53 protein-coding genes and 2 tRNA genes (2 of these 55 cut by a window edge) are annotated in these 54,770 nt (G+C 70.9%); 29 read left to right on the top strand and 26 right to left on the bottom strand.

The genetic code is table 11. From position 1 onward, the window contains the following. On the bottom strand, window positions 1-1,055 hold the 5' portion of the coding sequence (locus tag D9598_RS18000) for an NAD(P)/FAD-dependent oxidoreductase (protein ID WP_198367932.1). The gene continues 55 nt to the left of window position 1, outside the view; the window shows 1,055 of its 1,110 coding nt (coding positions 1-1,055); its start codon is at window positions 1,053-1,055; its stop codon lies off the left edge, out of view. Between the two features lie 181 nt (window positions 1,056-1,236). Here D9598_RS18000 and D9598_RS17995 point away from each other — a divergent pair, with 181 nt between their 5' ends. Beyond that, entirely contained in the window at window positions 1,237-3,048 is a 1,812-nt protein-coding gene (locus D9598_RS17995) for an ABC-F family ATP-binding cassette domain-containing protein (RefSeq protein ID WP_198367931.1), read from the top strand. Window positions 3,049-3,073: 25 nt separating this feature from the next. On the opposite strand, the gene pip is transcribed toward D9598_RS17995, so the two are convergent. Further along, window positions 3,074-4,021: a prolyl aminopeptidase gene (pip, locus tag D9598_RS17990; RefSeq protein ID WP_198367930.1), complete on the bottom strand. Its 948-nt coding sequence runs from the start codon at window positions 4,019-4,021 to the stop codon at window positions 3,074-3,076. 122 nt (window positions 4,022-4,143) lie between these two features. On the opposite strand from pip, the gene greB reads away from it, so the two are divergent. Both greB and D9598_RS17980 read left to right on the top strand, forming a co-directional pair. Further along, complete coding sequence (gene greB / locus D9598_RS17985; RefSeq protein ID WP_198367929.1) at window positions 4,144-4,683, top strand: transcription elongation factor GreB; 540 nt, start codon at window positions 4,144-4,146, stop codon at window positions 4,681-4,683. A gap of 105 nt (window positions 4,684-4,788) precedes the next feature. After that, window positions 4,789-5,724, top strand: a complete 936-nt coding sequence (locus D9598_RS17980) for a DMT family transporter (protein ID WP_198367928.1) — start codon at window positions 4,789-4,791, stop codon at window positions 5,722-5,724. Window positions 5,725-5,749: 25 nt separating this feature from the next. Here the strand turns inward: D9598_RS17980 and D9598_RS17975 are convergent, their stop codons facing one another. The 5 genes from D9598_RS17975 to D9598_RS17955 all read right to left on the bottom strand — a co-directional run bounded on the left by D9598_RS17975 (window position 5,750) and on the right by D9598_RS17955 (window position 12,084). Then, window positions 5,750-7,021, bottom strand: coding sequence for a M20/M25/M40 family metallo-hydrolase (locus D9598_RS17975; protein WP_198367927.1), 1,272 nt, complete (start codon window positions 7,019-7,021; stop codon window positions 5,750-5,752). Window positions 7,022-7,100: 79 nt separating this feature from the next. After that, window positions 7,101-7,931: an aspartate dehydrogenase gene (locus D9598_RS17970; RefSeq protein ID WP_232477409.1), complete on the bottom strand. Its 831-nt coding sequence runs from the start codon at window positions 7,929-7,931 to the stop codon at window positions 7,101-7,103. 349 nt (window positions 7,932-8,280) lie between these two features. Then, window positions 8,281-10,632, bottom strand: coding sequence for an ATP-dependent Clp protease ATP-binding subunit ClpA (clpA, locus tag D9598_RS17965; RefSeq protein ID WP_198367926.1), 2,352 nt, complete (start codon window positions 10,630-10,632; stop codon window positions 8,281-8,283). Between the two features lie 186 nt (window positions 10,633-10,818). Beyond that, window positions 10,819-11,184, bottom strand: coding sequence for an ATP-dependent Clp protease adapter ClpS (gene clpS, locus D9598_RS17960; RefSeq protein ID WP_232477408.1), 366 nt, complete (start codon window positions 11,182-11,184; stop codon window positions 10,819-10,821). Between the two features lie 315 nt (window positions 11,185-11,499). Beyond that, the gene (locus D9598_RS17955; protein WP_198367925.1) at window positions 11,500-12,084 is read right to left on the bottom strand and encodes a phasin family protein; all 585 of its coding nucleotides are present in this window, start codon (window positions 12,082-12,084) and stop codon (window positions 11,500-11,502) included. A 362-nt stretch (window positions 12,085-12,446) separates the two neighbouring features. Here D9598_RS17955 and D9598_RS17950 point away from each other — a divergent pair, with 362 nt between their 5' ends. Together D9598_RS17950 and D9598_RS17945 are read left to right on the top strand one after the other, a co-directional pair. Continuing rightward, window positions 12,447-13,631 (top strand): D-alanyl-D-alanine carboxypeptidase family protein, encoded by a 1,185-nt coding sequence (locus D9598_RS17950; RefSeq protein WP_198367924.1) that lies wholly within the window; start codon window positions 12,447-12,449, stop codon window positions 13,629-13,631. A gap of 114 nt (window positions 13,632-13,745) precedes the next feature. Further along, window positions 13,746-14,231: an EF-hand domain-containing protein gene (locus D9598_RS17945; protein WP_198367923.1), complete on the top strand. Its 486-nt coding sequence runs from the start codon at window positions 13,746-13,748 to the stop codon at window positions 14,229-14,231. A 108-nt stretch (window positions 14,232-14,339) separates the two neighbouring features. On the opposite strand, the gene D9598_RS17940 is transcribed toward D9598_RS17945, so the two are convergent. Further along, complete coding sequence (locus D9598_RS17940; protein ID WP_198367922.1) at window positions 14,340-15,278, bottom strand: hypothetical protein; 939 nt, start codon at window positions 15,276-15,278, stop codon at window positions 14,340-14,342. Window positions 15,279-15,414: 136 nt separating this feature from the next. Next, window positions 15,415-15,489 (bottom strand) — tRNA-Val (locus tag D9598_RS17935). Between the two features lie 98 nt (window positions 15,490-15,587). Between D9598_RS17935 and D9598_RS17930 the strand changes: the two genes are divergently transcribed. Then, entirely contained in the window at window positions 15,588-16,373 is a 786-nt protein-coding gene (locus D9598_RS17930) for a DUF3108 domain-containing protein (RefSeq protein WP_232477406.1), read from the top strand. Here the strand turns inward: D9598_RS17930 and D9598_RS17925 are convergent. Beyond that, window positions 16,359-17,009, bottom strand: a complete 651-nt coding sequence (locus D9598_RS17925; protein WP_198367921.1) for an HAD-IA family hydrolase — start codon at window positions 17,007-17,009, stop codon at window positions 16,359-16,361. The genes D9598_RS17930 and D9598_RS17925 overlap by 15 nt on opposite strands. Before the next feature lie 90 nt (window positions 17,010-17,099). Between D9598_RS17925 and glmU the strand changes: the two genes are divergently transcribed. The 3 genes from glmU (at window position 17,100) to D9598_RS17910 (ending at window position 20,814) form a co-directional block, all read left to right on the top strand. After that, window positions 17,100-18,422 carry a bifunctional UDP-N-acetylglucosamine diphosphorylase/glucosamine-1-phosphate N-acetyltransferase GlmU gene (gene glmU, locus D9598_RS17920; RefSeq protein ID WP_198367920.1) on the top strand — a complete coding sequence of 441 codons (1,323 nt, stop codon included), beginning with the start codon at window positions 17,100-17,102 and terminating at the stop codon, window positions 18,420-18,422. Beyond that, the gene (glmS, locus tag D9598_RS17915; RefSeq protein WP_198367919.1) at window positions 18,422-20,245 is read left to right on the top strand and encodes a glutamine--fructose-6-phosphate transaminase (isomerizing); all 1,824 of its coding nucleotides are present in this window, start codon (window positions 18,422-18,424) and stop codon (window positions 20,243-20,245) included. Before glmU ends, glmS begins: the two co-directional genes overlap by 1 nt. Before the next feature lie 128 nt (window positions 20,246-20,373). After that, complete coding sequence (locus D9598_RS17910) at window positions 20,374-20,814, top strand: hypothetical protein (protein WP_198367918.1); 441 nt, start codon at window positions 20,374-20,376, stop codon at window positions 20,812-20,814. 24 nt (window positions 20,815-20,838) lie between these two features. On the opposite strand, the gene D9598_RS17905 is transcribed toward D9598_RS17910, so the two are convergent. Continuing rightward, on the bottom strand, window positions 20,839-20,991 hold the full coding sequence (locus tag D9598_RS17905) for a DUF3309 family protein (protein ID WP_198367917.1): 153 nt from the start codon (window positions 20,989-20,991) through the stop codon (window positions 20,839-20,841). A 194-nt stretch (window positions 20,992-21,185) separates the two neighbouring features. Between D9598_RS17905 and D9598_RS17900 the strand changes: the two genes are divergently transcribed. The 3 genes from D9598_RS17900 (at window position 21,186) to D9598_RS17890 (ending at window position 24,369) form a co-directional block, all read left to right on the top strand. Beyond that, window positions 21,186-22,664, top strand: a complete 1,479-nt coding sequence (locus tag D9598_RS17900) for an NAD-dependent succinate-semialdehyde dehydrogenase (RefSeq protein ID WP_255528791.1) — start codon at window positions 21,186-21,188, stop codon at window positions 22,662-22,664. A 144-nt stretch (window positions 22,665-22,808) separates the two neighbouring features. Continuing rightward, a complete protein-coding gene (gorA, locus tag D9598_RS17895; protein WP_198367916.1) occupies window positions 22,809-24,170 on the top strand; it encodes a glutathione-disulfide reductase in 1,362 nt (453 codons plus the stop codon). Window positions 24,171-24,180: 10 nt separating this feature from the next. Beyond that, on the top strand, window positions 24,181-24,369 hold the full coding sequence (locus tag D9598_RS17890) for a hypothetical protein (RefSeq protein ID WP_198367915.1): 189 nt from the start codon (window positions 24,181-24,183) through the stop codon (window positions 24,367-24,369). Window positions 24,370-24,405: 36 nt separating this feature from the next. On the opposite strand, the gene D9598_RS17885 is transcribed toward D9598_RS17890, so the two are convergent. The 3 genes from D9598_RS17885 to D9598_RS17875 form a co-directional block, all read right to left on the bottom strand. After that, entirely contained in the window at window positions 24,406-26,007 is a 1,602-nt protein-coding gene (locus D9598_RS17885) for an ABC transporter substrate-binding protein (protein ID WP_198367914.1), read from the bottom strand. Window positions 26,008-26,059: 52 nt separating this feature from the next. Then, complete coding sequence (locus tag D9598_RS17880) at window positions 26,060-26,893, bottom strand: RNA methyltransferase (protein ID WP_198367913.1); 834 nt, start codon at window positions 26,891-26,893, stop codon at window positions 26,060-26,062. Between the two features lie 73 nt (window positions 26,894-26,966). Next, entirely contained in the window at window positions 26,967-27,335 is a 369-nt protein-coding gene (locus tag D9598_RS17875) for a DUF305 domain-containing protein (RefSeq protein ID WP_232477405.1), read from the bottom strand. A 201-nt stretch (window positions 27,336-27,536) separates the two neighbouring features. Between D9598_RS17875 and D9598_RS17870 the strand changes: the two genes are divergently transcribed. Further along, entirely contained in the window at window positions 27,537-28,517 is a 981-nt protein-coding gene (locus tag D9598_RS17870) for a sulfite oxidase heme-binding subunit YedZ (RefSeq protein ID WP_198367912.1), read from the top strand. Window positions 28,518-28,544: 27 nt separating this feature from the next. On the opposite strand, the gene cysS is transcribed toward D9598_RS17870, so the two are convergent. Next, window positions 28,545-29,978, bottom strand: coding sequence for a cysteine--tRNA ligase (gene cysS, locus D9598_RS17865; protein WP_198367911.1), 1,434 nt, complete (start codon window positions 29,976-29,978; stop codon window positions 28,545-28,547). A gap of 269 nt (window positions 29,979-30,247) precedes the next feature. Between cysS and D9598_RS17860 the strand changes: the two genes are divergently transcribed. The 7 genes from D9598_RS17860 (at window position 30,248) to D9598_RS17830 (ending at window position 36,879) form a co-directional block, all read left to right on the top strand. Next, entirely contained in the window at window positions 30,248-31,201 is a 954-nt protein-coding gene (locus tag D9598_RS17860) for an N-carbamoyl-D-amino-acid hydrolase (protein ID WP_198367910.1), read from the top strand. A gap of 4 nt (window positions 31,202-31,205) precedes the next feature. Beyond that, the gene (locus D9598_RS17855) at window positions 31,206-32,057 is read left to right on the top strand and encodes an amino acid ABC transporter permease (protein WP_198367909.1); all 852 of its coding nucleotides are present in this window, start codon (window positions 31,206-31,208) and stop codon (window positions 32,055-32,057) included. Beyond that, the gene (locus D9598_RS17850; protein ID WP_198367908.1) at window positions 32,054-32,845 is read left to right on the top strand and encodes an amino acid ABC transporter ATP-binding protein; all 792 of its coding nucleotides are present in this window, start codon (window positions 32,054-32,056) and stop codon (window positions 32,843-32,845) included. Before D9598_RS17855 ends, D9598_RS17850 begins: the two co-directional genes overlap by 4 nt. A 12-nt stretch (window positions 32,846-32,857) precedes the next feature. Next, window positions 32,858-33,682 (top strand): ABC transporter substrate-binding protein, encoded by an 825-nt coding sequence (locus D9598_RS17845; RefSeq protein WP_198367907.1) that lies wholly within the window; start codon window positions 32,858-32,860, stop codon window positions 33,680-33,682. After that, window positions 33,669-34,553, top strand: coding sequence for a polysaccharide deacetylase (locus D9598_RS17840; protein WP_198367906.1), 885 nt, complete (start codon window positions 33,669-33,671; stop codon window positions 34,551-34,553). Before D9598_RS17845 ends, D9598_RS17840 begins: the two co-directional genes overlap by 14 nt. Window positions 34,554-34,619: 66 nt before the next feature. Beyond that, a complete protein-coding gene (locus D9598_RS17835) occupies window positions 34,620-35,477 on the top strand; it encodes an ABC transporter substrate-binding protein (protein ID WP_198367905.1) in 858 nt (285 codons plus the stop codon). Further along, the gene (locus D9598_RS17830) at window positions 35,461-36,879 is read left to right on the top strand and encodes an amidohydrolase family protein (protein WP_198367904.1); all 1,419 of its coding nucleotides are present in this window, start codon (window positions 35,461-35,463) and stop codon (window positions 36,877-36,879) included. Before D9598_RS17835 ends, D9598_RS17830 begins: the two co-directional genes overlap by 17 nt. Before the next feature lie 45 nt (window positions 36,880-36,924). Here the strand turns inward: D9598_RS17830 and D9598_RS17825 are convergent, their stop codons facing one another. The 6 genes from D9598_RS17825 to D9598_RS17800 form a co-directional block, all read right to left on the bottom strand. After that, window positions 36,925-37,920 carry a tripartite tricarboxylate transporter substrate binding protein gene (locus tag D9598_RS17825; RefSeq protein ID WP_198367903.1) on the bottom strand — a complete coding sequence of 332 codons (996 nt, stop codon included), beginning with the start codon at window positions 37,918-37,920 and terminating at the stop codon, window positions 36,925-36,927. 84 nt (window positions 37,921-38,004) lie between these two features. Continuing rightward, window positions 38,005-39,090, bottom strand: a complete 1,086-nt coding sequence (locus D9598_RS17820) for an ABC transporter ATP-binding protein (protein ID WP_198367902.1) — start codon at window positions 39,088-39,090, stop codon at window positions 38,005-38,007. Window positions 39,091-39,113: 23 nt separating this feature from the next. Further along, the gene (locus D9598_RS17815) at window positions 39,114-39,947 is read right to left on the bottom strand and encodes a carbohydrate ABC transporter permease (protein WP_198367901.1); all 834 of its coding nucleotides are present in this window, start codon (window positions 39,945-39,947) and stop codon (window positions 39,114-39,116) included. Next, window positions 39,944-40,879, bottom strand: a complete 936-nt coding sequence (locus D9598_RS17810) for a carbohydrate ABC transporter permease (RefSeq protein ID WP_198367900.1) — start codon at window positions 40,877-40,879, stop codon at window positions 39,944-39,946. The genes D9598_RS17815 and D9598_RS17810 overlap by 4 nt, the downstream gene beginning before the upstream one ends. Further along, on the bottom strand, window positions 40,879-42,156 hold the full coding sequence (locus D9598_RS17805; protein WP_198367899.1) for an ABC transporter substrate-binding protein: 1,278 nt from the start codon (window positions 42,154-42,156) through the stop codon (window positions 40,879-40,881). The genes D9598_RS17810 and D9598_RS17805 overlap by 1 nt, the downstream gene beginning before the upstream one ends. A gap of 150 nt (window positions 42,157-42,306) precedes the next feature. Beyond that, the gene (locus tag D9598_RS17800; RefSeq protein WP_232477404.1) at window positions 42,307-43,272 is read right to left on the bottom strand and encodes a tripartite tricarboxylate transporter substrate binding protein; all 966 of its coding nucleotides are present in this window, start codon (window positions 43,270-43,272) and stop codon (window positions 42,307-42,309) included. Between the two features lie 424 nt (window positions 43,273-43,696). On the opposite strand from D9598_RS17800, the gene D9598_RS17795 reads away from it, so the two are divergent. Continuing rightward, a complete protein-coding gene (locus D9598_RS17795) occupies window positions 43,697-43,945 on the top strand; it encodes a hypothetical protein (protein WP_198367897.1) in 249 nt (82 codons plus the stop codon). A 74-nt stretch (window positions 43,946-44,019) separates the two neighbouring features. Here D9598_RS17795 and D9598_RS17790 read toward each other — a convergent pair whose 3' ends face one another. Genes D9598_RS17790 through D9598_RS17780 form a run of 3 tightly spaced genes read right to left on the bottom strand, consistent with a single transcriptional unit; the run spans window position 44,020 to window position 46,209 of the window. Next, window positions 44,020-44,847: a transporter substrate-binding domain-containing protein gene (locus D9598_RS17790; protein WP_198367896.1), complete on the bottom strand. Its 828-nt coding sequence runs from the start codon at window positions 44,845-44,847 to the stop codon at window positions 44,020-44,022. A gap of 29 nt (window positions 44,848-44,876) precedes the next feature. Next, window positions 44,877-45,527, bottom strand: coding sequence for an amino acid ABC transporter permease (locus tag D9598_RS17785; protein WP_198367895.1), 651 nt, complete (start codon window positions 45,525-45,527; stop codon window positions 44,877-44,879). A gap of 10 nt (window positions 45,528-45,537) precedes the next feature. Then, window positions 45,538-46,209: an amino acid ABC transporter permease gene (locus D9598_RS17780; RefSeq protein ID WP_198367894.1), complete on the bottom strand. Its 672-nt coding sequence runs from the start codon at window positions 46,207-46,209 to the stop codon at window positions 45,538-45,540. A 190-nt stretch (window positions 46,210-46,399) separates the two neighbouring features. Between D9598_RS17780 and D9598_RS17775 the strand changes: the two genes are divergently transcribed. Next, the gene (locus D9598_RS17775; protein ID WP_198367893.1) at window positions 46,400-47,425 is read left to right on the top strand and encodes a hypothetical protein; all 1,026 of its coding nucleotides are present in this window, start codon (window positions 46,400-46,402) and stop codon (window positions 47,423-47,425) included. 76 nt (window positions 47,426-47,501) lie between these two features. On the opposite strand, the gene D9598_RS17770 is transcribed toward D9598_RS17775, so the two are convergent. Continuing rightward, entirely contained in the window at window positions 47,502-47,774 is a 273-nt protein-coding gene (locus D9598_RS17770; RefSeq protein WP_198367892.1) for a hypothetical protein, read from the bottom strand. Between the two features lie 393 nt (window positions 47,775-48,167). Between D9598_RS17770 and D9598_RS17765 the strand changes: the two genes are divergently transcribed. The 3 genes from D9598_RS17765 to D9598_RS17755 are packed head-to-tail and all read left to right on the top strand — an operon-like array spanning window position 48,168 to window position 50,907. Next, a complete protein-coding gene (locus tag D9598_RS17765; protein ID WP_198367891.1) occupies window positions 48,168-49,148 on the top strand; it encodes a tripartite tricarboxylate transporter substrate binding protein in 981 nt (326 codons plus the stop codon). A gap of 5 nt (window positions 49,149-49,153) precedes the next feature. After that, entirely contained in the window at window positions 49,154-50,539 is a 1,386-nt protein-coding gene (locus tag D9598_RS17760) for an acyclic terpene utilization AtuA family protein (protein ID WP_198367890.1), read from the top strand. Continuing rightward, window positions 50,536-50,907 carry a hypothetical protein gene (locus D9598_RS17755; protein WP_198367889.1) on the top strand — a complete coding sequence of 124 codons (372 nt, stop codon included), beginning with the start codon at window positions 50,536-50,538 and terminating at the stop codon, window positions 50,905-50,907. Before D9598_RS17760 ends, D9598_RS17755 begins: the two co-directional genes overlap by 4 nt. A gap of 39 nt (window positions 50,908-50,946) precedes the next feature. Here the strand turns inward: D9598_RS17755 and D9598_RS17750 are convergent. Continuing rightward, window positions 50,947-51,020, bottom strand: a tRNA-Gln gene (locus D9598_RS17750). A 191-nt stretch (window positions 51,021-51,211) separates the two neighbouring features. On the opposite strand from D9598_RS17750, the gene D9598_RS17745 reads away from it, so the two are divergent. The 4 genes from D9598_RS17745 to D9598_RS17730 form a co-directional block, all read left to right on the top strand. Next, window positions 51,212-52,291 carry a Ppx/GppA phosphatase family protein gene (locus D9598_RS17745; protein ID WP_198367888.1) on the top strand — a complete coding sequence of 360 codons (1,080 nt, stop codon included), beginning with the start codon at window positions 51,212-51,214 and terminating at the stop codon, window positions 52,289-52,291. A gap of 29 nt (window positions 52,292-52,320) precedes the next feature. After that, window positions 52,321-53,004 (top strand): RlmE family RNA methyltransferase, encoded by a 684-nt coding sequence (locus D9598_RS17740; protein ID WP_198367887.1) that lies wholly within the window; start codon window positions 52,321-52,323, stop codon window positions 53,002-53,004. A gap of 154 nt (window positions 53,005-53,158) precedes the next feature. Beyond that, a complete protein-coding gene (guaB, locus tag D9598_RS17735; RefSeq protein WP_198367886.1) occupies window positions 53,159-54,682 on the top strand; it encodes an IMP dehydrogenase in 1,524 nt (507 codons plus the stop codon). 9 nt (window positions 54,683-54,691) lie between these two features. Then, a protein-coding gene (locus tag D9598_RS17730; protein ID WP_198367885.1) for an RsmB/NOP family class I SAM-dependent RNA methyltransferase crosses the window boundary here: on the top strand, window positions 54,692-54,770 show its beginning. It continues 1,232 nt past the right edge of the window; 79 of the gene's 1,311 nt are visible here — the first part of the coding sequence; the start codon lies at window positions 54,692-54,694; the stop codon falls past the right edge of the window.

Genomic DNA, 54,770 nt, shown 5'->3' with positions numbered 1-54,770 from the left:
AGGCCGGGGGATTCGATGCCGAACAGGTTGACCAGCCCCGGCCTGCCATGCGTGTCCGGGCCCTGCACGACGAAGTCCTGCGCCGCGACACCGGGTCCGACGATCTTCGGCCGGATGCCCGAATAGCCGGGCTGCAGGGCACCATCCGGCAGCTCCGGCCAATAGCGGCGGATGGCGGCGTAGAAGCCCTCGCCCCGGTGCGGATCGACCTCGTAGGCGATCTGCTCCACCCATTCGACATCCGGACCGAACCGCGCCTGGCCGCCCAGGTCGATGGTCAGGTGGGTGCCGAGCCCGCCCGGCACCGGCACCGGATAGATCAGCCGGGTGAAGGGGGAGCGGCCGGTGAGGGTGAAGTAGTTCCCCTTGGCGTAGAAGGTGGGCGGGACATGCTCCGCCGGCATGCCGGCCAGGCTGCCGGCCAGGCGCGGCGCGTGCAGCCCGGCGGCGTTGATCAGCAGGCGGCAGCGAAGCTCCATCGGCTCGGCGCCGCCGACGCTGAGCTCGGCACCGCCCTCCGGCAGGAGCCGCCCGCCGGTGACGGGGCTGTGGAAGACGAAGACCGTGCCTGCATTCTCGGCATCGCCCTGCAGGGCCAGCATGTAGGCGTGGCTGTCGATGATGCCGGTCGAGGGTGAGTTCAGCGCCGCGACGCAGGAGATGGCGGGCTCCAGGGCGCGCGCCTCGGCCGCGTCCAGCAGCGCGAGGTCGGGCACGCCGTTGGCGGCGGCCCGCGCCTGGATCGAGGCAAGCTTGCCCTGCTCCTCCTCGTTGGTGGCGACGATCAGCTTGCCGCAGTTGCGGTGCGGCACGCCGCGCTCGGCGCAGTAGGCGTAGAGCATCCGCTTCCCCGCCACGCAGAAGCGCGCCATCAGGCTGTCCTTGGGGTAATAGATGCCGGCGTGGATCACCTCGCTGTTGCGCGAGGAGGTCGCCGTGCCGATTCCTTCCGCGGCCTCCAGCACCAGCACCTCACGCCCGGCCAGCGCCAGCTCGCGCGCCACGGCCAGGCCCACCACTCCGGCGCCGACGACGACGCAGTCAACTTCTTCCAAGACCTCTCTCCTCCCGTCTTCGGCGGGGAGGATCTCTCTAGCGCGCCCGGGTGGCGGCGTCGCCTCCCGGTTGCGGTTTCCGGCGGCGGGCGCGATCAAAATCGAGACTCCCCCCGCGGGAACCGCGGCCGCCGCCGATGGGGCTTGACGCCATGCCCGCGCCGCCGCACCCACAGCCGCCATGGCAGCCCCCCCGATCCTTCTCCTCCAGGACATCCGCCTCGGCTTCGGCACCACGCCGCTGCTGAGCGGCGCGACGCTCTCCGTCTCCCCGGGGGAGCGGCTGGCGCTGATCGGCCGCAACGGCTCCGGCAAGTCCACCCTGCTGAAGATCGCCGCCGGCCTGGCCCAGGCCGATGCCGGCACACGCTTCGTCCAGCCGGGCGCGACGCTGCGCTATCTGGAGCAGGAGCCCGACCTCTCGGCCTTCCCGAGCGTGCTGGCCTATGTCGAGGCCGGGCTGGCGCCGGGGGACGATCCCTACCGGGCGCATTATCTCCTGGAGCAGCTCGGCCTCTCGGGGGAGGAGCCTCCGGCCAGCCTCTCGGGCGGCGAGGCGCGCCGCGCCGCGCTGGCCCGCGCCCTGGCGCCCAGCCCTGACATCCTGCTGCTCGACGAGCCGACCAATCACCTCGACCTGCCGGCCATCGAGTGGCTGGAGAGCGAGATCGGCGCGATGCGCTCGGCGCTGGTGCTGATCAGCCACGACCGCCGCTTCCTGGGGAGCATGACGCGCGAGATGGTCTGGCTGGATCGGGGCCTCACCCGGCGCCTGGCGCGCGGCTTCGCGCATTTCGAGGAATGGCGCGACGAGGTGCTGGCTCAGGAGGAGCTGGAGGCACACAAGCTCGACCGGCAGATCGCGCGGGAGGAGGACTGGATGCGCTACGGCGTCACCGCCCGGCGCAAGCGGAACATGCGCCGCGTCGGTGAGCTGGCGGCGCTCCGCCAGCAGCGGCGGGAGCGGCGCGCCGCCCAGGGCGGGGTCAGGATGGCGGCGGCCGAGGGCGAGGGCTCCGGCACGCAGGTCGTCTCGGCCGAGGGGCTCGGCAAGAGCTTCGGCGGGCGCGTGGTGGTGCGGGACTTCTCGGCCCGCATCCTGCGGGGCGACCGCGTCGGCATCGTCGGGCCGAACGGGGCGGGCAAGACGACGCTGCTCTCCATGCTGACCGGAACGCTGGCGCCGGACGAGGGGGTGGTGCGGCTTGGCACCAACCTGGAGATGGTGACGCTGGACCAGCGCCGCGCCGCGCTCGACCCGCAGGCCACCGTCGCCGGCAGCCTGACCGGCGGCCGTGGCGACCAGGTCTGGATCGGCGGCCAGCCGCGCCACGTCATCGGCTACATGAAGGACTTCCTGTTCCTGCCCGAGCAGGCGCGCACGCCGGTCGCGGCCCTCTCGGGCGGCGAGCGCGGCCGGCTGCTGCTGGCCCGCGCCTTCGCCACCCCCTCCAACCTGCTGGTGCTGGACGAGCCGACCAACGACCTCGACCTCGAGACGCTGGACCTGTTGCAGGAGCAGATCGCCGATTACGCGGGCACGGTGCTGGTGGTCAGCCACGACCGCGACTTCCTCGACCGTGTCTGCACGAATGTCATCGCCTGGGAGGGGGAGGGGCGCTGGCAGGACTATCCCGGCGGCTATTCCGACATGGTGGCGCAGCGCGGGCATGGCGTGCGGGCGCGGGCCGGGGCGGCCAGCCCCGCGCCGGCCGCGCCGAAGCCCGGCGGCGGCCCGGCGGCGGGGCCGGCGAGAAGGAAGCTCTCCTTCAAGGACCAGCATGAGCTGGAGACGCTGCCGGCGCGGATGCACAAGCTGGAGGCCGAGGCGGCGAAGCTGAGGGAGATCCTGGCCGATCCCGGTCTCTATGCGCGCGACCGGGCCCGCTTCGACAAGGCGACCGAGCTGTTGGGGAAGTCCGAGGCGGCGCTCGCGGAAGCCGAGGAACGCTGGCTCGAGCTCGAGATGCTGCGCGAGGAACTGGGCGGATAGGGCGCCGCCGCGCGGGCAGGCGGCGTCAGGCCCGCCGCGCCAGCCGCTCGGCCGCGGCGCAAAGCGCCGCCAGCACCTCGGGCTCCGTCGTCGTGTGGTTGCCGTCATTGACCAGGGTGAAGCCCGCCTCCGGCCAGGCCTGGTGTAACTCGAAGGCGGTGACGGCCGGCGTCACCACATCGTAGCGCGCCTGGACGATCTCGGCCGGGATCGCGCGGATCGCCGCCACCCCGCGCAGCAACTGCCCCTCCTGCAGCCAGGCGCCATGGGTGCAGTAGTGGGTGAAGAGGCGGGCGACGGCCAGCGCCCGGTCCGGCTCGGTCAGCCGCGCCACATGGGCCGGATCGGGGCGGAAGGTCTGGGTCCGGGCCGAGAAGCCGCGCAGGGCCAGGGCCGCCGGCAGGTGCACCGCCGGGTCGGGATCGATCAGGCGGCGATGATAGGCGGCGAGGAGATCGCCGCGCTCGGCCTCCGGGACCTGCGCGGCGAACTCCGCCCAGTGGTCCGGGAACAGCGCGCGCACGCCATGGAACCACCACGCCACTTCCGGGCGCCGGGCGGTGAAGATGCCGGAAAGGCGAAGGCCGCGGACCCGCTCCGGATGCGTCTGTGCATAGGCCAGGGCGAGGCAGGACCCCCAGCTGTGGCCGGCCACCGTCCAGGCCTCGAGGCCGAAATGCCGGCGCAGCGCCTCCAGATCCTCCACCAGATGCCAGGTGGTGTTGGCCTCCAGGCTGGCATGGGGTGTGGAGTCGCCGCAGCCGCGCTGGTCGAAGGCGATGATGCGCCAGTGTCCGGGGTCGAGCGAGCGCAGCGCGGCCGGGCTGCTCGCAGCGCCGGGGCCGCCATGCAGGATCACCACCGGCGGGCCGTCCGGGCGCCCATGCTCCCACCAGGCCAGGCTGTGGCCCTGACCGACATCGAGGTGGCCGGAGCGTCGGACGGGGGATTCGGGATGGCCGGGCTGTGTCATGCCGCCAGTGAAGCGTGACGCGGCGCGTCTGGCGAGTGGGGCCGCCCATTCGGGCTGGCCATTGGGGCTGACGGGCCGGTCGCTTCGCGCTAACCGGCGGCAACCACAGAGCCGGAGCCCGCATGGCCAGTACCGAGCAGGACGACGAGGAGGAAGGCCCGCCGGGCCTGCCGCCGGGCACGCCCTTCTACATGACGCCGGCCGGCCACGAGGCGCTGCAGGCCGAGTTGCGCCGGCTCTGGAACGAGGAACGGCCGAAGGTGGTCGAGATCGTCTCCTGGGCGGCCAGCCTGGGCGACCGCAGCGAGAACGCCGACTACCAGTACGGCAAGCGACGGCTGCGCGAGATCGACCGCCGGGTGCGCTTCCTGCGCAAGCGGCTGGAGCGGGTGCAGGTGGTCGATCCGGCGGCGCAGCCCCGGCGCGACCAGGTCTTCTTCGGCGCCACCGTGACCTATGCGCGGCAGGACGACCAGGAGGTGACGATCACCATCGTCGGCATCGACGAGACCGACCTCGACCGCGGGCGCATCTCCTGGGTCTCGCCGGTGGCGCGGGCGCTGCTGCGGGCGCGGGTGGGGGATCTGGTCCGGGTGCGGATGCCCGGCGGCAGCGAGGAGATCGAGGTGGTGGCCATCAGCTACCCGGACCCTGCGGAATAAATCCCGGGCTGCGCCGGCTTGGCCCTGGCGGTGGAGGCGGGGGCGTCGCATGCTCGCACGGGCGGCGGAACCGCGCCGCCGGGAAACGCCGGAACCCCTGACGCCATGTCACAGCCTGTCGCCACACCGCCCTCCTGGACCGGTCTGCGGTTGCGGGGCCGCCTCGGCACGCGCTGGAAGGGCCTGTCGCCGACGCTCCGCGGCATGGTCTGGATGGGCTGTTCCGGCCTGCTCTTCTGCCTGCTGAACGCCATCATGGCCGCGCTCTCGCGTGAGCTGCATGCCTTTCAGACGCAGTTCCTGCGCTATCTCTTCGGCCTGCTCGTCATGCTGCCGCTGGTCTGGCGCACCGGCCTGTCCGGCTATGCCCCGCGCGGCATGGGCGGGCAGCTGTGGCGCGGCGTGGTGCACACGGCGGGGCTGCTGCTCTGGTTCCTGGCGCTGCCCCATATCCCGCTGGCGGACGTCACGGCGCTCGGCTTCACCTCGCCGATCTTCATCATGATCGGCGCGGTGATCTTCCTGGGCGAGAAGGTCGTGCCCTCGCGCTGGATCGCCGCCGCCATCGGCATCCTCGGCGTCGCCATCGTGCTGGGGCCGAAGCTCTCGGGCGGCGGCGGTGGCTGGACGCTGGTGATGCTGGCATCCTCGCCGCTGTTCGCCGCCTCCTTCCTGATCACCAAGGCCCTGACGCGGCGGGACCGGCCGGAGGTGATCGTCCTCTGGCAATGCGTGACGATCTCGGCCTTCACCCTGCCTTTCGCCATCGCCTTCTGGAGCTGGCCGACGCCGACCCAGCTCGCCTGGTTCGCGCTCGGCGGCCTGCTCGGCAGCCTGGGCCACTGGTGCCTGACCGAGGCCTTCCGCCTGGCCGACGTCTCCGCCACGCAGCCGGTGAAGTTCCTCGACCTCGCCTGGGCGGCGCTGCTCGGCCTCGTGGTCTTCGGCGACAGGCCCGGCTGGGCGACGCTGCTCGGCGCGCTGGTGATCTTCTCCGCCGCGACCTGGATGGCGCGGCGGGAGGCGGCGGGGCGGGGCTGAGCCGCCGCCGCCGCCCCTCCCGGCCTCAGTTCGAGGTGATGCCGGCGACCGAGAGGATGGTGGCCAGCGCCGTCGCCACGCCCTTCACGCTCGGCCCCTTCTCGACATCGATCCATTCCTCCAGCGAGTGCTCGCGCCCGCCGCTGCCGCCCGTGCCGAGCGTCACCGCCGGGATGCCCAGGCTGATCGGGATGTTGCTGTCGGTCGAGGAGGCCTCGTGCACCAGGTCGTAGCCCTGGGCGCGGATCACCTCGGCGGCGATGCGGGCGAGGCGGGAGTCGCGGGGCGTCACCCCGGCGGGGCGGTCGCCGATGCGCGTCACCTCCACCTTGATCTCGCCCCTGGCCGTGTCCCGCGCCGCATTCTCATCCGCCGCCGCCTGCGGCAGCAGATCGAGGAAACGGGCCTCCAGCGCCGCCAGCCCGCCGGCCGAGGCCGAGCGCAGATCGACCTCCATCCAGGCTTCCTCGGGGATGGCGTTGATCGAGGTGCCGCCTCCCAGCCTGCCGATGGAATAGGTGGTCCTGGGCGAGGCCGGGACGCGGATGCGCGAAAGCCCGTCCGCCGCGCGCGCCAGGGCGAAGGCCGGGTTGACCAGGCCGAAGGCGCCGAAGGAATGGCCGCCCGGCCCGCGGAAGGTGACGCGGTAGCGCTTGCTGCCCACCGCCGCGTGCACCAGCCGCGCGGGATTGATGCCGTCCATGGCGATGAAGCCGGCCACCTGCTCGCGCCAGCGGCTGCGGCCGAAGAAGGCCTTCACGCCGCGCAGGTCGCCCGCGCCCTCCTCGCCGACCGAGGCGAGGAGCAGCAGTCCGGCCCGGGTGCGGAGGCCGGCGGCATCCAGGGCGCGCGCCATGGCCAGCAGCACGGCCAGACCACGCGTGTCGTCGCCGACGCCGGGCGCGCGCAGCACCGTGCCCTCGCGCCGCACCGTGACATCGGTGCCGGCGGGAAAGACCGTGTCGAGATGCGAGCAGAGCACGATCACGCCGGCTTCCGGGTCCGTCCCGGGGCGCAGGGCGGTGACATTGCCCTCGTCATCCGTCTCCACCTGCTCCAGCCCCTGGCCCCGCAGAAGCTCGGCATAGGCGGCGGCCCGCCGAGCCTCGCCGAAGGGGGGCGAGGGGATCTCGGTCAGGGCGACGAGCTGCTCGACGAAATGGTCGTGATCCGCCTCCAGGGCGGCGACCAGGCGGGCGAAGCCGGGTGCGGACAGCAGGGAGGCGGCTTCGGCGGCGGCGTCGCCACCCTCGGTGGCGAGCAGATGGCGGCGGAGGGCGGGAGCTTGATCGGTCATGGCGGAGCCTCGGCTGGACGGGGGCCGGAACCTCCGGCGCCGGGGCGCCGGGGTCAAGCCGCCGCGCCCGGGCCACGCCTCAGGTGCCGACCCGAAGCGGGGCGGACAGCTTGCGGAGGCAGGCGATGACGGACAGGGCGGTGATCCGGCCGGTCTTCGGATTCTCGCTCGGGACATTCTCGATGCTCATCGAGAAGCTGGCCGAATCCGCCTCCACCTCGACACGGTGGACGTTGCGGGTCAACGCGGGATCGGCCCAGATCTCCAGCTCCGTCCGGTCCGGCCCGATGCCCGCCAGGGACAGGGCCACGGCGACGTTGAGATTGGCGGGAAAGCCCACCGCCGCCTCGCGCGGGGTGCCCTTGAAGATGCGAAGGGGTTCGCGGATGTCGGAAATCGCGATGCCCTTCTCGATGAGATAGGGTGCGCCTTCCAGCCCGCGCACCGGCTTGCGCGTCACCATCCTCACCGAGCGGATCTCACCCTCCGCCGCGGCGGAGACGGCGTCGAGGCCGATCAGGGCACCCGTCGGCACGATCAGCTGCGCCCCGTTCGCGCGCGCCAGCTCCACCAGCCCTTCATGCGACAACAGCGCGCCGGCGCTCAGGACCACCGCCTTCTTGCCGGCGGAAAGGAAGGGGGAAACGATCTCGGGAAGCAGGGCGCCCGGGGCACATTCGACGACGAGATCGGCCAGCGGCTCGAGTTCCGCGATCGCCAGCACCGGCACGGGGTTGCGCAGGCGGTTCATGCGGCGGGAGGCTGCCGCCCGGTCATGCGCGGAAACGGCGGTCAGCTCGCAGCCCGGCAGCCCCTCGTCAAGCGCCTGGGCGATGCGCATTCCCACGGCGCCGAAGCCGGCGATGGCGATACGAAGGGGGGGGCGGCGAAGCGGGGTCATGGCGTTCATCGGCAACCTCATGTGGCGCGGCAGAAAAGCCCGGACGACACGAGGCGGCAAAGCCTTTCTGGATTCGGCCCAGGCTCCGGTGCTTCGGCGAGGAGCGGATTCAGGACGCGAGGAGGCCCGGAAGGCCTCCTCGCGGCGAGGCTGGCGCCTGGGGCGGTTTGGGGGAACCGCCAGCGCCAACCGGGCTGGCCGCCACAAAGGGGGGGGAGGCGGCCGGCGCGGGGGGACTTACGGGGTGCCGCGACAATTGCCAAAGGCCAAATAATGGCGCGGTCATGAATCACGCGAACGTGAAAAAGGCCGGAACATGTCCCGGCCTTCCTCGTCTGCGCGCCGGTCAGGCGCTGTCCTAGCCGGCGGCCTCCGGGGCGTGCTCGTTCTCGCCATCGCCATCCGGCCGCGGAAGAGCCGGGACCGAGGCCTCAATGAACTCGAAGGTCAGGGCATCGTCCTTCTTGCCCACCTTGACCGCGCCACCCTTGGCCAGCTTGCCGAAGAGCAACTCCTCGGCCAGCGGCTTCTTGATGTACTCCTGGATGACACGCGCCAGCGGGCGGGCGCCATACAGACGGTCGTAGCCCTTCTCCGCCAACCACTCCTTGGCGGCGGAGGACAGCTCGATGGTCACGTTGCGATCCGCGAGCTGGGCCTCCAGCTGCATCACGAACTTCTCCACCACGCTGCCGACGATCTCCGGCGTCAGGTTGCCGAAGGGCACCACGGCGTCGAGGCGGTTGCGAAACTCGGGGGTGAAGAGGCGCTTCACCGCCTCCTCGTCCTCACCCTTTCGCTCCTCCCGGCCGAAGCCGATGCCGGCCTTGGCCATGTCCGCCGCGCCCGCATTGGTCGTCATGATCAGGATGACGTTGCGGAAATCGACGGTCTTGCCGTTGTGGTCGGTCAGCTTCCCGTGGTCCATCACCTGCAGCAGGATGTTGTAGAGGTCCTGATGGGCCTTCTCGATCTCGTCCAGCAGCAGCACGGCGTGCGGATGCTGGTCGATGCTGTCGGTCAGCAGGCCGCCCTGGTCGAAGCCGACATAGCCCGGCGGCGCGCCGATCAGCCGGCTGATGCTGTGCCGCTCCATGTACTCGGACATGTCGAAGCGGATCAGCTCGATCCCCAGCGTCTTGGCGAGCTGCTTGGCGACTTCCGTCTTGCCGACGCCGGTGGGGCCGGAGAAGAGGTAGTTGCCGATCGGCTTCTCGGCATCCCGCAGCCCGGCGCGGGACAGCTTGATCGCGGCCGAGAGGGCCTCGATCGCGTTGTCCTGGCCGAAGACCATCGACTTCAGGTCGCGCTCCAGGTTGCGGAGGGTTTCCTTGTCGTCCGAGGAGACGCTCTTGGGCGGAATACGGGCGATCTTGGCGACGATATCCTCGACATCCTTCAGGGTGACGGTCTTCTTCCGCTTCCCCTCGGGCTGCAGCATGCGCGAGGCGCCGACCTCGTCGATGACGTCGATCGCCTTGTCGGGCAGCTTGCGGTCATGGATGTACTTGGCGGAAAGCTCCACCGCCGCGCGGATCGCCTCGGGCGTGTACTTGACCTTGTGGTGCTTCTCGTAGTTGGTCTTGAGGCCGGTCAGGATCTTCACCGCGTCCTCGACCGTCGGCTCATTGACGTCGATCTTTTGGAAGCGGCGGACCAGGGCGCGGTCCTTCTCGAAGTAGGTCCGGTATTCCTTGTAGGTGGTCGATCCGACACAGCGCAGCGTGCCCTGGGCCAGGGCCGGCTTCAGCAGGTTCGAGGCATCCATCGCCCCGCCCGAGGTGGCGCCGGCGCCGATCACGGTGTGGATCTCGTCGATGAACAGGATCGAGCCTGGCTGCTGCTCCAGCTCGTTCACCACCGCCTTCAGCCGCTCCTCGAAGTCGCCGCGGTAGCGCGTGCCGGCGAGCAGGGAGCCCATGTCGAGGGCGTAGATGGTCGACTTCAGCAGCACCTCGGGCACCTCGCCCTCGATGATCCGCTTGGCCAGCCCCTCGGCGATGGCGGTCTTGCCGACGCCCGGATCACCCACATAGAGCGGGTTGTTCTTGGTGCGGCGGCAGAGGATCTGGATGGTACGCTCGATCTCGTGGTCGCGCCCGATCAGCGGGTCGATCTTGCCCTGCTGTGCCTTCTTGTTGAGGTTCACGCAGTAGTTCGACAGCGCGTCCTGACCCCGGCGGCCCTGGGGCTTGTCCTCCTTCTCGCCGGGCTCCTCCGGGCTGGAGGGAGGTGTGGCGGGCGTACCCTGAACCGGCCGGCTGGCGCTGCGGCCGGGGGCCTTGGCGATGCCATGGCTGATGAAGTTCACCGCGTCGAGCCGCGTCATGTCCTGCAGCTGCAGGAAGTAGACGGCGTGGCTCTCGCGCTCGCTGAACAGCGCGACGAGGACATTGGCGCCCGTCACCTCGTCGCGTCCCGAGGACTGGACGTGGATGGCGGCCCGCTGCACCACGCGCTGGAAGCCGGCGGTGGGCTTGGGATCGCCCGAGCGCTCGGTCACCAGGCCGGCCAGGTCCTTGTCGAGGAACTCGGTCAGGTCGCGCTTCAGCTTGTCCTGATCGACGCCGCAAGCGCGCAGCACGGTGGCGGCGTCCGTATCGTCGACCAGGGCGAGGAGGAGATGCTCCAGCGTGGCATATTCATGCCGGCGGTCATTGGCGAGCCCGAGGGCCCGATGGAGCGTCTGTTCGAGGTTGCGGGACAGCATGCGGTACGACGCTCCCCTTCAAGAGCACGGCGCAGCCGGGGTGATCGGCCATCGCCGCAGGACAGGAACGGATCGGATGATCCGGATAACCGTAATGTGGTTCCTCACCCTCAAGACGGCGAGGGGTATTCTTAGTTTCAGCAGGTTACACAGAGATGAGCGTGCGATGCATCATTTTCCGCACGATCATTCCTTTTCGATCGTGCACTGCAGGGGGTGCTGATTCTGCCGGGCGAGGTCCATCACCTGGGTGACCTTGGTTTCCGCCACCTCATAGGTATAGACGCCGCAGACGCCCACGCCCCGGCGATGCACATGCAGCATGATGCGGGTTGCCTCCTCCCGGTTCTTCTGGAAGAAGCGCTCGAGCACATGGACGACGAACTCCATCGGCGTGTAGTCGTCGTTGAGCATCAGCACCTTGTACATGGCGGGCTTGCGGGTGCGGGCGCGGGGCTTGACCACGACCCCGGTGGCCGTGCCCTCGCCGCCGCCGTCCTGCCCCGCCCCTCCACTGGCGCCGCGGATGGGGCGTTTGTCCTGATCCATCATAATTCCGCCGAAAGCCCACCCTTGTTCGTCATGCCGGAAACCGATTCTGACTCTGGCTGACGCACGCCGCCAGCGCCATCGCCGTTCCGCAGAGCCTCCCGTTAGCCCGCAGGATATCGGAGCGAAAGGGGCCAGGTGAAGGGCCACGCGGTCCGGCGAGGGAAAACCGGCCATCATCGCGGGACGGACCCATGTCCGGCGCGACGCCAGGAGGCCCGGAACGCCAAGGGCCGGCGACACCTTTGTGCCGCCGGCCCCCTCGTCATCGCCGGTGGAGGAGGCGGCGGTCCAGCCGCGCCTCCCCCGATGGTCTTCTCAGTTGAAGGCGGCCGGACGGCTCAGCTTCTCGAAGGCCAGCGTCATGCGGGCGGCGATCGGGGCCGAGGACTGCTCGGCCAGCTTGAAGGCCGCCTCGTTCAGCTTGGTGGTCTCGGCCATCGTCTTCTCCAGCTGCGCCTTGGCGAAGCTGGTCTGCATCTCGGCGGCTTCCTTGATGCTCTTGACCGAGGACAGGGCCTTGGCGTTCTGCACGGCCTGCTCGTTCAGCGCCTGGAAGACGGCAAAGGCCTGCTTGCTGAGGTCCTGGAGGCCGGCCACATAGGTCTGGGTGGCCTTGGTCACCGCCTCGATATTGCCGCGGCTGAACTCCACCACGTCCTCGCTCGCCTTGTAGAAGCCCTCGGCCGAACGCGTCACCTGTTCCATGTTCTTCTCCATTGCCGTGCGGGCCTGCGCCACGCCTTCGTTCACAACATCCGTCGCCAGCTTCGGCGCGGCGGTGGGGTTACGCACCGCCTCCTCCGTCGCCTGCACGGCGGTTTCGGTCAGCTTCTCGGCCGCCGCGACGCCCGCCTGGGCCTTCTCCGTGGTCAGCTTGGTCACCTTGGCTTCACTGGCCATGGGCGCTCTCCTCGAACTCTGGCTCCAGAACCGGGAAGGAGCCGGTGCATCCGGCGGGTCGGCAGGGCCCCGGAGCCGGGGGAACCCTTGTTTACGCCTTTTGTGCAGCGCAACATAAAGCCGATATGGCAACGAGCCGGCGCGCTGTCGAGTCTTATTTTGCAGCGCACAAGAATTCTTTTCCACCTCCGAACGAAGAAAGTCACGGAGCCGTGAAGGTGGCGTTGCGCCAACTGTAAGAAATGTCTCTTAACCTCTTGTTAGAAGCCTGAGTTCCTGTTCAGTTCTCGATGACAGCTCTGCACGCATCCCGTTAGGATGCCTCCACCTCACTGGGGGGTGAGGACTTTTGGGGGATTCTCATGCAACTGACCCGCGCGATGCGGCAGCTGGGGCTGCTTGCCGCTTCGGCGCTCCTCGCCGCCGCGCTTCCTGGCGCCGCTAGGGCGCAGATCGGCAGCGAACGTTACGCCTCCGTGGTCATGGACCCACGGACCGGGACCGTGCTGTTCGGCAGCAACGCCGACGCGCCGCGCCATCCTGCGTCGCTGACCAAGATGATGACGCTCTATCTCGTCTTCGACGCGTTGCGCCGGGGCCAGCTCGACCTCGACCAGCGCCTGATGATGACCGACACGGCGGCGATGCGCCCGCCGTCCAAGCTCGGCCTGCCGCCGGGGCGGACGATCAGCGTCGAGAACGCGATTTATGCGCTGGTCACCAAGTCCGCCAATGACGTCGCCTCGCTGCTGGGCGAGACCCTGGGCGGCGGCAGCGAATCCCGCTTCGCGCAGATGATGACGCTGCGGGCGCGCTCCCTCGGCATGAGCGGTTCCACCTTCCGCAATGCCTCGGGCCTGCCGGACCCGGACCAGATCACCACGGCGCATGACATGGCCACGCTTGGGCGGCGCCTGCAGCAGGATTTTCCTGAGTACTACCATTACTTCGGCACCCGTCAGCATTCGATGGGCAGCATCACCTTGCGCAACCACAACCGCATGCTCGGCGAGTACGAGGGGGTGGACGGCATCAAGACCGGTTACATCACCGCCAGCGGCTTCAACATCGTCAGCAGCGCCAGGCGCCAGAACGCCCGGCTGATCGTCGCCGTGTTCGGAGGCAGTTCCTGGGTGGAGCGGGACCGCCATGCCGCCGCCCTGCTCGACCGCGGCTTCGCGCAGATCGGCGTGGGCGGCTCGGACTACTTCGCCCGCGCGACGCCTTCCACCGGCCTGGCCATGGCCGCCGTCGGTGGCGCCGCGCTGGCGGCCCGTCCAGTCCGGGGGACGGGGCTGGTGGCCCGCGCCGCGGCCGCCACGCCTGCGCGGCGGACCGTGACGGCCCGGCCGGCACCGGCCCCGCAGGCCGCCCGCAAGGCGGCCGCCCGCCCGGCCCGTCCCGTCCTGGCCAGTGCCCGGCCGGCGGCGAAGGTGGCCCAGGCGCGAAGGAACCGTACGGTGGTGGAGCAGGGCGATGGCGGCGGCCGTGTCCGGGCCGCGCCTGCGCGCCGCAACCCGGCGAGGCCGGCGCGCCCGTCGCGCTGAGTCCTGTCACACTTCATCACCGCGGACCGGCGCCGCGGCAACGCGCCCGTTACATGGACTTCCCAACTTTCCCGTCATGGCCGCACGACGTGGCCGAGCCGGGAAAGGACCAAGATGAAAACCATGCATGCGCTGGCCCTGTTTGGCTTCTCGTTGATCATGGCCGCGCCGGCTCTGGCGCAGCCGCAGCAGACGGGCCGCCAGGGGATGGCCGGCAGGCTGTTCCAGCAGGCCGATGCCGATCGGAACGGGCGGGTGAGCGAGGCCGAGGCGCTCAACTTTCTCTCGGCCCGCTTCGCCGAGGCCGATGCGAATGGCGACGGTCAGCTGGAGCGGGGGGAGATCGCGGCTTTCATGGCGGCGCACCGTCCCGCCTCCGCGCGCCCCGGTCCGGCGAAGGCCGGTGACAGCCTGCCGAAGCGGGCGGAGGCCATGTTCCGTGCCGCCGACGCGGATCGCGACGGTCGGCTCAGCCTCGCGGAGGTCCGTCCCGTGACGCTCGCCCTGTTCCGGGCGGCCGATGCGAATGGGGATGGTCAGCTGGAGCAGGGCGAGTTGCAGGGTCCCCGCCGCGGCGAGGGGCCCCAGCGCGACCGATAGCTCCGGCAGCGCGGATGCGCGGTTCCTGACACTCGATGCCGGGCGGTCCCGCGAACCGCCTGGAACGGAGGTGGGGCGCCGGCGGCTGTCCGCCGCCGGCGAGCCGTCTCAGACGAGGTCGTCCGAGCGGCCTTCCCCATAGCCAAAGGCGATGAAGTGCTGCGTCGCCGCGGCCAGGTCGGTGCCGAAGGCAGCCTGGAGATCGGCATACTTGGAGAGATAGGCGGCGGCATCGAAGGTGTCCGGCGCCCGGCCCTCGGCGATGCCGTTGCTGGCATAATGGGCCCGGCCCGCCGCCGCATCGGCTCCCAGCACGGTGATCAGGTCGCCATAGGAGGCGATGTACTCCAGCCAGTTGAAGGTCGTGGCGCGACCCTCGCCGGCACCGAACTGGATGTAGTGGACGGCGCCGTTCTCGGCGTTCGGGCCGACCGCGTTCAGGACATCGGCATTGGCAGCGAGGTAGGAGAGGCCGTCGAAGCTGACGGTGCGGCCCTCGGCATGTCCGGCCGACACGAAGTGATAGACGCCGGCGTCCCGGTTGGTGCCCAGGGCGGCGATCAGGTCGCCATAGGAGGCGATGTAGGAGAAGGGCTGGAAGCTGGCCGTCGGCCGGCCCTCGGCGAAGCCGAACTCGCCATAGTGCCATGCGGCCAGGGCGGAAACGCCTTCGCCGACGGTCAGGACATCGGGGTTCGAGGCCAGGTAGAGCTGCGGCTGGAAGTCCGGCAGGGTTCCCAGCGCCACCGCCTGGTCGGCGAAGTTCAGCTGCTCGACGCCGACCAGCCGGTCGAGATCACCGGTGATGGCGTTCTCGACGGTGACCACGCCGCCCGTGACCGTGATGGTGTAGAAGAGGCGGACGTCGGCATAGCCGGCGGTGTCGAATCCGGGGCCGCCATCGATGAAGTTGGCACCGCCGAGACCGATCAGATAGTCGTTTCCGTTGTCACCATAGATATAGTCGGCACCCGCGCCGCCGCGGAGTTCCTCGCTGGCGGGCGTGCCAATGATGTTCTGGATCGGTTCGATGTAATTTCTGGCCATGGCGTTCCCGGGGGCTGTGACTGCCCACAGCATGACCAAAGCCATCTACTGTCGCAAGAGAAACGCCAAAAATTGAGAGTCGGGCCGCGAAAATGGCCTTGATGCGGGATATTCACACGATTCTGGAAGGCTTCGATGGTGGGTGCGACAGGGATTGAACCTGTGACCCCCGCCGTGTGAAGGCGATGCTCTACCGCTGAGCTACGCACCCATCGAAGTGGGGCGGGAAATACTGGCGGGCGCGGGGGCTGTCAAGCAGGCCTTCCGGGCCCCCCTTCACACGCCGCGTCCCGGCATCATCTCTTCTTCATGCGTCTTGCCATCGCCGCCGCATTGCCGCTGCTTCTCACGCTCCCGGCGCGGGCGGAACCGTTGCGGGCTGTCTATGGCGTGCAGGCGGCCGGCATGCAGGTGATGCGAGTCGAGGTGATTTTCGCCCTCGATGATCCCGCCCGCTACCGGATCGAGAGCCGGCTCAGCCTGACCGGCGTGGCGGGTTGGCTGAGCCAGGGCCGGCAGTCCAATCGCGTGGAGGGCGTCTGGGCGGGGGACCAGGCCTGGCCGATCCGCTTCACCGGCGACGGCTTCTGGCGCGGTGAGGCCCGGCGGGTGGAGATCGGCTATCGCGAAGGCCATCCGGCCCTGCTGCGGCTGTCGCCGGCGGAGGAGCCCGATCGGGAGAGCGTGCCGCCGGGGCTGCGGCACAACACCGTCGATTCCCTGACGGCTCTGGCGCAGCTGACCCGCAACCTGGCGCGGACCGGTCGTTGCGAGGGCCAGGTGGCGATCTTCGACGGCCGCCGCCGGGCCGATCTCGCCGCCCGGACCCTGGGTCGCGACCGGCTGGCGCCCTGGGGCGGGGCCTGGAGCGGCGAAGCGGTGCGCTGTGGCTTCACCGGACGGCAGATCGCCGGCTTCCGCCACGAGGATGGACAGGAGGCGCGCGAGCCACAGGAGGGGCTCGCCTGGATGGCCAGCCCCTGGCCCGGCGCGCCGATCGTGCCGGTGCGGGTCGAGATGCCGGGCCGCTGGCTGGGCCGGCTGACCGGCTATCTCCTGGAGGCGGCGCCGCTGGCCGGCTCAGCCGGGCAATAGGCGGCCCAGCGCCGCCGGCAGATCCTCGGGCGCCGGCACCACGGCGGCCCCGTCCGCCATCTCCGGGAGGCCGTAGCCCCAGGCGCAGAACAGGACGGGCAGGCCGGCGCCCCGGCCGGAGGCGACGTCATTGTGGTGATCGCCCACCATCACCGCGCGGTCCCTCCGCCCGCCGGCTGCCTCGAGGGTGGCCAGCACATGCGCCGGGTCCGGCTTGCGCACCGGGAAGCTGTCGCCGCCGCCGAGCGCGGCGAAGCGGTCCGTGAGGCCGAGCGCCTCGAGCAGGAGCCGCGCCGCCTTCTCCGGCTTGTTGGTGCAGACCGCCATGGTCCAGCCTTCCGCCGCCAGCCGCTCAAGCGCCTCGGGGATGCCGGGGAAGGGGCGGGTCCGCTCGCTGGCGCGGGCCTCGTAATCGGCCAGGAAGGCGGCCTCGGCGTCGGGCTCGGCGGGCAGGCCGCGGGCGGTGAAGGCGCGCTCCAGTGTCACCCGCAGGCCGTCGCCGATGAAGCGCCGCATGGCCTCGGCCGGGAAGGGCGCGAGGCCACGCGCCTGCATCAGCCGGTTCAGGCTGCCCTGGATGTCGGGCAGGCTGTCCACCAGCGTGCCGTCGAGGTCGAAGATCACGGTGCGTTGCATGACCGGCGCTCTTGCCATGTTTCGCGCGGCAATGCGATGTGACACGGGATCTCCTTGCCCGGAAAGCGGTTTTCCGGGCAGATGCGCGGCATGACCGCTGCCGCCATCCTGCTCGCCGCCGGGCTCGGGACCCGCATGAAGAGCCGCCTTCCCAAGGCGCTGCATCCGATCGCCGGCCGGCCCATGCTCAACCATCTGATCGCCGCCTGCGAGGCGGTGTTCGACCGCATCGTGGTGGTGGTCGGGCCGGAGATGGCGGCGCTGGAGCGTGCCGCCGCGCCGCATGCCACGGTGGTGCAGGCCGAGCGTCTCGGCACCGGCCATGCCGCGTTGCAGGCGGCGCCTCTGCTGGCTGATTTCCCCGGCGATGTCGCCGTGCTCTACGCCGACAATCCGCTGATCACGCCGGAGACGATGCGGCGGCTGCGCGCCGCGCGGGCCGAAGCGGGCCTGACGCTGCTGGCCATGCGCCCGGCCGATCCGGCGCGGTACGGGCGGGTGGTCCAGGACGCGGCGGGCGATGTCGCCCGCATCGTCGAGTATGCCGACGCGACCGAGGCCGAGCGCGGCATCGGCCTCTGCAACGCCGGGGTGCTCTGCGCGCCGGCGGCGGACCTCTTCCGCTGGCTGGGCGGCGTGCGCAACGACAACCGGGCCGGGGAGTACTACCTGCCCGACGTCGTGCCGCTCGCTGTCGCCGAGGGCCGGCGCGTCCGGGCGGTCGAGGCGCCGGAGGCGGAGCTGCGCGGCATCAACAGCCGCGCCGAGCTGGCCACCGCCGAGGCCGAGGTGCAGGGCGCCCTGCGCCGCGCCGCCATGGCCGGCGGCGCCACGCTGATCCAGCCGGAGAGCGTCGTGCTCTGCCATGACACGCGGCTCGGCCAGGACGTCACCATCGGGCCGAACGTGGTCTTCGGCCCCGGCGTGACGGTGGAGGACGGTGTCGAGATCCGCGCCTTCAGCCATCTGGAAGGGTGCGTGGTGCGGCAGGGCGCGGTGGTCGGCCCCTTCGCCCGCCTGCGGCCCGGCAGCGATGTCGGCCAGGGCGCGCATGTCGGCAATTTCGTCGAGCTGAAGAACGCCGTCCTCGGCGAGGGCGCCAAGGCCAACCACCTGGCCTATCTGGGCGATGCCGCGATCGGCGCGGGCAGCAATATCGGCGCCGGGACCATCACCTGCAACTATGACGGCTTCGCCAAGCACCGCACCGAGATCGGGGCGGGCGTCTTCGTCGGCTCCAACACCACGCTGGTGGCGCCGATCCGCCTGGGCGACGGCGCCTTCGCCGCCGCCGGCTCCACCCTGACCCATGACGTGGCGCCCGATGCCATGGCCTTCGGCCGCGCCCGCCCCACCGAGAAAGCCGGCGCCGCCGCCACGTACCGCGCGGCCCGCCGCAAGGAGAAGCGCTGATGTGCGGCATCGTCGGGCTGGTGGGTCGCGAGGCGGCGGCGCCGCGCCTGCTGGAGGCGCTGCGCCGCCTGGAGTACCGCGGCTATGACAGCGCCGGCATCGCCACGCTGGTGGAGGGGCATATCGAGCGGCGCCGCGCCGAGGGCAAGCTCGCCAACCTCGCCGCCGTGCTGGAAGCGCGACCGCTCGGCGGCACCACCGGCATCGGCCACACCCGCTGGGCGACGCATGGCGCGCCGACCGAGCGCAACGCGCATCCGCACGGCACGCCGCTGGTCTCCGTCGTGCACAACGGCATCATCGAGAACTATGCCGAGCTGCGCGCCGAGCTGGAGGCGGAGGGCGTCGGCTTCGAGACCGAGACCGACACCGAGACGGTGGCCAAGCTGCTCGATCATCTGCTGCGCGCCGGCGCCTCGCCGGAGCAGGCGGTCTCCGCCACGCTGAAGCGCATCCGCGGCGCCTTCGGCCTGGCCATGGTCTTCGCCGGGCATCCGCGCCTGCTGATCGCGGCGCGCCAGGGCAGCCCGCTGGCCGTGGGCTATGGCAAGGGCGAGATGTATGTCGGCTCCGACGCCCTGGCCCTGGCGCCGCTGACACGCCGCGTTGCCTATCTGGAGGAGGGCGACTGGGTGGTGCTCTCCGACATGGAGGCCCGCTTCTTCGATGCCGCCGACCGGCCGGTGGAGCGCGCGGTCAGGCTCACCGCCTATTCCGGCGCCGCCGTGGGCAAGGGCAACTACCGGCACTTCATGGAGAAGGAGCTGCATGAGCACCCGGTGGTGCTGGGCGACACGCTGCGCCAGTACATCGACCCCGCCAGCCGCGCCGTCGCCCTGCCGGACCTGCCCTTCGACCCGGTGGCGCTGCCCAAGCTGACCCTCTCGGCCTGCGGATCGGCCTATCTGGCGGCCCAGGTCGGGCGCTACTGGCTGGAGGAGCTGTCGCGCATCCCGGTCGATTCCGACATCGCCAGCGAGTTGCGCTACCGTGATCCGCCGCTGCCGGCGGGGGGCGGGGCGCTGCTGGTCAGCCAGAGCGGCGAGACCGCCGACACCCTGGCGGCCCTGCGCCTGCTCAAGGCGCGCGGCCAGCGCGTGCTCTCGGTGGTCAATGTCGGCGAGAGCAGCATGGCGCGGGAGAGCGACGGCACGGTGCTGACGGTGGCCGGGCCCGAGATCGGCGTCGCCTCCACCAAGGCCTTCACCGCGCAGCTCGCCGTGCTGGCCAGCCTGGCGCTGGGGTTCGGCCGGGCGCGGGGCACGCTGAGCGCCGGGGAGGAGGCCCGGCTGACCGCCGCCCTGCTCGAGGTGCCGGGCCATGCTGCCGCCCTGCTGGAGGATGGCGCGGAGATCCAGGAGCTGGCGCGCGAGGTGGCGCAGGCGCGGGATGTGCTCTTCCTCGGCCGCGGCAGTCTCTATCCGATCGCCATGGAAGGCGCGCTGAAGCTCAAGGAACTCTCCTACATCCATGCCGAGGGCTATGCCGCCGGCGAGATGAAGCACGGCCCCATCGCCCTGATCGACGACAGCGTACCCGTCATCGCCCTCTGCCCCTCCGGCCCGCTGTTCGAGAAGACCGCCTCCAACCTGCAGGAGGCGGCGGCGCGCGGCGGCCGCATCATGGCCTTCACCGACGCCGCCGGCGCGCTCGCCCTGTCGCGCTTCGCCGAGCGGGTGGTGGTCGTGCCGGCGGTCGACCCCTTCGTCGCGCCCATCCTGCACGCCATCCCGGTGCAGTTGCTGGCCTATCATGTCGCGGTGCTCAAGGGGACGGACGTGGACCAGCCGCGCAACCTCGCCAAGGCGGTGACGGTTGAGTAGGGCGGCGGAACGGATATCCCGTCCGCGCGGATGATCCGCGCGGGCAGCGGATCGCGGCGCTTGGCAGCGCCGAGGGGGCAGTCTTATGCTGCGTTGCAGCAGACGCAGATCGCGAGTGGAGATGGCCCATGCCCCGGCCGATGTCCCGAAAAGACTCCGCCCAGGCCGAGCTTCTGGCGCGACGATATCTTGCGAGCCGTGGCGCGGCGCCGATGGTCGATGATCCGCTGCGGATCGCGCTGCCCCGGCTGCGCCAGGAAGTGACCGCCGCTTGCCGGCTGGCCCGTCTGGATCTGACGCTGGCGGTCGGTCTCACCATCGCCGCGCTCACCGTGGTCGTGACCGCCTGGCTGGCGCCCGTCCATGGCGGCATCCTGGTGGCGCTGCTGCATCTGCATCTGGCGCCCCTGGTGGGACTCGGCGTCGCCATCTGGGCGGCCATCGTGATGGAGCGCTCCGGCCCCCGCCTGCTGACCGCGCGGCGGATCGCCCAGGCGCTCAGGGCCGGAAGCGTGATGGAGGCCTTCGACCTGGCGGTGACGCGGCTGCCGGCCACGGGTGCCGCCTGACCCGTGGCCGGCCCCGCCGCGGGGTCAGATCCGGCCCATCAGCAGCAGCACGATGAGGATCAGCAGAATAAGGCCGAGGCCGCCGGAAGGGCCATAGCCCCAGCCGCTGCTGTAGCCCCAGCGGGGCAGGGCACCGACCAGCAGCAGGATCACGATAATCAGCAGAATCAGGCCCATGGCATCCTCCGTCTGTGCCGCGGGCCGAATGCCCCCGGTTCCGGCTGAACGCCAGCATGACCGTTCTGTTGCAGGCGTCCTGGCGCGAAAGCGTGGCGAGGCGGGCTGACAGCGCCTTCGGGCATGCCTAACTTCTCCGCCGATGCCCGCGCGGTCTCCCGCGCCCAAGACATCGATCAGGAAGGAAGTCCGCCATGCTGGATGCTGTCGCCAAGCTGCCCCTCAAGGATCCCGATCTGCTGCGGCAGGCCAATCTCATTGATGGCGCCTGGGTGCAGGCCGAGAGCGGCAAGACACTGGAGGTCCGCAACCCCGCCAATGGCGAACTCGTCGGCACCGTGCCCGCCATGGGCCAGGCCGAGACGCGCCGCGCCATCGAGGCCGCGAACGCCGCCTGGCCGGCCTGGCGCGCCATGCTGGCCAGCGAGCGCGCCGCCATCCTGAAGAAGCTGGCGGCGCTGATGCTGGCCAATTCGGACGACCTCGCCGCCATCATGACCGCCGAGCAGGGCAAGCCGCTGGCGGAATCGAAGGGCGAGGTGGTCTATTCCGCCAGCTTCATCGACTGGTTCGCCGAGGAGGCGCGCCGGGTGAATGGCGAGACCATCCCGCAGAACGCCAAGGGTCGCCGCATCCTCGTCACCAAGGAGCCGATCGGCGTCTTTGCCGCCATCACGCCCTGGAACTTCCCCTCCGCCATGATCACCCGCAAGGCGGGCCCCGGCTGGGCGGCGGGCTGCACCGGCGTCATCCGCCCAGCCAGTCAGACCCCGTTCTCGGCGCTGGCCATCGGCGTGCTGGCCGAGCGCGCCGGCATGCCCAAGGGCGTGTGCAACATCGTCACCGGCCCGTCCTCCGCCACCGGCAAGGAGCTGACCGGCAATCCGCTGGTGCGCAAGCTCTCCTTCACCGGCTCGACCGAGGTCGGCCGCGTGCTGCTGGAGCAGTGCGCCGCGACCATCAAGAAGACCTCGATGGAGCTGGGCGGCAACGCGCCCTTCATCGTCTTCGACGACGCCGACCTGGACGAGGCGGTGAAGGGGACCATGGCCTCCAAGTACCGCAACACCGGACAGACCTGCGTCTGCGCCAACCGCATCCTGGTGCAGGAAGGGGTCTATGACGCCTTCGCCGAGAAGCTGAAGGCGGCCGTGCAGAAGCTGAAGGTCGGCAATGGCATGGAGGAGGGCGTCACCCAGGGCCCGCTGATCAACGGCGACGCGGTGAAGAAGGTGGAGGCGCATATCGCCGACGCGCTGGCCAAGGGCGCCAAGGTGGTGACGGGCGGCAAGCCCGATGCGCGCGGCGGCAACTTCTTCCAGCCCACCGTGCTGGCCGATGTGCCGCATGACGCCGTGATCTTCCGCGAGGAGACCTTCGGCCCCGTCGCCCCGCTCTTCCGCTTCAAGACGGAGGAGGAGGCGGTGAAGCTCGCCAACGACACGGAGTTCGGCCTCGCGGCCTATTTCTACTCCCGCGATGTCGGGCGCGTCTTCCGGGTGGCGGAGGCGCTGGAATACGGCATCGTCGGCATCAATGAGGGGATCATCTCCACCGCCGAGGCGCCCTTCGGCGGCTTCAAGCAGTCGGGCCTCGGCCGCGAGGGGTCGAGCCACGGCATCGAGGAATATCTGGAGATGAAGTACCTGGCGCTCGGCGGCATCGGCAGCTGAGGCGAGGCGGGGCCCCGCGGCGGGGCCCCGTCTCCACGGCATGCGGCGGAGGCGGGGCAGGCGCCCGCGCTTCCGCTTCTTGACGCCGCCCTCCCGGCGCCCCTTCTTGCCGGTGGATCGCAGCAATGACGAGGGCGCCCGCCAATGAGCCAGTATGACTTCGACCTTTTCGTCATCGGCGGGGGGTCGGGCGGCGTGCGCTGCGCCCGGATCGCCGCCGGCCATGGCGCGAGGGTCGCGGTGGCCGAGGAGCGCTTCTGGGGCGGCACCTGCGTCAATGTCGGCTGCGTGCCCAAGAAGATCATGGTGCATGCCGCCGAGTACGGGCAATGGGCCGAGGAGGCGGCGGCTTTCGGCTGGGAGACGGTGCGGGGCCCGCATGACTGGGCGAAGCTCGCCGCCGCGCGCGATGCCGAGGTGGCCCGCCTGAATGGCATCTACGAGCGCCTGCTCGGCAATGCCGGCGTCACGCGCTTCGACGCCCGCGCCACCTTCATCGACCCCCATACGCTGGAGGTGGGCGGGCGGCGCGTCACCGCCGAGCGCATTGTCATCGCCGTCGGCGGCAAGCCGATGCGCCCCGAAATCCCCGGCGCCGAGCTGGGCCTGCTCTCGGACGACCTCTTCTCCCTGAAGGCCCTGCCACGGCGGGTCATCGTTGCCGGCGGCGGCTATATCGCGCTGGAATTCGCCAGCCTGCTCCGCGGCCTCGGGGCCGAGGTCGATCTGGTCTACCGTCAGCCGCTGCCGCTGCGGGGCTTCGACGAGGATCTGCGGGAGGCCATGGCCGAGGCGCTGATCAACCAGGGCATCCGCCTGCACCCCGGCCAGGAGATGGCCGCGCTGGAGCGCGCGGAGGGCGGCATCCGGCTGACCACGCGGCAGGGGCTGAGCCTGGTGGCGGACCAGGTGAAGCTCGCCGTCGGGCGCCTGCCCAACACCTCGGGGCTGGGGCTGGAGAAGGCCGGCATCGAGACCGGCCGCTCGGGCTGCATTCCGGTCACCGCCGATCAGGCGACGACCCAGCCGCATATCTTCGCCATCGGCGACGTCACCGACCAGCTCAACCTGACGCCGGTGGCGACCGCCATCGGCCATGCTCTGGCCGATACGCTGTTCGGAAAGACCCCGCGGCGGGCCAGCATCCAGAATGTGCCCACCGCTGTCTTCACCTCGCCACCCGCCGCCATGGTGGGGCTGACCGAGGAGGCCGCGGCGCGGCTGGGACCGGCCGAGATCTACATCGCCCGCTTCACGCCGATGCGCCACACCATCAGCCGCCAGCCGCGCCGGACCCTGATGAAGCTCGTCGTGGCCGAGCGGACCCGCCGTGTGCTCGGCGCGCATATGCTGGGCGAGGACGCGGCCGAGATCATGCAGGGCATCGCGGTAGCCATCGTCGCCGGCGCGACCAAGGAGGATTTCGACCGCACCGTCGGCATCCATCCGACGGCGGCCGAGGAATTCGTCACGATGCGGACGATGACGCGCCGCGTCGGCGGCTGAGGCCGGCGCCATGGGGCCGCTGCTGCGGCTGACCGTCTTCATCGGCCAGCTGCTCCGGCGCCCGCCGGCGCGGCGCAAGGCGGTGGTGATGCTGGTGGTCCTGGCCGTGGCGCTCGGCCTCGCCTGGACCGAGAAGGCGGGCTACTGGCCGCAATCCTGGCGGGTCGATCGCGCCCCGATCGGGCACAGGCTGCCCTGAGAGCGCGATCGGCTTCCGGCCCGGAGGGCGCGGCGCTCAGCCGCGCCGGACGCCCCAGGAATAGGGCATGCTGCCCTTGACGAAGCCGCTCAGGTCGCTGCGATAGGCCGTGCGCGTGACGAACTGGCCGAGCGGGATGGTGGCAACGTCGTCCTGCGCCAGCTTGTTGATCTGGTCGGCCACCGTCTTGCGGCGGTCGGCGTCCGGCGCGTCGAGCCATTCCTGGATCATGGCCTCGATGGCCGGGTTCTCGTACCAGCCGAACCAGCCCTGCCGTCCGGTGCCCTTGACCAGGGAGGAAGCGCCCGGATTGGCATAGGCCATCGCCGAGCCGTAGGTGTGGAAGATGCTCCAGCCGCCCTTCTCGACGGGTTCCTGGCTGACGCGCCGCTGCACCACCGTGCCCCAGTCGGAGTCCCGCAGGTCGACCGTCATGCCCAGATCCTGCAGCACGCTGGCGGTGAGCTGGCCGTGCGGCCCGATCAGCGGGAAGTCGGTCGGGTTGATGATCACCACCGGCTGGCCGGAATAGCCGGATTCCGCCAGCCGCGCCTTGGCGCGCGCCAGGTCGCGCGGGGGCCGTGCCAGTTCCGAGAGATCCTCGGTGCCATAGGGCGTGCCGCAGGGGAAGAGGCTGCGGCATTCCCGCCAGAGCGAGCGGTCCTCGCCGATCGTCACCTGCATGTAGTCCGCCTGCCTGACCGCCAGGGCGACGGCCTGCCGCGTCTTCAGGTCGTTGAAGGGCGGATGCAGGTGGTTCAGCCGCATCAGGCTCAGGGAGCCGGTGGGGAAGAGGGTATCGAGCCGGAGGTTGCGGGCGCGCTGAAGGGTCGGCAGCAGGTCGTTCAGCGGCTGCTCGACCCAGTCCACCTCGCCCGATTGCAGCGCCGCGGCGGCGGTCGCCGCATCCGGCATGATGTGCCATTCGACACGGCCGAAATGCGCCACCTTGCCGTCGCTGGCCCAGTCGGCCGCCTCGGACCGCGGGACATAGCCATCGAACTTCTCGTAGACGGCCCGGCTGCCGCTGACGAATTCCCCGGGACGGAAGCGGAAGGGGCCGGAGCCGATCACCTCGGCGATCTGCGTGTTGGCATCGGTCCCGGCCAGCCGCTCGGGCATGATGAAGGCGACATTGGCATCGGGCTTGGCGATGGCGTCGAGCAGCATGGGGAAGGGCCTGGTCAGCCGGATCTCCACCGTGCGGTCATCCGCCGCGCCCCAGCGCTCCACCACCTTGCCCAGCAACTGGCCGAAGGGATCGCGCTTCGCCCAGCGCGCCAGGCTGGCGGCGCAATCCTGCGCCCGCACCGGCTCGCCATCGTGGAAGCGCAGCCCCTCGCGCAGGCGGATGCGCCAGACGCGCCGGTCGTCCGAGACCGTGTGGCCCTCGGCCATCTGCGGCTGCGGCTCCTGCGCGCCATTGACGGCGTAGAGCGTGTCATAGACGTGGTAGCCATGCATCTGGGTGACGATGGCCGAGGTCCAAATCGGGTCCAGCGCCGTCAGATTGGCCTGGGGCACGAAGCGCAGGGTACTGGCGCGGCTGCCCTGGGCCAGGGCGGGCGCGCCAAGCGAGGGCAGGGTGAGGGCGAGGCCGCCCAGGCCGGCCCCCTGCAGAAGCGAGCGACGCCGCATGATGGTTCCTCCCGATTTTGGCAGGGAGGCTAGGCAGCGGCCCGACCGGAGGTCAAGCGAGGGGCGGCTCCGCCCAGGGCGGCGGCGGGTCCTCCGGCGCCGGCCGGCCGCGCCGCATCCGCCCGCGGGACAGTTCCGTGACCACGCCATGCAGGGTGCGCAACTCCTGCTCGGTCACCTCGCCCCGCTCGAACCAGTGGCGCAGGTTCCGCACCATGCCCGGCCGCTTCTGCCGGTTGTCGAGGAAGCCGCAGGCATCCAGCTCGGCGGTGAGGCGGCCGAGCAGGCCCTCCAGCTCCCCCTTCGTCGCCACGCGGGTCTCGTTGGTGACGAGCTGGCGCGGTGGCGTGCGGTCCTCGGCGGCGTTCCACCACTCGTAGGCCAGGATCATCACGGCCTGCGCCAGGTTCAGCGACATGTGGTCCGGGTTCAGGGGATAGCGCACCCAGGTATCGGCATGCGCCATGTCGTCATTGTCGAGGCCGGTGCGCTCGGGGCCGAAGAGCACGGCGCTGCGCAGGCCGCGGCCGCGGCAGATCTCCACCAGGTCCTCGGCGGCGGCGCGGGCGGTGCGCAGCGGGGCCACGATATGGCGCGGCCGGGGGCAGGTGGCGAAGACGCGGTGGCAGTCGGACAAGGCCTCGGCCAGGGTGCCGTGCACCGTGGCGGCGTCGAGGATGCGGTCGGCGCCGGAGGAGGCGAACCAGGCACGCTCCTGCGGCCAGCCATCGCGCGGCGCCACCAGCCGCAGGTGGAACAGCCCGCCATTGGCCATGGCCCGCGCCGTCGTGCCGATGTTCTCGGCGAGCTGCGGGCGCACCAGCACGACGATCGGGCTCTCGCCCGGCAGCGGCTTCAGGTCGGCGCCGCCCTCGCGGCCGGTCATGGCAGGGTCATCCTCGGGGGTCCCGGTTGCGGTGCGGCCCCGATAAACCGGGCCGCGCCGCAAGGAAAGGGGCTCAGCGCCCCGGCTGCAGGAAGGTCTTCAGCATGCTGATCTCCTTCTCCTGCGCCTCGATGATCTCCTGCGCCATCTGCCGCAGCACCGGGTCCTTGCCATATTTCAGCTGGATGCGGGCCATGTCGATGGCGCCCTGGTGGTGCGGGATCATGGCGGCGGCGAAGTCGCGATCGGGGTCGCCGGTCAGCGGGATGTCCATCGCCTTGTGCATGCGCTGGCTGGCGGCCTGGAACTCGGCGGTGGAGGGGGAGGCGGCGGAGGCCGCGCCATGCTGGGCATGCTGGGCCCAGGCGGGCGTCGCGGCGAGGAGCAGGCCGGCGAGGGCGGCGAGTCGCAGGGAAGCGCAGAAGGGCATGCAGAGGGGCATGATGTCGTGCCTCCGGTCTGGGAGAAGCGAAGTCCCGCCGGCAGGAGGCGCGGCGGAAAGGGGGTGGCGCGTGGCGCCGCGCCCGTGGTGTCACCCTGACACGGGGGGAAGGCAAGACGCCGTGGCGCCCTTGCCACAACTTTTGGACTGGCGCGGGGCGCCGACGCCCCCACATGCGCCCTGCGCAGGGACGGAGGCGGCATGACCCGGCAGATCACGGCGCCGCCGCCGAGGCGGACCTTCCCCTGGCCATGGCGCGACCGCCAGGGCCGCTTCTCGGCGCTGAAGGCCATGGTCCTGGCGAGCCTCTTCCTGCCCGGCCTGTGGCTGACGGCGCAGGCCGGACAGGGGGCGCTGGGCGGCCGGCCGATCATGGAGGCGATCCACAGCACGGGCCTCTGGGCGGTGCGGATCCTGCTCATCTCCCTGCTGGTGACGCCGCTGCGGCAATTGCTGCGCTGGCCGGAGGCGATGCTGGTGCGGCGGATGCTCGGCCTCGGCGCCCTGGCCTATGCTCTGCTGCACCTGCTGCTCTACGCGCTGGATCTGCAATGGGACCTGCCGCGCATCGCCTCCGAGATCGCGCTCCGCGTCTATCTCACCATCGGCTTCCTCGCCCTGCTGGGCCTGGCCGTGCTGGGCGCCACCTCCACCGACGGATGGGTGCGGCGGCTGGGCGGGCGCCGCTGGCAGGCGCTGCACCGCGCCGTCTATGGCATCGCTGTCCTCGCGCTGGTGCATTTCGCCCTGCAATCGAAGATCGACGTGACCGAGGCCATTCTGATGAGCGGCCTCTTTCTCTGGCTGATGGGCTATCGCCTGCTGAGGCCGGGCCCGGCGCTCTCAAGGTCCCCGGTGCCCTCAAGGCCTCTGGCGCCCTCGAGGTCCGGGGCATCCCGGCAGGGCGCGCCGGGGCCGGGGCGCCTGCTGCTGCTCGCCCTGGCCGCGGCCCTGGCAACGGCGCTGCTGGAAGCGGGGTGGTACGCGGTGGCCTCGGGCGTGCCGCCGGGGCCGGTGCTGTTGGCCAATCTCGATCTCGCCTTCGGCCCGCGTCCGGCGGTCTGGGTCGGCCTGGCCGGGCTGGGGATGCTGGGGCTGCGGGCCGCCCGGCTGCTCCGCGAGCGCCTGGCGGGCGAGGCGCCGGCACGGCGCTCCGCCGCCCGGCGCCAGCCCGAAGCCTGAGGCCCCGTCGGCCGCCCGTCGGTGGCCTCAGGCGCGGCGCCAGGTGGTGCCGCCCGGTCCGTCCTCCAGCACGATGCCGCGCGCCGCGAGTTCGGCGCGGATGCGGTCGGCCGCCGCCCAGTCCCTGGCCTGCCGTGCCGCGAGGCGAGCGGCGATGGCGGTCTCGATCTCCCCGGCCTCGGCATCGTCGCCACCCTGGCGCCAGGCGCGTGGATCGCCGCCCAGCAGGCCGAGCACGGCGGCGGCCCGCCGCAGCGCCGCCACCGCCTGTCCGGACCCCGGCTGCCAGTTGCGGCCGATCCGGTGCAGCACCGAGGCCGCTGAGCCGCCGACCGTGGCGACATTCTCCAGCGTGCGCAGGTCGCGCAGGCGGGTCAGGGCGAGGGGGGTGTTGAGATCGTCGGCCAGCGGCTCCAAAGCCCAGTCCGCCATCTCCGACACCAGGGCGTCGCCCTCCTCCGCGGCCGGCAGATCGCGTGCCAGCAGGGCGTAGAAATCGTCCAGCTCGGCCTTGGCCTCCTCCAGCCGCTCGGTGGTGTAGTCGAGGGCGGCGCGGTAGTGCGTCTTGAGCAGCAGCAGCCTGAAGGCCTCGCCGGCCCAGGGGCCATGCGCCAGGATGTCCCGGACGGTGAGGAAATTGCCGAGCGACTTCGACATCTTCTCGCCATCGACGAGCAGCATGCCGTTGTGCAGCCAGGTGTGCGCGAAGCGTGAGCCGGGAAAGGCGCAGAGCGACTGCGCCACCTCGTTCTCGTGATGCGGGAAGAGCAGGTCGTGGCCGCCGCCATGGATGTCGAAATCGGGACCGAGATAACGCCAGGACATGGCCGAGCATTCGATGTGCCAGCCCGGCCGGCCCCGGCCCCAGGGGCTGTCCCAGCCCGGCTGGGCCTCCTCCGAGGGCTTCCACAGCACGAAATCGCCCGGCTCGCGCTTGTAGGGCGCGACCTCGACCCGCGCCCCGGCCAGCAGCTCCTCCGTGCTGCGGCCGGAGAGGCGGCCGTAATCGGCGAAGCTCGACACCGAGAAGAGCACATGGCCTTCCGCCGCATAGGCATGCCCATTGGCGATGAGCCGCTCGATCAGCGCGATCATGGCGCCGATATTGTCGGTGGCGCGCGGCTCCTCATCCGGCGGCAGGCAGCCGAGGGCGGCCATGTCGCGGTGGAAATCGGCCGTGGTGCGGGCGGTGATGGCCGCGATCGGCTCGCCGCTCTCCTGGCTGCGGGCGTTGATCTTGTCGTCCACGTCGGTGATGTTGCGGACATAGGTGACGCGGGGGTAACGGCGGCGAAGCAGCCGGGCCAGCACGTCGAAGACCACGACCGGCCGGGCATTGCCGAGGTGCGCCAGGTCATAGACCGTCGGCCCGCACACATAGAGGCGCACATGCTGCGGATCGATCGGGAGGAACGGCTCCCGCCGGCGCGTGGCGCTATTGTGGAAGGCCAGTTCGGTCATCACGCTGCCTTGTCGGCTGGTTGTCGGCACAAGCTGGCGAGGTGTGACAGATCGCCCGGTCCCGTCAACCATTTCAGCCGGGCCTCCCCGCACGGGCGGATCAGGGACCTCTATGCCTGTCTTCGCGCCATGCCATAAGGAACCTTTATGATAAGCCGCGATTTCTTATAGACGGATCAATTGCGCTGCCTGATTTCTGTGCGACAGAATGGCCCTCGCATTCTCCGTCCCGCCCCCTGAGCGGCGGCCCCAAGCTGAAGGTCCCGAGCATGCCCCGAATTCTCCGCGTCGCCGCCGCCCAGATGGGGCCGACCCAGAAGGCCGATCCCCGTTCGCAGACCCTGGGCCGGCTGATCGCCCTGCTGGAACGCGCGGCGGCGGAGGGCGCCCAGCTGGTGGTGTTCCCGGAACTGGCCTTCACCACCTTCTTCCCGCGCTGGCTGCTCGATGAGGCGGCGCTCGATCCCTACTACGAGGAGGCGTTGCCCGGGCCGGAAACCCAGCCGCTGTTCGACAGGGCGCGCGAGCTCGGTGTCGGCTTCTATATCGGCTATGCCGAGAAGACCCCGGAGGGGAAGCGCTTCAACAGCGCCGTCACCGTCGGGCCGGACGGGACGATCTTGGCCAAGTACCGCAAGATGCACCTGCCGGGCTCGGTGGAGCCGCGCGAGGGCGCGCGGTTCCAGCAGCTCGAGAAGCGCTACTTCGAGTATGGCGACCTCGGCTTCCCGGCCTTCCGGGGGCCGGAAGGCTGGGGGGAGCCGGTGCTCGGCATGCTGGTCTGCAACGACCGCCGCTGGCCCGAGGCCTGGCGCGTCTATGCCCTGCAGGGCATGGAGATGATGCTCGTCGGCTACAACTCCGCGGCCTACGATCCGAACGGCGGCGAGACCGAGGATCAGGGCCTGCGCACCTTCCATTCGCAGCTCGCCGCGCAGGCCAACGCCTATATGAACGCGTGCTGGGCGGTGGCGGTGGCCAAGGCCGGCGAGGAGGACGGCTCGGGGCTGATCGGCGGCTCCTGCATCGTCGATCCGAACGGCCGCATCGTCGCCGAGACGCGGACGCTGGCCGACGAGGTGGTCGTCGCGGAGTGCGACCTCGACCTCTGCCTGCAGGGCAAGACCAAGATGTTCAACTTCGAGATGCACCGCCGCCCCGAGGCCTATGGGCTGATCTCCTCGCAGAAGGGCGCCATCGCGCCGCCGCGCAAGGCCGGCTGAGCGGATGAGCGCGGCACCCCACTCTTCCCCGGCCCTGCCCGACATCGCGCATTTCACCCATGTGCCGGACCGGCACTGGGGGCGCTGGCTGGCCGTCGCCGTCATTGTGCTGCTGCTGGCCGGGCTGGCGCGCGCCTTCGCCGTCGGCCAGATCGAATGGGATTTCGTCGGCCGCTTCCTGACCGCGCCGGCGATCATGACCGGGCTGGTCAACACCATCTGGATGACCTTCGCCGCCATGGGCCTCGGCATCCTCCTCGGCGTCACCGCCGCGGTGATGCGGATGTCGCCCAACCCCGTGCTGCAGGGCGTGGCCATGGGCTACGCCTGGCTGTTCCGCGGCACGCCGGTGATCCTGCAGCTGCTGCTCTGGTTCAACATCGCGCTGATCTTCCCGACGCTCGGCTTCGGCGACTGGTCGATGCGGACCGTCGATGTCATGACGCCGGCGCTGGCCGCCTTTCTCGGCCTCGGCATCAACCAGGGGGCCTATACCTCCGAGGTGATCCGCGCCGGCATGCTCTCGGTCGATGCCGGGCAGTACGAGGCGGCCAAGGCGATCGGCATGACGCGGATGAAGGCGCTGCGCCGCATCGTCTTCCCGCAGGCCATGCGCGTCGTCATCCCGCCACTCGGCAACGAGTTCATCGGCATGGTGAAGCTGACCTCGCTCGCCAGCGTCATCCAGTTCGCCGAGATCCTGCACGCGGCGCAGAACATCTACTACGCCAATTCCCGCGTCATCGAGCTGCTGATCGTCGCCGCCATCTGGTACCTCGTCGTCGTCTCGATCCTGACGCCGCTGCAGATGCTGCTCGAACGCCGCTTCGCGCGCGGCACGGGAGGTGGCCGATGAGCGCGCAACCCGCTTCTCCTGTCTCCCCACCTCTCGTCTCGATCGTCGACGTGCGCAAGAAGTTTGGCGACTTCCAGGCGCTCGACGGCGTCTCCCTCGACGTCCGGACCGGCGAGGTGGTCTGCATCATCGGCGCCTCGGGCTCCGGCAAGACGACACTGCTGCGCTGCGTCAACCAGCTCGTCACCATCGACAGCGGCGCCATCTGGGTCGATGGCGAGCTGACCGGCTGGCGCATCGCGGGGAACAGGCTGCACAGCCTTTCCGAGAAGGAGGTCGCGCGGCAGCGGCTCAAGACCGGCATGGTCTTCCAGCGCTTCAATCTCTTCCCGCACATGACCGCGCTCGAGAACGTCATCGAGGGCCCGGTGCAGGTGCAGGGCCGCAACCACGCCGAGGCGGTGCGCGAGGCGAAGGCGCTGCTGGAGCGCGTCGGCCTGGCCGACAAGGCCGGCAACTATCCGGCGCAGCTCTCGGGCGGGCAGCAGCAGCGCGTCGCCATCGCCCGCGCGCTGGCCATGAAGCCGAAGCTGATGCTCTTCGACGAGCCGACCAGCGCCCTCGACCCCGAGCTGGTGGGTGAGGTGCTGGCGGCGATGAAGGAGCTGGCGGCCACCGGCATGACCATGATCGTGGTGACGCACGAGCTCGGCTTCGCCCGTGAGGTGGGTGACCGCGTGGTCTTCATGGACCGCGGCGCCATCGTCGAATCCGGCCCCGCCGCCGAGGTGCTCGCCAATCCCCGCGAGGACAGGCTGAAGGCCTTCCTCTCCGCCGTTCTCTCCTGAAGGACATCCACGATGCTCAAGGCTCTGGCGCTCGCCGCCACCATGCTGACGCCTCTCGCCGCCGCGCAGGCGGCGGAGCTGCCCGCGCGCATCACCTCGCGCGGGGCGATCGTCGCCGCTATCGTGCCGAACTACCCGCCACTCGAGCTGCGCGACCCGCAGACCAATGAGCTGACCGGCTTCGACGTCGAGCTCGGCCAGGCCCTGGCCGAGAAGCTCGGCGTCAGGATGCAGTGGCAGGAGACCAGCTTCGACCAGATGCTGGCCTCGGTGCGCACCGGCCGGGTCGACATCATCCTCTCCGGCATGTCGGACCTGAAGAGCCGGCAGGAGACGGCCACCTTCATCGACTATCTCCGCTCCGGCAGCCAGTTCTTCACCCAGCACAGCCGCGCCGCCGAGTTCCCTGAGCCGCAGGCGCTCTGCGGCAAGCGCGTCGGCGCCAGCCGGCGCACGGCGCTGCCGAACGACATCAAGGCCTTCAGCGAGGCCGAGTGCGAGGGCAAGGGCAGGCCCGCCATCGTCTATGTGCCGACCGAGGGCTCGGCCGATGCGCGCACCCAGCTTCGCCAGGGCCGCATCGATGCCGCCATGCAGGGGGGCGAGACGCTGCCCTACATCATGGGGCAGGAGCCCAACACCTATGCGCCGATCGGCGAGCCGGTGCGCTACACGCTGATGGGCATCGCCACCGGCAAGGAGGAGACGCAGCTGCAGCAGGCCCTGGTCGAGGGGCTGAAGGCGCTGATGGCCGATGGCACCTATGCGAGGCTGCTGGCCAAGTGGCAGCTCACGCCCAGCGCCATCCCGGAAATCCAGGTCAATGGCGGTGAGTGAACCGGCCGAGCGGGTGCCGCTGGCGCCCGCCAACCGCGCGCCCCTGGCGCCGGAATTCCCCTGGCCCGGCGGCCATCGCGCGGCCATGTTCCTCTCCTTCGACGTGGATGCCGAGACGGCCTGGACCGGCAACGACCCCGCTCGCTACGGCGAGCTCGTCACCATGTCCTTCGGCGGCTACGAGGCCCGCGTCGGCACGCGCAAGCTGCTGGAGCTGTTGCGCCAGCAGGGGCTGAAGGCGACCTTCTTCATCACCGGCTGGTCCGTCGAGGCGCATCCGGCGATGTGCGAGGCGATCCTGGCCGAGGGGCACGAGATCGGCCACCACGGCTTCCACCATCTGATGCCGAAGCCGGACGATCCGATGCTGGCGGAGGAGGTGGAGCGCGGATTGGAGGTGCTGAAGCGGCGCCTCGGCGTGGTGCCGCGCGGCTACCGCGCGCCCTCCGGGGAGTTCTGCGAGGAGCTTCGCGTGCTGCTGAAGCGGCGCGGCCTGCTCTACACCTCCTCCTTCCGTGACGATGTCCGGCCCTATCGCCACCTGCTCGACGATGGCACGCCCGGCCTGATCGAGCTGCCGGTGACGGCCTGCTATGACGACTGGCTGCTCGGCCTGTCGCATCGCTACAGCCGCCACACCATCCAGCCGCGCGAGGCGGTGCTGTCGATCTGGCAGGATGAGCTGGACGAGATCCGCGACTGGGGCGGCATGGTCACCACCGTGCTGCATCCGCAATGCAGCGGCCGGCCGATGCGCCTCCGGCTGCTGCGCCATTTCCTCGATTATGCCCGATCCTGCGGCGATGTCTGGATCGCGACGGGCGGGGAGATCGCCAACCACTTCGCCGCCTGCGAGGCGCGGGCCGGCTGAGCGTCGATGGGCCGGGGCACAGCGCCCCGGCCTTTTTCATCCGGCCTTTTTCATGGAGGAGGTTGCATGTCCCGTCCGCTCCGTCACCTGGCCGTCGCGGTCCTGGCCTGCCTGGTCGCCGCCGTTCCGGCCGCGAGATCCGCGGCGGCGCAGGAGGCGTCCCTGCCCGAGCGCTTCCGCCAGCAGGGCTATCTCCGCGTCGGCATCGAGGCCACCTATCCGCCGATGGCCTACAAGGACCCGGCGACGAATGAGCGGCGTGGCGTCAACGTCGATCTCGTCACCGCCATCGGCAAGGATCTCGGCGTCGAGATCCGCTGGGAGGAGATGGCCTTCGCTCAGCTCATTCCGGCCATCACCACCGGCCGCGTCGATTTCAGCGGCAGCTCGATGACCGACCTTCCGGCGCGGCGCGAGCGGCTGAGCTTCGTCGATTACGTCAGCACCGGCGCGCAGATCTTCACCACGGCGGCCCAACGGAAGGGCGCGGAGAAGGCCACCGACTTCTGCGGCCGCAGCGTGGCGACGCCGCGCACCACCAACTACTTCCCCTCGGCCCAGGCCTGGAGCGAGAGGAATTGCGTCGCCGCCGGCAGGCCGGCCATGCAGGTGATCGGCACGGAAGGCGCCGCCGCCTCGCGCACGGACCTGCAGCAGGGACGCGCGGAAGGCGCCATCCTCGGCGCCGAATATGTCGTCTACCTGCGCCAGCTCAATCCGGGCGCCTTCGTCGAGGTGGGCGAGCCGATCACCCGCAACCTCTCCGGCATGGCCTTCCCGAAGGACACCACCGACCTGCGCGATGCCGTGGCGGCGTCGCTGCAGCGCCTGGTGGCCAACGGCACCTATCTGGAGATCCTGAGGAAGCACGGCCTGGAGCGCCAGGCCCTGCAGCGGATCAGCATCGATGCCGGCGAGAACTGAGCCGATGGAGAGGCTGATCACCGGCGCGGCGATCGTCACCTGCGACGCGGAGCGCCGCGTGCTGGCGGGCCAGGCCATCCTGCTGCGCGGCGCGCGCATTGCCGCCGTGGCGCCCGCCGAGCTGCTGGAGGCCGCGCATCCCGGCGCCGAGCGCATCGACGCGCGGGGGCTGGCCGTGCTTCCCGGCCTGGTCAACGCCCATACCCACACCGTCCTGACCGTGCTGCGGGGCACGGTGGAGGACTGGGACGGTGACATGATCTACGGCTACATGTCGCCCGTCTCCTACACCATGTCGGGCGAGGAGCGCTCGGTCATGGCGGCGCTCGGCTGCCTGGAGGCGATCCGCAGCGGCACGACGACGCTGGTCGATCCCTTCCGGCACGTCGCCTCCTATGCGGAGGCCATGGCGGCGACCGGCCTCCGGCTGTGGCTCTCGGAAAGCTGCGCCGACATCGACACGCGCCGGATCCGCCACGGCGACTACCGCGAGGACCCGGCCTTCGGCGCGCAGTTCCTCGACCGCGCCGAGGCGATGATCGAGGCGCTGCATGGCAGCCACGGCGACCGCGTGCGCTGCCAGGTGGCGGCGCATGCGCCGGACAACTGCTCGCCCGCCATGCTGCGCAAGCTGCTGGATCTCGCGGCCCGGCACGGGCTGACGCGCACCGTGCACCTGTCGCAGAGCCCGGGCGAGGTGGCGGCGGTGAAGGCGGCGCGCGGCACCACCTCCGCCGCCTATCTGGACCGCGAGGGATTTCTCGGCCCCGATCTGACGGCGGCGCACTGGACCTTCTGCACGCCGGAGGATATCGGGCTGCTCGCCGCGCGCGGCGTGACCATGGCGCACACCCCGGCCAGCATCTCGCGCCGGCGCGGCATGCATCCCGCCCTGCTCGGCCTGATCCGTGACGCCGGCGTGCGTGTCGCCATCGGCACGGACAACATGACCGAGGACATGTTCCAGGCCATGAGCATCGGCTCGATCCTGCATCGCACCGGCCGGGGCCGGGAGCGGGAAGGCGGCGTGCTGCCGGGGCCGCAGACGATCCTCGATGCCGTGACGCGCGACGCCGCCGCCAGCCTCGGCGCCGCGTCGGACATCGGCAGCATCGAGGCCGGCAAGAAGGCCGACCTGACCTTCATCGACCTGAACACGCCGGCGATGCGGCCCGTCGTGCGGCTGGTCTCGAACATCGTCCATTACGGCCACCCCGGCACCGTCCGCTCCGTGATGGTCGATGGCGACTTCGTCCTGCGCGACGGCCGGGTCCTGACGGTGGATGAGCCCGCCCTGCTGCGCGAGGCGCAGTCGGTCACGCGACGGGTCTGGGAACGCATGATCGCGCAGAACCCCGACCTGGCGCGCCCGCGCGAGGAGCTGCCTTGGCTCGACCTGTGAGGGATGCCCCGCCGGCCCGGGCCGGTGCGGCATCCGCCGCCCGCCTCAGTCGGCGCGGGCGCCGGACTCCTGGACGACCTGCCGCCACATCGGCCGTTCCCGCGCGACGCGGGCCGCGGCCTCCTCCGCGGTGCCCGACAGCGCCAGGGCGCCGCCCTGGAGCAGCCGCCGCTGCATCGCCTCGTCCCCGCCCACCTGCCGCATCGCCACGTTGATCCGCTCCACGATGGGTGCCGGCGTGGCGGCCGGGGCGACGAAGGCGCCCCAGACGCTGATGACGAAGCCGGGCACCCCGGCCTCGCTGATGGTGGGCACCTGGGGCAGGGTGGGCCAGCGCCCGGCACTGGTGACCGCCAGCCCGCGCATCCGTCCCTCCTGGATCAGCGCGATCTGCGAGGCGAGGTTGTCCAGCACGATATCGACATCCCCCGCCAGCAGCGCCGGCACCGTCTGCGCCGCGCCGCGATAGGGGACATGCGTCGTCTTCACCCCGGTGCGGCTGAACAGCATGCTGCTGGAGAGATGCGTGGTCTGTCCGATCCCGGTCGAGCCGTAGGTGATGCCCTCGGGCTTCCTCCTGGCCCAGTCTAGGAACTCACCGAGCGTCTGTGCCGGATTGTGCTGCGGCGCGACGACGGCGACGTTCGGTGTCTCCCAGGCGAGGCCGACCGGCATCACGTCCTTCTCCGTATCGAAGGGCATGCTGCCGAACAGATACTGGTTGATGGCGAGGATGCTCACCGTGGCGGCGCCGAGGGTGTGTCCGTCCGGCGCGGCCTTGGCCACGGCGTCGATGCCCAGATTGCCGCTCGCGCCCGGTCGGTTCTCCACCACCACCGGCTGCCCGAGCAAGGCGCCCATGCGCTCGGCGTAGAGGCGGCTGATGACATCGGTCGAGCCGCCGGGCGGGAAGGGGACAATCAGGCGGATGGGCCGCTGCGGCCAGCCGCCCTGGGCCAGGCCGGGGCGGGCCAGGGCGGGGCAGGCGAGGGCCAGGGGCGCGGCGAGGCTGGCGCGCAGCAGCGCGCGGCGTTGGGTCATGATCCGTCTCTCCCGTGCCGCGCCGTCGTTGCGGCGCGGAGAGGCAGGATCGGTCAGAGCGGAGAGGGCGTCCAGCCCTCGCGCTCAGGGGCGGCCGAAGGCGCTGCCATCCGCGCGGAAGAGGTGGCATTCGGCAGGCGGAAGTTCGAGCGCGCCCGTCTCGCCCTCGCGCGGCGCCGTGCCGGATTCGAGCCGCGCCGTGACCAGGCCGCCATCCGGCAGGCGCAGATAGGCAAGCTGCTCGTCGCCCAGTTCCTCCACCACCTCGACCGGGCCGGCGAGATCCGGCGCACCGCCGGCCAGGCGCAGATGCTCCGGCCGGATGCCGAGGGTCAGCGCCTCTCCGGCCCGGGCACCCTCTCCGGCGACCGGCACGGCGAGGCGGCCGCCGCCCGGCAGGAGGACCTCCACCGCGCCGTCCCGCATCCCCTCGGCCCGGACGGGCAGGAAGTTCATCCGCCGGCTGCCGATGAAGCCGGCGACGAAGAGGTTGCGGGGATGGCGATAAAGCTCCGTGGGCGCGCCGGCCTGCTCGACGCGGCCCGCGTTCAGCACGACGATCTTGTCGGCCAGCGTCATCGCCTCGACCTGATCGTGGGTGACGTAGATCATCGTCGTCCGCAGCGACTGATGCAGCCTGGCGATCTCGATCCGCATCTGCACCCGCAGCGAGGCATCGAGATTGGACAGCGGCTCGTCGAAGAGGAAGACGCGCGGCTCGCGCACGATGGCCCGGCCGATCGCGACGCGCTGGCGCTGCCCACCGGAAAGCTGCTTCGGCAGGCGCTCCAGCAGCCCTTCCAGCTCCAGCCGCTTCGCCACCGCCTCGACCCGCGCGGCGATCTCCGCCTTGCGCGCGCGGCGCGTCTCCAGGCCGAAGGCGATATTCTCGCGCACCGTCATGTGCGGATAGAGCGCGTAGGACTGGAAGACCATGGCGATGCCGCGCGCGCGGGGCGGCGCCGCGGTCACGTCCTCGCCACCGATCAGGACGGCGCCGCCGCTCACCGTCTCCAGCCCGGCGACCAGCCGCAGCAGGGTCGACTTGCCGCAGCCCGAGGGGCCGACGAAGACGCAGAACTCCCCGTCGGCGATATCGAGGTCGATGTCGCGGATGACCGTCTGGCCATCGAAGCTCTTGCGGACCCGGCGCAGGGACACTCCGGCCATGTGATGATTCCCGATCCTTGGTGTCAGCCCTTCACCGCGCCGGCGGTGAGGCCCGAGACGATCTTGCGCTGGAAGGTGAGCACCAGCGCGACGATCGGCAGGGTGACGATGACGGAGGCGGCCATCACCAGCCCCCAGGGCAGTTCCTGGCGGCTGCCGCCGCTGAGCAGGGCGATGGCGACGGGCACCGTGCGCGTCTCCGCCGAGAGGGTGAAGGTGAAGGCGAAGAGGAACTCGTTCCAGGAGACGATGAAGGCCAGCAGGGCCGTCGGCACCATGGCGGGCCAGAGCAGCGGCAGGAAGACCCGGCGCACCACGGTGAGCGGCGGGGCGCCGTCGACATAGGCCGCTTCTTCCAGCTCCTTCGGCAGTTCGCGCATGAAGGTGGTGAGCACCCAGACGGTGAAGGGCAGGGTGAGGACGAGATTGGCCAGCATCAGACCCGGAAGCGTGTCGTACAGGCCGAGGGCGCGGATCAGCTCGAACATGCCGGACAGCACGGCGACCTGCGGGAACATCGAGACGCCGAGGATGGTGAGCATCAGCGCGCCGCGCCCGCGGAAGCGCACGCGGCCCAGCGCATAGGCCGCGGCCACGGCGAGCAGCATGGAGAAGCCGACAACGGCCACTGCCACCAGCACCGAGTTCAGCACCGTGCGGCCGAAATTCTGCTGGGTGAAGACCAGCGCGTAGTTGCGGGGGTCGAGCGCGGCCGGAAACAGGCCGGGGATGAAGAGCTCGCTGCCCGAGCGGAAGGAGGTGACCAGCGCGTGGTAGAAGGGGAACAGCGCGAAGAGGATGATGGCCAGCAGCAGCAGGGCGAAGGCCAGCCGGCCGGCGAGGCGGGCGGCGTTCATCGGCCCGCCTCCCCATCCAGCCGAAGCCGCCCGAGCACCACCACCGACAGCGTCAGGAGGGCGATGACCAGGAACAGGAGGGTGGAGGCGGCGGAGCCGTAGCCGACATCCTGGAAGTCGACCAGCTGCTGCCGCGCATAGACCGACATGGACATGGTGCCGGCGGAACCCGAGGTCAGCACATAGACCAGGTCGAAGACGCGCAGCGCGTCGAGGGCGCGGAAGATCAGCGCGACGACCAGCGCCGGCCGGATCAGCGGCAGCGTGACGCGGAAGAAGACGCGCACCGGATGGATGCCGTCGACGCGCGCCGCCTCGTAGCAGTCGCCGGGCAGCATCTGCAGCGCGGCCAGGATCAGCAGCGCCACGAAGGGCGTGGTTTTCCAGACATCGACGATGACCACGGCCCAGAGGGCGAGGTCGGGATCGGCCAGCCAGGCCACGGGCGCGTCGATCAGGCCGAGGGCCAGCAGGGCGTGGTTGATGACGCCGAACTGGTCGTTCAGCATCCAGGCCCACATCCGGGCGGAGACGATGGTCGGGATGGCCCAGGGGATCAGGATGGCGGCGCGCACCAGGCCGCGCAGGGGGAAGCGGGCGTTGAGCGCCAGCGCGACGATCATGCCCAGTACGGCCTCCAGCGAGACGGAGACGAGGGCGAACCAGATGGTCCGCCGCACGGCGCCCCACCAGGCCGGATCGGCGAGCAGGCCCAGCCATTCCCCCTCGTAGCGCTCCAGGTAGTTGGCGAAGCCGATGAAGCGGTAGCCGGACAGGTTGCCAAGCTCGGCATCGGTGAAGCTGAACCAGATGGTGCGGAGCAGCGGCCAGCCGGCCACCGCCGCCAGCACGATCAGGGTCGGCGCCAGGAACATCCAGGCGGCGCGGATGCGGATGCGCGCCAGGCCCAGGGCATCGTCGTGCCGCGTCATCACCAGCCCCGCCGGCTCAGGCGACGCAGGTCATGCCGCATCGCCGCCACGGCGGCCGCGGCCGTCATCCGGCCCGAGAGCGCCTCATGCGCGCGTGTCCAGAAGGTGTGGGACACCCGGTTGTACTTGGTGCCGGTGACGCGGGAGGGCCGCGCGGCGGACTGGCTGAAGGTCGCGTGAAGCGTCCGGAAGAAGGGATTGGCCGCCAGGATCTCGGCATCCTCGTAGAGCGCGGGAAGGGTCGGGTTGTAGGCGGCGACGATGGCGCGGCGCTTCTGCTCCTCCGGCCCGGCCAGTGACATGACGAGGTCCGCGGCCTCGTCCGGATGCCGCGAATAGCGCGAGACGGCGAGATTCCAGCCGCCAAGGATGCCGACGGGCCCGCCCCCCTCGCCATGCGGCAGGGCGGCGATGCCGGTCCGGCCGCGCACGGGGCTGTCCTCGCCCTGGGCCAGGGCCCAGGCATAGGGCCAGTTGCGCATGAACACGGCGTGGCCGGACTGGAACACGCCGCGCGCCTCCTCCTCGGTGTAGGTCAGCGCGCCTTCCGGCGTGATGTCGCCGATCCAGCTCGCGGCGAGCGCGAGTGCTTCGGCGGCGCGCGGATTGTCGATGGTGATGCGGCCTTCCGCGTCGACGATGGTGCCGCCGCCGGAGCTGGCGATCCATTCCAGCCCGTTCACCGTCAGCCCCTCATAGGCGCGGCCCTGGAAGACATATCCCCAGAGCCCGGCCTCTCCCCCGCCGCGCTCGGCCCGCTGGATCAGGCGCGCGGTCTCGGTCATCTCCTGCCAGGTGGCGGGAACCGGGCGGCCGTGCTTCTCCAGCAGATCCTTGCGGTAGTAGAGGACGCCGGCGTCCGTGTAGAGCGGCATGGCGATCAGCCGGCCGTCCACGGTGTTGTTCTCCACGATGGCAGGGAAGTGGCTTTTCTCCGCACCCCCGCTGTAGGGCTTCAGATCGATGAAGTGGTTGGCGAGGATGCCGGGCCAGACGACATCGATCTGATAGACGTCGATCTGCGAGGCGCCCCCTGCGAGCATCATCTGGTAGAGCGCCAGCCTCTCGCTCGCGGAATTCGGCACCGAGACGATCTTCAGCGTGTGGCCGGTGCGCTTCGCCCAGGCCTCGGCGCCGTCGCGGCACAATTCCAGTTCCTGGCCGAGCGCGCCGCAGGCGATGGTGATCTCCGCGGCGGCGGCGCGGTGCGCGGGGCCTGTCACGCCAAGGATACTCAGCAGCAGGCCCGAAAGGATGGCAGCGCGGATGCGCGGCATCGGGGCTCCTCCCTGGATCTTTGCCGGATGGTCGCGGCAGGACCGAAGGAAGGTGTTGCCCATCCGGAAGCGGGGCGGCGACGCCACGCCCGTGCCCAACGGCTAGCCGCGTCGCGGCGAGGATGCAACCCCGCCGCAACGCCGCCTGGCTCAGTCGATGCGGATCTGCGCCTTGCGCGCCACCGCGCCCCAGCGCTGGGTCTCGCTGGCGACGAACTTTCCGAAGGTCTCGGGATCGCTGCCGACCGGCGTGATGCCGAGTTCCTGGAAGCGTGCCGCGACCGTCGGCGTGGCCAGGGCCGCCTTGGCCTCCTGCTGCAGCCGCGCGACGATCTCAGGCGGCGTGCCGGCCGGCGCGAAGAGGCCGTGCCAGGACAGGCTTTCGAAGCCGGGCAGGGTTTCGGCGATGGCCGGGATGTCCGGCGCGGCCGGGCTGCGCTGGAGCGAGGTGACGCCGAGGATGCGCAACTTCTGGTCCCGCGCGAAGGGCCAGACGGAGGAGAAGTTGTCGAAGGCCATTGGCAGCTCGCCGCCGAGCAGCGCCGTCACGATCTGTCCGCTGCCGCGATAGGGCACGTGTTCGGCCTCGGTGCCGGTCATCTGCGTGAAGAGCGCGCCGGCGAGATGCACCGAGGTGCCGACACCGGAGGAGCCGTAGTTCAGGTCGCCGGGCTTCTTTTTCATCATCTCGATCAGCTCGACCACCGTACTCGCCGGCAGGTCCATGCGGACGGCGAGGGCGTTCGGCTGCGCGGCGAGCTGGGTGATCGGCGCGAAGTCCTTCAGGTTGTCATACGGCATCTTCGCATAGGTGGCGGGGTTGATGGCGTGGCTGCTGATCGTGCCGAGGCAGATGGTGTAGCCATCGGCCGGGGCGCGCGCGCAGGCCTCGCTGCCGATATTGCCGCCGGCGCCCGGCCGGCTCTCCACCACGAAGGGCTGGCCGAGCGCCAGGCCCATGGGCTGTGTCACCAGCCGCGCCACGGTGTCCGAGGTGCCGGCGGAGAAGGGCACGATGACGCGGATCGGCTGGATGGGATAGGTGCGCTGCTGGGCCTGGGCCGGCCACGCGGCGGCGCCCAGGAGGGCGGCCAGCGCCAGGGTTCTGCGGGACAACAGGGCATTCATGGACTTGCTTCCTCCATCGGTCCTGCCGCCGGGCGGACTTGCCCGGGGCGAAAGCCGGGAGGCGCCGGTCCGCCGAAATGTCGTCGGCCTCGCCGGCATCGCTTCCTCCCGCAACGGTTGCAATTCTCCGCTTTATAAACCTGGCGAACTTGGTGCCGGGCCGGATGGGCGGGTCGCAGGGCGGTGATGCATAGGCGGGTTGTCAGACATCATGCAAGACGATGCATGAAAGAATGTCGGCGGTTCGGTGACATCATCAGGCCGCGATCAAAAAAAACTGAGACGAAGACGAATTTTCTTGCTCAACGGCCGACTTCAATTTACCTTGTGCAAACTGCATGGCATGCGCTTATAGTGCCGTTGGCGATCGAACCGTTCGCTGACCCATCGTCACGCAGGATGCAGGGCCTCCATGCTCCGCTTTACCCCTACGACGCGCCGGCTCTCCGACAAGATCCTCCTCGCCTTCCAGCAGGCCTGTGCCCAGGGCGAGATCGCGGTCGCGCGTCAATTGCTGGAAGTGCTGGAGCACAGCCTTCACCGCAACCCTTCCGACATCAACCGCCGCCAGGGGCTGGAGGCGCTGGTCGAAGCGCATCACCAGCTCTGGTTGATCCAGCATGGCGGAGGCAAGGCCGTCGCCGACATGGCGGCTGGCTGACAGCCTCCTTCAGGCATCGGGGGTAGGGGCAGGGAGGAGAAGCCCTCCCTTTCGCCCCCGATCATCGCTCCGATCTAGAACTGCGGCATCGGCGGCAGCGGGTCCATCGCCGCGCCGAACCAGCGCTCATAGATCCGGCCCAGCTCGCCGCTGTCCACCAGCCGCTTGATGAAGTCGTTGCTGAAGTCGCGGAGCGCCTCGTCCTGCTTGCGGAAGGCCATGCCATTGGCCTGCGCGCGCAGCGTGAACTTCGGCTCGATCTCCAGCTTCGGATAGTTCTGCCGAAGCTGCGCCAGCACGGTGCTGCTGGCGCCGATCGCCTGTGTCTGGCCCGAGATCAGGGATTGCGTGGTCGTCGCATCGTCATCGAAGCGCATGATTCGGATCTCCTTGGGCGCGATCGCCATCACCGCGAGATCCTGCGTGCTGGCGCGCGCCACGCCGACGCGCACGCCCTTCAGGTCGTCGGGGCCGGAGATGGCGGCCGACTTCGGCGCCAGGATGTAGGTGGTGAAGGCGCTGTAGGGGTGCGAGAAGAGCACCTGCTTGGCGCGTTCCTCGGTGATGCCGAAGGTGGCGATCAGCATGTCCACCTTGTTGGTCAGCAGGAAGGGGATGCGGTTCGGGCCCGTCACCGGCACCAGCTGCAGCTCGACGCCGAGTTCCTTGGCGAAGAGCCGCGCGACATCCACGTCGTAGCCCGCCGGCTTCTGCTCGGCATCCGTGCCGCCGAAGGGCGGGTAGTCCGTGAGCACGCCGACGGAGATGCGGCCCCGCTGGCGGATCTCCGCCGGCGTCGCGGCCTGCGACGGCCGCGTCAGGGCGGGCAGCAGCGCCACGCTCGCGCCCGCCGCCAGCAGGCTGGCCAGGCGGCGGCGGCCGATCCGAAGCGTCACGTCCATGGCTCGTCTCCTTGTCCCTGTTGTACCGCTCACCGTGTCGCCACGGCGAGCTTCCTCTCCATGCGCCGGCTGTAGGCCGAGAGCGGCCAGCACAGCAGGAAGTAGATCAGCGCCACGAGCCCGAAGATGGTGAAGGGCTCGAAGGTGGCATTGTTGATCACCTGCGCCGCGCGGGTCAGCTCGACGAAGCCGATGATCGAGGCGAGCGAGGTCGCCTTGATGAGCTGCACCAGGAAGCCCACGGTCGGCGGGATGGCGATGCGGAAGGCCTGCGGCAGCACGATGTGCCGCATCTGGTTCCAGTAGCGCAGGCCGAGCGCGGCCGAGGCCTCCCATTGCCCGCGCGGCACCACCTCGATGCAGCCGCGCCAGATCTCGCCCAGGAAGGCGCTGGCATGCAGCGAGAGGCCCAGCACCGCGGCCCCCCAGGGATCGACGTCGAAGCCGAAGATGCCGGGCACGAAGAAGGCCAGGAAGAGCTGCATCAGCAGCGGCGTGCCCTGGAACAGCTTGATGTAGCCGATGGCGAGCCAGCGCAGCGCGGCGAGGTGGCTGGTGCGCATCAGCGCGATGGCGAGGCCGCCGAGGCAGCCGCCGAGGAAGGCGGCGACGGAGAGCAGCAGCGTCCAGCGCACCGCCAGGAGGATGAACCAGAATTCGTTGAGGCCGAACTCGCGCATGCCCGCCGCCTCAGCGCGTCGCCGGGCGGCGCAGGAAGGCACGCTCGATCACGGCGAAGATCCCCCAGAAGATCAGCGACATGGCGAAGTACATGCCGGTGACGACGAAATAGACCTCGAAGCTGCGGAAGTTGCGCGCCTGGATGTCGTTCGCCGCCGCGGTCAGCTCGCTGGCCGCGATCGCCGAGCAGACGCTGGAATTCAGCATCAGCAGGATGAACTGGCTGGTGAGCGCCGGGTAGATCGCCTGCAGCGCCGGCTTGAGGATGATGTGGCGGAAGATCTGCAGGGAATGCAGCCCGAGCGCCCGTCCGGCCTCGATCTGCCCCTTGCCGATGCTCTCGATGCCGGCGCGGATGATCTCGATGCCGTAGGCCGCGACGTTGATCACCATCGCGAGCAGCGCGGCCTGGTCGGCCTCCAGTCGCAGGCCGATGGCCGGCAGGCCGAAGAAGACCAGGAAGATCTGGATCAGGAAGGGGGTGTTGCGGATCTGCTCGATATAGGCGTCGAGCAGCCAGCGCAGCCAGGTGGGGCCGCTGGTCTTGCCGAGCGCGCCGAGGATGGCCAGCACCAGGCCGATGGCCATCGAGGCGGCGGAGAGCCAGAGGGTGCGCAGCGCGCCGGCCAGCAGCTCGTCCCAGGCAGCGAAGACCTGACCGAACTCGAAGACATAGGTCATCCGGCCGCCTCTGGCCGTGGGGCCGCCGCCCCTGGACTCTGGCCTGGCATCGGCCGTCCCTCCTGATCCGCTCCCGTGCCGGCCTTCAGAGAGCCGGTCCGCCGCCGAGGCTGGACCGGAACGCGGCGGCTGGCAAGGCGGCCGCATCGGCTGTTGGCGGAAGGGGGGGCGAGGCGCTAATCCGCTCGGCATGACCCTGCGCATTCGCCTGCTGGCCGATGACCTCGCCGGAACCCTGGAGACCGCCGCGCGGTTCACGGGCGCGGCCGGCCCGGTAAGCTGCGGCTGGAGCACCGCGGCCCTGCCCGAGGCCGCCGGACTTGACGCCCGCACGCGGGACCGCGCGCCGCATCTGGCCGCCGCCCGCTTCCGGGCCTGGGCGCCGACCCTGGCGGAGGGCGAGCTGGCCTTCCACGTCCTGGACGCGCGGCTGCGCGGCAGTCCGGCGGCGGAGATCGCGGCGCTGTTCGGCAGCGGCCCGTTCCGGCGCGCCATCCTGGTGCCGGATGCCGGGCCGGGCCTTCAGGCCGTGGCGGGGCTGCGCGACGCCCTGGCCGGTGCCGGGCTGTCTGCCGCCCTGGCCATGCCGGGCGATCCGGTGCCGGAGGGCGCCAGCCTCTGGCTGGTCAGGGACGCCGCGGAGCTGCAGCAGGTGGTGGCCGCCGGGCGCGCGATCGAGGGACCGGTGCTGTGGTCCGGCGGCCTCGCGCTGGCTGCCGCCCTGGCCGACCTTCCGCCTTGCCCGGTCCGTCCCGTCCTGCCGCTGCTCGGCCTGCTCGGCGCCCTGCATCCGATGAGCACGGCGCAGTTCGCCGAGGCCTCGCCCATGTCCATGACGCTGGCCGACAACGAGAAGCCGGAACGCGTGCAGCGGCGCCTGGAGCGGCACGGCGCCGCCTTCCTGCGACTGAACCTGGCGGCCACGACCTCGCCCGGCGAGGCGGCGCGGCGCGCCGAGCTGGCCTTCGGCGCGCTGCTGCGCCGCCTGCCGGCGCCCGCCACGCTGCTGGTCAGCGGCGGCGATACGCTGCGCGGACTGGCCGGCGTGCTGGGCGCGGAGTCGCTCCGGGTCGAGGGGCTGATCCCGCAGGGCCTGCCCTTCCTGCGGCTGCGCGGCGGCCTGCTGGACGGGACCGGCGTGATCTTCCAGCGCTCCGGCGTGGGGCAGCCCGGCCTGCTGCGGGAACTGGCGACCGCGGCGGAGCCGCCCGGCTAGACGACGGCGGAGCCGCCCGGCTGAACAACGGCGGAGCCGTCCGGCTGAACAGCGGCGGAGCCGTCCGGCCGGGCGATCAGAACGGCGACACGCCGAGGAAGGACATCAGCCCCCAGGTCGCCGCGCCCAGCATCAGCACGCCCAGCAGGTAGTCGGCGACCTGCCGCCGCAGACCGCCGCCCGGCGGCCTGGCGGGTGGCCTGGCCGCTGCCGGCTTGCGCCGGCCCGCCTTGGCGGGCTGTGCGGCCTTCTCGGTCCCGGCGGCGCGGCGTGGCGCCTTCGCCGGCGACTTGGCGGAAGCGACGCGGCGGCGCGGCGTGGTGGAACGGGCCTGGGCCTTGCCACTCATCGGGGACGGTCGCTCCGCGTTGTCAGTCTCGGCATGGCAAGCTCGATCCGGTTCGCGGCGGCCCGGCGGCCTGCCGCCATCAGAGGTGGCCGGGGTTCTACGCGCAGGATTCCAACCTGTTAAGGGTCCGCGGGCCGGGCCTTCCGGGCGGCCGCGCGGAGTGCCATGGCGAAGGCCTCGGCCGCCGGGGAGAGTGAGCGGCCGGCGGCAGCAGGACCCGCCGCGCCATCCCCGGCTCCGGGGTCAGGCGGGCCAGCGCCTTGGCGGCGCGGACCGGCTTGCATGGGGACGGTCTGGGGAAGGATCGGATCATTTCCATTGTACGATGACCGGCCGCTTGGCATGTCTGAAGTCCCGCCGAGACTTCCGGCGTGGCAAAACGGGAGGATCGCGATGCGACCGATCATCGGCACGCGCCGGCTGCTGCTTGGCGCGACCGCGGTGGCCCTGCTGCCCGGACGGGCCGACGCCCAGGCGGAATGGCCGGCCCGGACCATCCGCATGGTCGTGCCCTTCGGCGCCGGCACCAGCACCGACATCATGACCCGCCTGGTCTCGCCGCAGATGTCGCGCGGCCTCGGCCAGCCGGTGGTGGTGGAGAACCGGGCCGGGGCCGGCGGGGTGGTGGGCAGCGACGCGGTCGCGAAGTCCGCGCCGGATGGTTACACCCTCTGCATGGGCAGCATCGCCTCGCATTCGGTGAACATGTCGCTGATGCCCTCGATCCCCTACGACGTCCTGCGGGACTTCACGCCGATCTCGCTGGTGACGACGGCCCCGAACCTGCTGGTCGTGAATCCCTCGGTCCCGGCCAGGACCCTGCCGGAGTTCCTCGCCTGGGCGCGGACGCAGCGCGGCGTCAGCTACGCCTCGGCCGGGAACGGCACCTCCTCGCACCTGGCCGGAGAGCTGCTGAAGCTGCGCAGCGGCGCGCCGCTCGAGCACGTGCCCTACCGCTCCGGCGCGCAGGCGGTGACCGATGTCATCGCCGGCAACGTGCCGATGACCATCTATCAGGTGACGGCGGTGCTGCCCTTCGTGCGGGACGGCACGCTGCGCGCCCTGGCCGCCACCTCGGCGAAGCGGCTGGAATGGACGCCGCATGTGCCGACCGCGATGGAGCAGGGGGTCGAGGATTTCGACGTCAGCGCCTGGCACGGTCTCTTCGCGCCTGCCGGCCTGCCCGGCCCGGTGCGCGACCGCATCTTCGCCGCGCTGCAGGCTGCGCTGGCCTCGCCCGAGGTCCGTCCGCGCCTGGTGGAGCAGGGGCTGGAGCCGGTCGGCCTGCCGCCTGACGACTTCGTGCCCTTCCTGCGCGCCGACATCGCCAAATGGGCCGAGGTGGTGCGCATCTCCGGCGCGCGGGCGGATTGAGCGCCATGGAGATGCTGAGGATCGGCTGTGGCTCAGGCTTCTCGGGCGACCGGCTGGACGCGCCGGTGCCGGTGGTGGCGGCGCTGGTGGCGGCCGGCGGACCCGCGGCGCTGATGCTGGAGGTCCTGGGCGAGCGCACCCTGGCCCTGGCCCAGCGCGACCGGCGGCACAATCCGGAGGGCGGCTACGAGCCGGCCCTGGAGGCGCTGTTGCGGCCTGTCCTGCGCGACTGCGTGGCGCATGGCATTCCCATCGTCACCAATGGCGGCGCGACCAATCCGGCCGGCGCCGCGCGCGCGGTGCTGCGCCTCGGCCGCGAGCTGGGCCTGGGGGCGTTGCGGGTCGGTGTCGTCGAGGGCGACGACCTGCGCGGCACCGATGCGCTGGATGACCTGGAGCCCTGGGAAGGCGACGAGGGGGCGGTGCTGGACCCGTCGGCGGTCATCGCCGCCAATGTCTATCTGGGCGCGGCCCCGATCGCCGAGGCGTTGCGCGGCGGCGCGCAGGTGGTGATCACCGGCCGCGCCGCCGATCCGGCGCTGGCGCTCGGTCCGATGCTGGCGCATTTCGGCTGGGCCGAGGACGACTGGCCGCGCCTCGCCGCCGGGACTGCCTGCGGCCACCTGCTGGAATGCGGCAGCCAGGTCACCGGCGGATACTTCGCCGATCCCGGTCTGAAGGAGGTGCCGGAGCCGCACCGGATCGGCTTCCCCATCGCCGAGATGCGGGAGGATGGCGGCTTCGTCATCACCAAGCCGCCGGGCAGTGGCGGGTTGGTCGATCTGCGCACCGTGAAGGAGCAGCTGCTCTACGAACTGCACGACCCCGCCGCCTATCTCACCCCCGATGTCACGCTGGACGTGACGACGGTGGTCCTGGCCGAGGAGGGCCGCGACCGGGTCCGGGTCAGCGGCGCGCGGGGCGGGCCGCGGCCGGAGCGGCTCAAGGCCACGGTCAGCCTGCCGGGCGGCTGGCTGGGCGAGGGCGAGATCTCCTATGCGGGGCCCCATGCCCGCGCCCGCGCCGCCCTGGCTGGCCGGACCCTGCGCGACCGGCTGGCGCTGCTCGGCATCGAGGGGCGCGTGCGCGTCGACCTGATCGGTGTGGTCAGCGTTCTGGACGGGGATGCCGGCGTGCTGCGTGAGGCGGCGGCGCTGGCGCCCAAGGATGTGCCGGAGGATATCCGGCTGCGCCTCGCCGTCGCCACCGACACGCGCGAGGCCGCGGAGCGCGCGGCGCGCGAGGTGCTCTCCCTCCTGTGCTGCGGGCCGGCGGGCGGCGGCGGTGCCAGGACCCGCGTGGTGGACCGCATCCGCACCCTGTCCTTCATGGTGCCGCGCGAGCGGGTCCGGCCACGGGTGTCGTTTCTCGGGCTGGAGGATGTGGCATGAGCCGGCGGGTGGAGGTGCCCCTGCACCGCGTCGCGCATGCGCGGGCGGGGGACAAGGGCAATCGTCTCAACGTGGCGGTCTTCGCCTATGATCCGGCGCTGTGGCCGGTGCTGGCGCCGCAGCTGGACGAGGCCAGGATCCTGGCGCTCTTCGCGCATCGGGGCGCGACCCGCGTGCGGCGCTACGACCTGCCGCGCCTTGGCGGATGCAATTTCGTGATCGACGACGTGCTGCAGGGCGGCGTCAACGGGGCCCTGAACCTGGACGGGCACGGCAAGACGCTCTCCTTCCGGCTGCTGGGCCTGACGGTCGAGGTGCCGGAGGCGGCCCTGGGCGGAGGGGAAGTCTCCCGGCCCGGCCCCTCATGAGCAGGGGCGAGGTGGTGTAAGCCGGAACGGGACGGAGTTTGGCTGGGGAACCTGGATTCGAACCAAGACTGCCCGAGTCAGAGTCGGGAGTTCTACCGTTAAACTATTCCCCAACGGGTCCGTCGGAGCGGGTCCGGCGGCGTGGCGGGGCACTTAGCATTGCCGTCCGGACGGATCAAGCCGTGTGGGCGCGTGTTTCGCGGCGTGGAGCAAAATCGCTTGCCCCCGGGGCCGGCTCGCCGGATCATGGGGCAGCTGGCCCGGGCGCTGCCGCCATGGCGGCGCCAGGGAAGCCCCGAACACCATGCCAGATCTCATAGCCAATCCTGCCGTCGCCTCGACCCGCCCCTCCTGTGGTACCGCCGGGGGTGTCTTCGCCGCCCTGGATCTCGGCACCAACAATTGCCGGCTGCTGGTGGCGACGCCGACCCCCGCGGGCTCCTTCCGGGTGCTCGACAGCTACAGCCGGGTTGTCCGACTGGGTGAGGGGCTGGCGCAGCAGGGTCGCCTCTCCGAGGGCGCGATGGAGCGGGCCCTGGCCGCCCTGCAGGCCTGCGCGCAGAAGCTGCTGCGCCGGCCGCTGCGGCGGCTGCTCGCCGTCACCACCGAGGCCTGCCGCCAGGCCGCGAATGGCGCCGCCTTCGTGGCCCGCGCCCGCGAGACCACCGGCCTGCCCATCCGCGTCATCTCGGCGCGGGAGGAGGCCGAGCTGGCGATGGAATCCTGCGCGCCCTTGCTGCGCGCGCAGGATCGGCGGGCGTTGCTTTTCGACATCGGCGGTGGCAGCACCGAGATCGCCTGGATCCGTGGCGCTCCGAACGGCCTGCCCGAGCTGATCGGCTATGTCTCGCTGCCGATCGGCGTCGTCACCCTGGCCGAGCGCGCCGGCCTCTGCTGCTACACGCCGGAGGGCTTCGACCGGGTGGTGGAGGAGGTGGCGGCCGAGCTCGCCCGCTTCGACCGGGTGCATTGCATCGGCCAGGAAATGCGCGCCGGCGGCGTGCGGCTGATGGGCACCAGCGGCACCGTCACCACCCTGGCCGGCGTCGCGCTGTCCCTGCCGCGCTATTCCCGGCCCCTGATCGACGGGCGCGTGCTCGATATCCAGGAGGCCGATCAGGCGTTGCGGGACCTCTTCATGCTCGGGCGGGACGGCCTGCGCGAGCATCCCTGCGTCGGGCCGGAACGGGCGGATTACGTCCTGCCCGGCTGCGCCATCTATGCCGCCATCCGCAGGGTCTGGCCCTCCTCCTGCGTCACCGTGGCCGATCGCGGCCTGCGGGAAGGCATGCTGCTGCGCATGATGCGGCAGGAGCGTCTCCCCTCGCGCCGCGTGGCGGCACAGGCCCATCCTTTCAGGCCGGCGGCATACCCGGCCTCCTGATCCCCGTCGTTCCAAGGACTGGACATACCGTGAAGTCGCCGACCGAGGGCGCCCGTGGCCTGACCACCCGCCTGCGCACAGCCAAGGGCCGCAGCACCGCCAGCCAGCGCTGGCTGGAGCGGCAGTTGAACGACCCCTATGTCCGCGCCGCCAAGGCGGCCGGATGGCGGTCCCGGGCCGCGTTCAAGATCCTGGAGCTGGATGAGAAGTACCGGCTGTTCCATCCGGGGCAGCGTGTGGTGGACCTCGGCGCCGCGCCGGGCGGCTGGACGCAGGTCGCGGTGCAGAGGGTGGGGGAGGGCGGCAAGGTGGTGGGCCTCGACCTGCTGCCGATGGACGAGATCGCCGGCGCCATCCTGCTGCAGGGCGACTTCCAGGAGGCGGACGTGGAGCAGCGCGTGCTGGAGGCGCTGGACGGGCCGGCCGATCTGGTGCTGTCCGACATGGCGCCCAACACCACCGGCCACAATGCCACCGATCACCTGCGCATCCTCGGCCTGATCGAGCTGGCGCTGGACTTCGCCGGGAAGGTACTGACGCCCGGCGGCGCCTTCGTCGCCAAGGTCTTCCAGGGCGGCACCGAGCGGGAGTTGCTGAACCGCATGAAGCGGGACTTCGCCACGGTGCGGCACGCCAAGCCGCCGGCCAGCCGGAAGGACAGCGCCGAGATGTATGTGGTGGCCCAGGGCTTCCGCGGCGCCGGTGGCGGCTAGGGAGAAGGCCGGCCTCCGGCGCGGCCATGCCCCGGCGCAGGGCAGGGCCGCGCCGGCGACGGGCGCGCCGCGCTTGCAGCGGGGCGCGATTCTGGTCTAGGGGGACGCGCCAAGGCTGCGGAACGCGCCTCAGAGTTCTGCGAAAGGCTCCGCCATGGCATCCGAAACGACCACGACCAACGGCCCCGCTCAAGGCGGCGCCGCGCCGCGCCGCACCCTGATCGCGGAGGCCTATGCCTTCGACGACGTCCTGCTGGTGCCGGCCTATTCCACCGTCCTGCCCAGCCACGCCGATGTCCGCACCCGGCTGACCCGGGACATCTCGCTGAACATGCCGGTGATCTCCGCCGCCATGGACACGGTCACGGAAGGGCCGATGGCCATCGCCATGGCGCAGGCCGGCGGCATCGGCGTGATCCATAAGAACCTCTCCCCCGAGGAGCAGGCGGCCGCCGTGCGCCAGGTGAAGAAGTTCGAGAGCGGCATGGTGGTGAACCCGGTCACCATCCATCCGGACCAGACCCTGGCCGATGCCCAGGGGCTGATGGCCGCCCACCATATCAGCGGCATCCCGGTGGTGGAGCGGGAGAGCAAGCGCCTCGTCGGTATCCTGACCTATCGCGACGTGCGCTTCGCCACCGACCCCGGCACCCGCGTCTACGAGCTGATGACGCGGGAGAACCTGGTGACGGTGACGAGCGACGTCTCGCCCGCCCGCGCGCGGGAACTGCTGCACAAGCACCGCATCGAGAAGCTGCTGGTGGTCGATGACCAGTACCGCTGCACCGGGCTGATCACCGTCAAGGACATGGACAAGGCCCAGGCCAACCCCAACGCCGCCAAGGACGCCATGGGCCGGCTGCGCGCCGCGGCGGCCACCGGCACCGGCGAGGACGGCCTCCGCCGCGCCGAGCTGCTGGTCGAGGCGGAGGTGGATGTCGTCGTCGTCGACACCGCGCATGGCCATTCCGCCGGGGTGCTGAAGGCGGTCGAGACGATCAAGCGCCTGTCCAACAGCGTGCAGGTCATCGCCGGCAACGTGGCGACGCCCGAGGCGGCGCGGGCGCTGGTGGAGGCCGGGGCCGACGCGGTCAAGATCGGTATCGGCCCGGGCTCCATCTGCACCACCCGCATCGTCGCCGGCGTCGGCGTGCCGCAGCTCACCGCGGTGATGGAAGCCTCCGCCGCCGCGCACGAGAAGGGCGTGCCCGCCATCGCCGATGGCGGCGTGCGCTCCTCGGGCGATCTCGCCAAGGCCATCGCAGCCGGCGCCGATTGCGTCATGATGGGCAGCCTCTTCGCCGGCACGGACGAGGCGCCGGGCGAGGTGTTCCTCTACCAGGGCCGCTCCTACAAGGCCTATCGCGGCATGGGCAGCCTCGGCGCCATGGCGCGCGGCTCGGCCGACCGCTATTTCCAGGCCGAAGTGCAGGATCAGCTCAAGCTCGTGCCCGAGGGCATCGAGGGGCGCGTCGGCTACAAGGGCCCGGTCGGCAATGTCATCCATCAGCTGGTGGGCGGCCTGAAGTCCGCCATGGGCTATACCGGCAACGCCACCATCGCCGAGATGCAGCAGAACTGCACCTTCCGCCGTATCACCGGCGCCGGCCTGCGGGAATCCCACGTGCATGACGTGGCGATCACGCGCGAGGCGCCGAACTATCGCCAGGATGGCTGATCCTCGCGCATGACACCCGCAGCGCGGATCGCCGCCACGGTGGCCTTGCTGGGAGAGGTGGCGGCCGCGCCACGCCGCCCGGCGGACG

Origin of the sequence: Roseomonas sp. KE0001, assembly GCF_016107285.1 — a bacterium.
Classification (GTDB): domain Bacteria; phylum Pseudomonadota; class Alphaproteobacteria; order Acetobacterales; family Acetobacteraceae; genus Pseudoroseomonas.
The sequence above is the reverse complement of the archived record's forward strand: the minus strand, read 5'-3'. Positions and strand labels throughout refer to the sequence as shown.

Bases quoted from the DNA above. Each gene is read 5' to 3' on its own strand.
- D9598_RS17955 (WP_198367925.1), bottom strand. From the start codon at position 12,084: ATGGCCAGTGAAGCCAAGGTGACCAAGCTGACCACGGAGAAGGCCCAG.
- D9598_RS17815 (WP_198367901.1), bottom strand. From the start codon at position 39,947: ATGAACGCCGCCCGCCTCGCCGGCCGGCTGGCCTTCGCCCTGCTGCTG.
- D9598_RS17930 (WP_232477406.1), top strand. From the start codon at position 15,588: ATGCGTCTTGCCATCGCCGCCGCATTGCCGCTGCTTCTCACGCTCCCG.
- D9598_RS17835 (WP_198367905.1), top strand. From the start codon at position 34,620: ATGTCCCGTCCGCTCCGTCACCTGGCCGTCGCGGTCCTGGCCTGCCTG.
- D9598_RS17860 (WP_198367910.1), top strand. From the start codon at position 30,248: ATGCCCCGAATTCTCCGCGTCGCCGCCGCCCAGATGGGGCCGACCCAG.
- glmU (WP_198367920.1), top strand. From the start codon at position 17,100: ATGACCGCTGCCGCCATCCTGCTCGCCGCCGGGCTCGGGACCCGCATG.
- D9598_RS17945 (WP_198367923.1), top strand. From the start codon at position 13,746: ATGAAAACCATGCATGCGCTGGCCCTGTTTGGCTTCTCGTTGATCATG.
- D9598_RS17820 (WP_198367902.1), bottom strand. From the start codon at position 39,090: ATGGCCGGAGTGTCCCTGCGCCGGGTCCGCAAGAGCTTCGATGGCCAG.
- D9598_RS17900 (WP_255528791.1), top strand. From the start codon at position 21,186: ATGCTGGATGCTGTCGCCAAGCTGCCCCTCAAGGATCCCGATCTGCTG.
- cysS (WP_198367911.1), bottom strand. From the start codon at position 29,978: ATGACCGAACTGGCCTTCCACAATAGCGCCACGCGCCGGCGGGAGCCG.
- greB (WP_198367929.1), top strand. From the start codon at position 4,144: ATGGCCAGTACCGAGCAGGACGACGAGGAGGAAGGCCCGCCGGGCCTG.
- pip (WP_198367930.1), bottom strand. From the start codon at position 4,021: ATGACACAGCCCGGCCATCCCGAATCCCCCGTCCGACGCTCCGGCCAC.
- D9598_RS17975 (WP_198367927.1), bottom strand. From the start codon at position 7,021: ATGACCGATCAAGCTCCCGCCCTCCGCCGCCATCTGCTCGCCACCGAG.
- D9598_RS17850 (WP_198367908.1), top strand. From the start codon at position 32,054: ATGAGCGCGCAACCCGCTTCTCCTGTCTCCCCACCTCTCGTCTCGATC.
- D9598_RS17805 (WP_198367899.1), bottom strand. From the start codon at position 42,156: ATGCCGCGCATCCGCGCTGCCATCCTTTCGGGCCTGCTGCTGAGTATC.
- D9598_RS17810 (WP_198367900.1), bottom strand. From the start codon at position 40,879: ATGACGCGGCACGACGATGCCCTGGGCCTGGCGCGCATCCGCATCCGC.
- D9598_RS17870 (WP_198367912.1), top strand. From the start codon at position 27,537: ATGACCCGGCAGATCACGGCGCCGCCGCCGAGGCGGACCTTCCCCTGG.
- D9598_RS17885 (WP_198367914.1), bottom strand. From the start codon at position 26,007: ATGCGGCGTCGCTCGCTTCTGCAGGGGGCCGGCCTGGGCGGCCTCGCC.
- D9598_RS17980 (WP_198367928.1), top strand. From the start codon at position 4,789: ATGTCACAGCCTGTCGCCACACCGCCCTCCTGGACCGGTCTGCGGTTG.
- guaB (WP_198367886.1), top strand. From the start codon at position 53,159: ATGGCATCCGAAACGACCACGACCAACGGCCCCGCTCAAGGCGGCGCC.
- D9598_RS17775 (WP_198367893.1), top strand. From the start codon at position 46,400: ATGACCCTGCGCATTCGCCTGCTGGCCGATGACCTCGCCGGAACCCTG.
- D9598_RS17795 (WP_198367897.1), top strand. From the start codon at position 43,697: ATGCTCCGCTTTACCCCTACGACGCGCCGGCTCTCCGACAAGATCCTC.
- D9598_RS17785 (WP_198367895.1), bottom strand. From the start codon at position 45,527: ATGCGCGAGTTCGGCCTCAACGAATTCTGGTTCATCCTCCTGGCGGTG.
- gorA (WP_198367916.1), top strand. From the start codon at position 22,809: ATGAGCCAGTATGACTTCGACCTTTTCGTCATCGGCGGGGGGTCGGGC.
- D9598_RS17925 (WP_198367921.1), bottom strand. From the start codon at position 17,009: ATGCAACGCACCGTGATCTTCGACCTCGACGGCACGCTGGTGGACAGC.
- D9598_RS17830 (WP_198367904.1), top strand. From the start codon at position 35,461: ATGCCGGCGAGAACTGAGCCGATGGAGAGGCTGATCACCGGCGCGGCG.
- D9598_RS17905 (WP_198367917.1), bottom strand. From the start codon at position 20,991: ATGGGCCTGATTCTGCTGATTATCGTGATCCTGCTGCTGGTCGGTGCC.
- D9598_RS17910 (WP_198367918.1), top strand. From the start codon at position 20,374: ATGCCCCGGCCGATGTCCCGAAAAGACTCCGCCCAGGCCGAGCTTCTG.
- D9598_RS17765 (WP_198367891.1), top strand. From the start codon at position 48,168: ATGCGACCGATCATCGGCACGCGCCGGCTGCTGCTTGGCGCGACCGCG.
- clpS (WP_232477408.1), bottom strand. From the start codon at position 11,184: ATGATGGATCAGGACAAACGCCCCATCCGCGGCGCCAGTGGAGGGGCG.
- D9598_RS17760 (WP_198367890.1), top strand. From the start codon at position 49,154: ATGGAGATGCTGAGGATCGGCTGTGGCTCAGGCTTCTCGGGCGACCGG.
- D9598_RS17845 (WP_198367907.1), top strand. From the start codon at position 32,858: ATGCTCAAGGCTCTGGCGCTCGCCGCCACCATGCTGACGCCTCTCGCC.
- D9598_RS17780 (WP_198367894.1), bottom strand. From the start codon at position 46,209: ATGACCTATGTCTTCGAGTTCGGTCAGGTCTTCGCTGCCTGGGACGAG.
- D9598_RS17940 (WP_198367922.1), bottom strand. From the start codon at position 15,278: ATGGCCAGAAATTACATCGAACCGATCCAGAACATCATTGGCACGCCC.
- D9598_RS17755 (WP_198367889.1), top strand. From the start codon at position 50,536: ATGAGCCGGCGGGTGGAGGTGCCCCTGCACCGCGTCGCGCATGCGCGG.
- D9598_RS17950 (WP_198367924.1), top strand. From the start codon at position 12,447: ATGCAACTGACCCGCGCGATGCGGCAGCTGGGGCTGCTTGCCGCTTCG.
- D9598_RS17970 (WP_232477409.1), bottom strand. From the start codon at position 7,931: ATGAACGCCATGACCCCGCTTCGCCGCCCCCCCCTTCGTATCGCCATC.
- D9598_RS17825 (WP_198367903.1), bottom strand. From the start codon at position 37,920: ATGACCCAACGCCGCGCGCTGCTGCGCGCCAGCCTCGCCGCGCCCCTG.
- D9598_RS17875 (WP_232477405.1), bottom strand. From the start codon at position 27,335: ATGCCCCTCTGCATGCCCTTCTGCGCTTCCCTGCGACTCGCCGCCCTC.
- clpA (WP_198367926.1), bottom strand. From the start codon at position 10,632: ATGCTGTCCCGCAACCTCGAACAGACGCTCCATCGGGCCCTCGGGCTC.
- glmS (WP_198367919.1), top strand. From the start codon at position 18,422: ATGTGCGGCATCGTCGGGCTGGTGGGTCGCGAGGCGGCGGCGCCGCGC.
- D9598_RS17880 (WP_198367913.1), bottom strand. From the start codon at position 26,893: ATGACCGGCCGCGAGGGCGGCGCCGACCTGAAGCCGCTGCCGGGCGAG.
- D9598_RS17770 (WP_198367892.1), bottom strand. From the start codon at position 47,774: ATGAGTGGCAAGGCCCAGGCCCGTTCCACCACGCCGCGCCGCCGCGTC.
- D9598_RS17995 (WP_198367931.1), top strand. From the start codon at position 1,237: ATGGCAGCCCCCCCGATCCTTCTCCTCCAGGACATCCGCCTCGGCTTC.
- D9598_RS17855 (WP_198367909.1), top strand. From the start codon at position 31,206: ATGAGCGCGGCACCCCACTCTTCCCCGGCCCTGCCCGACATCGCGCAT.
- D9598_RS17840 (WP_198367906.1), top strand. From the start codon at position 33,669: ATGGCGGTGAGTGAACCGGCCGAGCGGGTGCCGCTGGCGCCCGCCAAC.
- D9598_RS17890 (WP_198367915.1), top strand. From the start codon at position 24,181: ATGGGGCCGCTGCTGCGGCTGACCGTCTTCATCGGCCAGCTGCTCCGG.
- D9598_RS17745 (WP_198367888.1), top strand. From the start codon at position 51,212: ATGCCAGATCTCATAGCCAATCCTGCCGTCGCCTCGACCCGCCCCTCC.
- D9598_RS17790 (WP_198367896.1), bottom strand. From the start codon at position 44,847: ATGGACGTGACGCTTCGGATCGGCCGCCGCCGCCTGGCCAGCCTGCTG.